This is a genomic window from Candidatus Diapherotrites archaeon, from assembly GCA_016205145.1.
GTDB lineage: Archaea > Iainarchaeota > Iainarchaeia > Iainarchaeales > JACQJH01 > JACQJH01.
Window position 1 is genome coordinate 511452 of sequence record JACQJH010000001.1, and the last position, 54577, is coordinate 566028.

Consider the following 54577-nt stretch of genomic DNA (forward strand, 5'->3'; position numbering starts at 1 on the left):
CACACTCTTATTGTCAAAACCCAGTATAAATATGTTACGTTACTGTTACTCTGGCTTTAATTTAGGGGTTCAGTCACTAATTCTATGTCTGAGTATGACCTGTTGGCGCAGATTAGGCGCGGCAAGATTAAACCCCAAATCCTTAAGCTTTTACAAGAACCAAAAACGCCAACAGACTTGAAAAAGATTATCGGAGCCCATAGAGAAACAATCAGCAGAGCAATACTCGAAATGGAAGAAAAAGGCCTAGTAACTTGTCTGAACCCAAAACAACCAAACTTTAGGTACTATCAAATTACAAACAAAGGAAAAAACCTATTGAAGAAAGTATGAGAATTTCTTATTTGCACCCTAGTTAAGTAATTTTTCGCATTCTGCACTTGATTCACGCCATATACAAAATGTTACTTCTTTTTCTAGGGGGTATGACTGTTCTGTGCAATTTTCACAATAGAGGGATACATTTAATTTGTGTAAGCCCACGGGGACGTTTTCTGGGTTACACTTTTGTTTATGTGCCCCGTCTGGCCTCTCGCTGCAGGCATTGAATGAAATTTTCATATCTCTTTTTGTGCTTTCTAATCCGCTTAGGTTTTGGATAGTACTTTCTAGTATTTGTGGCCAGAAAATGCTATTTACGCCATTGCTGTCCTTCTCATTTGCAAGCATAGTAATTATTCCGGTATCTGTAATACCAAGATTTTGCAGTTTAAGTTTTAACCAACCGCCCGAGATTTGTTTATAATTCCCATTTTCATCAGTTTCAAATTTTGCTATTTCGCTGGCACTAAAAAATAAATCTGTTTTTTCGTCACCAAAACTTGTTTGCAAGTATGGAATGATATGTGGCGTTCTATCTAAAGTTGTGGCTAAAAGCCGTGTTTGATTCGACATCTCTTCAACTGTTTTCTTGTTTTCATTTAAAAAAGAGGCATTGAAGTATGCGCCCACGAGAAGCGCGGCTAGAGTTATTACTGCAACTACTTTTGAAATATTTAAAGAAAAATTCGCAATCTTTGAATTTTCTTCTGCTTTGTCAGCTAGTTTTTTTGCCGATTCTGCAATTTGTTTTGTTTCTTCCACCATACTTTTTGTTGCAGCTATATTTCTATCTTGTCTTTCTAGTGAGTGCCAAAATTTTCTTTTATTATCTTCGGCTTTGAAAGGCTCAGCCCTGCTATCTGTGAGTTTGTAGGCAAAACGAACAACTAATTCGACTTCTTCGTCTGTGCAATCGGACATGTTTCTTTTGCCAGTCACTACACTGTTAGCAATCTCAATAGCTCTGTTTTCGTCACTGAGCATAAAAATCAATTAAACTATGTTAAATCAAGTAAGTCCGTTTTGTTAGCAAGGTTGAGTAGGCCAGTGGAAAAAACCCAAGACGCAATCGCTAATGTGCCAAGTCCTGCCACTGCCAATATAACTTTGGCGATAAAAATTACTTGTGCTACAATAACCTGATTACTAAACAGCAACATTAATTTTACTAGAGGACTTTGATTAAACTCAGTTGTCGATAAATAAATTGTAGCATTAAAAAAAATTAATCCGAAAATAAAAAGAATGGTGGAAGTAAAAAAGTTTTTTCCAGATTCTGTCGCAATTGTCTTTTGTTTTTTTTCATTCACTGCTCTGCTAAATTCAAAACTTAGGAGGCTAAATGTTGTTGAAACAACAATTGCTGCTTCCCATAGCACGAAATATTCGGCAAATTCGTTCAATCTATTTATGTCTGGAATTAATCTAAGGATAAACGCAAATATTGCCAACGTAACTAAGCCGGCAATCATAACTGCCGACAATTTAATGGCAATTTTTATAATTTTGTTTATTTTTTTCTTAATATTGGACTTGTCGAACTTTTTCAATAAAAACACCTATTAATTTGGTTGAAATTTACGATTCAAATACGAAAATCAACAATTATACTTTCAAAATGTATTGTTTATCCTTCTTTGTCCAGCGGCCTTTTAGGATTATTGGGTGCGCTCCTTTTTCGACATATTTGCCAGAATAATAGTTTAAATCTGCGCTTTCTCCAACGTCTAAAATTGCTACAATCAAGTCAGGATAAAAGTTTGTATATTCTTCTATTTGTGCCATTAGATTTCGCAAAACATTGTTGTTTTTTGCTATTTTGACTTCAATGCCAATTCTTCTGTTTATGACCATGTCTATTTTTTCGCCATGCTCTAATGGCACTTCAGGTTCAACCTGCCAATGCGGTTTGCTTGCTTTTAACAATGTTTCCAAAACAAATGACAATTCCCGTTCATTTTGAAAAATTCTATCAGACTCAAATTTTTTTAATATCCCAAGTATTTCTAACACTTCTGAATCAATTGGTGTTTTTCTTTTGTAAACCCACAAATTAGCCCATTTATCAATACGCTCCATATCGGCCATAAGTCCTTTGAAAAAAGACACTGTTGGTATTGATAATAGGAATAATCCTAAAAGCAAGCTCAATAGGCTACTAACAAAATCTGTTTTGAACCCACCCCAACCAAAAATTCCAGCTAAACCCAAAAATACCGATATGACACCAATAGCTAGTAAAACAACAAAAAGTTCTGTTTTGGTTATCTTTTTTTGTCGTTTTGAGGGTGTGTTATTCCATGTATTTTTAGGCCTGCGCGCAAATGATTTGAACCTGCCCATCTGCCAAAATTATGTCCTTCTAGTTAAAAAGTTTTTCGGCATTATTGGCTGTGGCTTTAAAGTTGTAGGTTGCATTTGAGCATTTAACAATTCAGTACAAGCAGAGTTAAAGTTCTCGCAATTCATAGTTTCCGGTCTTGTTTAAAACCCATTCTAGCTTTTGTCCGGCTTGCCAGCCTTTGGCCTTGACAAGCGGTGGCGCGATTGTGAGAACAAACGCCCCGCTTTGGTGTTGTTGGAGTTTTGGCATTTCGGTTCACCAAAAAAACTTTATATTAGTATTGACATTATATAAGATATAAAAGCAGGGGTTATAACGTAGAATTGTAATCAATCAGAACGCATTTTTTTATTTCGGCTACCCCGCATCATAATCTGATTCGTCACTTGTGCATGGTCGTATTTTCTCTGGTTAATTTTTTTGGCGGCCAAAAGTTCTACGCGTAGAACTTTTTAAGCTTATCTGTGTTCATAGTGCTTTATGGTTAACCAATCCAGGCTGGATTATGTCCGGGCGATTTTCATTTTGTCCGGCAGGCTGGGCGAGGTTCGCGGCAAGGGCCTGTCGGAATACCTTGGCGTGAGCAAGAACACTGTTTCGACAATGCTGAAGCGCTTGAGGGCGCAGAAGCTTGTTTTGTATGAAGAGTATGGCGCGGTTTCATTGACAAAGAAGGGCGAGCGGCTGGCGAAAGACCTTACCGCAAGGCACAGGCTCATAGAGCTTTTTCTTACCAGGGTTCTCAAGCGCAATCCCAAGACAGTGCATGGCGAGGCCGACCTTTTGGAGCACGCTTTTTCCGAGCAGAGTTTGAAGTCGATGCGAAAGCTTTTGGGCAATCCCAAGTTTGACCCTCACGGGAAAACAATTTTCGTTTGAGGCTGATTTTGGATGGTTTTACAACGCCTAAACAGGTTTACAGAGGCCTTGGGCAGGGTTTTGTCGAAGTTTCGCGTGTTCTCGGATCCGAAATTTTGGGCGTTTTTCGGCACCGGCCTGATTGTCAGCGTCGCGTACATGGATCCGGGCAATTGGGGAACCTCGATTGCGGCCGGCTCGGTTTACAATTACAGCCTGCTTTGGGCTATCTGGCTTGCAAGTGGAATGGCAATGCTTTTCCAGTATTTGTCCGGAAAAATGGGGATTGCAGGCTATTCTCTTGCCGAAGTCATTCATCTGCGCTGGAAAAACAGGTCGCTTGTGCTTGTTTATTGGCTGCTTGCAGAAGCCGCCATTCTTGCAACCGATCTTGCTGAGTTTTTGGGAATCGTCGTTGCACTAAACCTTCTGTTCGGCGTGCCCTTGCTTTTAGGCGCGTTCATAGCAATGCTTGACGTCCTGTTGCTTTTGTTCCTTGCCTCCAAGAGCTTTCGCGCAATCGAATATGCTTTCATTCTTTTCGTTTCCACCATAGGCGTGGGCTATGTTTATGAAATTTTCATCACAAAACCGGACTTGCCCTCCATTTTGGTGCATTCTGTTGTCCCCGTCCTCAGCCCGGCAATGGTTTTGTTTGTCGTCGGCATTGTCGGCGCGACTGTGATGCCGCACGCGCTTTTCGTGCATTCCTGGCTCATCAAGAACAAGATGAAGGAAAACAACGGCAAAATTGACGTAAAGACCGCCTTGTCCTACCACAAAGCCGACACAATTCTTTCCCTGCTTGTCGCCGGCCTAATCAATGCTGCAATCCTGATAATGGCTGCGGCGGCGTTTTACGGCCTGGCTTCAGGCATAGCAACGATTGATGCGGCATACCGCACGCTTACACCGCTTTTTGGTCCGCTCGCCTCAACTGTTTTTGCGGTCGCCTTGCTTTCGGCCGGCATCTCATCCTCGATAACCGGCACGCTGGCGGGGCAGAGCATAATGGAGGGCCTCACTGATTTCAAGCTCAGTCCCACTGTCAGGCGCCTGATAACAAGGGTAATAAACCTCGTTCCGTTGCTCATTGCCATTCTGCTGAACATCGAGCCGCTCCAGATCCTGGTTTACAGCCAGGTCGTGTTAAGCATGCTCATTCCCCTTCCCCTGATTCCGCTCATATACTACACCGCGGACAAAAAGCTTATGGGCGGCCTTGTGAACAAAAAAGCAACGACTGTTGCGGCGGCAATCTTCGCTTTGCTCATTGTCGCCTTGAACGCTTATCTGCTCTACCAGACGCTTGCGCCGGGATTGGTTTAAAGGCATTGCTTGCCTGCCAAGCCAACTTTTAATTAGTGCTTTTGCATTACATTGTTTTAATGCCTGACGCTGATTTTGTCGTTGACCTTGCCGGCCTGAGGCGGCTTTTCCGCGCGCGCGGCTTCAGGTTCAAAGATGGTTTTTGGGTCAACGATGGGACTGGCGCAAGGGCCGGTTTCGATGGAAAATCAAGGGCTTTGAAAAGCTTTGTTTTTTTTGACCCGGATGGCAGAAAATTTTTTGGCAGGAGCGCATTGGAACTTCTTGGCGTGCACCACCATGACATTATTCACACGTTAAAGTCCCATGAGAATGTACAAACCGGGCGCGGGGAGCTTTTGGTTGAAAATCATTCCGGAGGATTTCTTCTCGTTCCGGTTGATGGCTTGTGGGGCATACGGCGGAAATCGCGTTACAGCGCAGATCTGGGGTTTGATGTTGTGGCCAAAGCCACTGCGCATAACGCCAATCCTGTTTATTTTGCCGGCAACACGGGGTTGCTTGCATCTGGCGAATATGAATTTGAAAAAATATTTTTTTCGCCAGCCGGAACCGATTCCGGGCCGCGGCTTGAAATCGTTTTGTCCTATCGGCATCAAAGGTCTTTTGATCCTGAAAGGGCGCCCATGCAGAAAATCCCTTTGCGTTTTATTTTTGACGGAAGACTCTGGAAACCGGGTGGCAGGGAAACAGCGGATTTCCTGCAAACGCACAAGGCTGTCCTCAAGCGCATTAACCGGAATTTTTCTGTCGACCGGTCGCCCGGCTGGAGAATCGCTTTCAGGGCGCCGGAAAGGCACGGCATCGCAAAACTGTTCGGGCGGGTTTCAAGAAGGCGCTGAATTATTTTAGTGTTATTAGACGGTTATTTCGGTTTCAATTTTGCCTTTGCCTTTCCGTTTTTCCCATTCTTCGATTGCCTTTTGCAGCACGGTTTTCGCGAGCGTCGCGCATTTTATGCGCGTCTGTATGATGCCGCCGAGCATTTCAAAGACGTCCTTGTCTGAAATCTTTTTCACTTGGGCAAGGCTTTTTCCTTTCACGTGCTCGGTCAGCAGGGAAGCGGATGCCATGCTTATGGCGCAGCCTTTTCCAAAAAACTTTATGTCCGCGATTTTCCCGTTTTCGATTCTGAGGGTTATCTGCACTCTGTCACCGCAGCTTGGATTGCCGCCGCCGGCCCTGACGTCATAGTCTTTGAGTTCGCCGTGGTTGACGGGGTTCCTGTAAAGGTCGAGGATGATTTCGGAGTAAAGTTCGCTCATTTTTCACGCCTTTCGCTTATTTTGAAAACGCGCTTGACTTCCCTGATTCCGTCAACGAGCGCCTGCACGTCATCCAAATCATTGTAAACGTAAAAGCTCGCCCTGGCAGTGCCGACAATTCCCATTTCATCCATCAGCGGCTGGGCGCAGTGGTTGCCGCTCCTTATCGCAATGCCCTTTTCGTCCAGGACAGTTGAAACGTCGTGCGGGTGCACGCCTTTCACGTTGAAGGAAATTATTCCAAGCTTGTGCCTTGGTTCCGGGCCGTAGATTTCAACGCATGGAATGCGTTCGATTTCTGATGTCGCCTTTTCAAGCAGTTTTTTTTCGTGCCTTTCAATGCCGTCAAAGCCGATTTTTTCAAGGTAATCTATCGCGGCCGCCAAGCCTATTCCGCCGGAAATGTTCGGCGTTCCGGCTTCGAACTTCCATGGCAATGAATTCCACGTGCTTTTTTCGAATGAAACCGTTTTTATCATGTCCCCGCCCGTAAGGAACGGGGGCATGCTTTCAAGCAATTCCTCTTTTCCGGAAAGCACGCCTATGCCGGTCGGCCCGAGCATTTTGTGGCCGGAAAACGCGCAGAAGTCCGCTCCGGTTTTTTTCACGTCGAGTTTCCTGTGCGGCACAAGCTGTGCGGCATCGAGAATCGTGGTTGCACCCGCATCCTTTCCCATGCGTGAAAGCCTTTTCACGTCATTGAGGGTTCCAAGCGCGTTTGACGCGCCGGTAAAAGAAAATATTTTCGGCTTGTGCGAAAGCTTTTCCTCCAGGTCTTTTTCGTCGAGCCTGCCCTCTCGCGTGACGTCAACCCATTCCAGCTTTACGCCTTTTTCCTTCAATTGCTGCCATGGCACTATGTTGGAATGGTGCTCAAGCTTTGTGATGAGGACGCGGTCGCCTTTTTTGAGCAGCATTTTGGAAAGAGAGTGGGCCAAAACGTTCAATGATTCGGTTGTGTTGCGCGTGAAGACTATTTCCTTCCAGCTGTTGGCGCCGATGAATTTCGCGGTCTTTTCGTGCGCCTTCTCGTACAGTTCGGAGCTTTCAAGGCTCAGTTCATATGCTCCGCGATGCACGTTCGCATTCGTGTTCCTGTAATATGCGCTTATCGCGTCGATGACCTGCAAGGGTTTCTGCGTCGTCGCGGTGTTGTCAAGATAGACAAAGCGGTGGCCGTTGATTTTCCTCTGAAGAATGGGAAAATCTTTCCTGATTTTTTTGACGTCGAGTGCCATATGATTCATCCGCTTTCAAGTGGTTTTAATTTTAATTGGCAGGCCTGCTTTAAAATCCTGCCTTTTTTTCGTCCCGGGTTGTCCGCCTTATTTTGCCGAAATTTTACGTTCAAGCAGGCCGGAAATTTTCCGCCTCGCCTCTTCGTCCGGAATGCCCTGCACTATGCCGTCGAGGAAGCCTTCAACCATTATTTTCTGCGCAAGTTCCCTGGAAAGCCCCCTGCTCCTGAGGTAGAAAAGCATCTGGTCGCTCAGCCTGCTTGTAGTGGCGCCATGCGATGCCTTCACGTCGTTGTTGTCTATGACGAGGCTTGGGATGCTGTTTGATTTCACGCCTTTCGACAAATGCAATACCCTGTCCTGCAGGAACGAATCGGTTCCTTTCGCGTCCTTGTCGATTTTTATGAGGCCCCTGTAAACCGTGCTGGACGTGTCGCGCAAGGCGCCTTTCACCACGATGTCGCTTTTCGTCTGGCGGCCATGGTGCAAAGCATCGGTCGTTATGTCGAAGTGCTGGTCCTTGGTTCCGAAAAAAACCGTCTTGTGCGTTCCCGCATGGCTTCCGTCGCCGTTGAAATGCTGTTCCACTTTCACGCGCGAAAACTTTCCGCCGATTTCAGCCTGCACCATGTTTGCGACGGCGTTCTTTCCAATCCTGAATTCGCGTGCAATCACGGAAAGCGTTTCATCACCGAAATTCTGCACCGGATAATAATTCAGCGTTGCGCCTTCGTCCAGCACGAAGACCGCCTTGCAGCCGAAAAAAATCTTTTCGTTTCCGGAAACGAATTCCTCGGAATAGTCGAGTTTTGCGTCTTTTCCGATTTCAACGACGGTCACGCATGCCGCCGAAGCCTGCGGGGAAAATTTTGCATGCGCTTTCGCCTTTGCGCCCTTTTCCACTTTAATGCGCATGAACGAGTTTGCGAACGCCTTTATCGCGGCTTCAACTTTGTCCGCTGCATTCCATGCAATTTCCGTCTGTTCAAAAGAGGCCTGCGCGTTTTCCGCCTTCACTTCCGGCCTGAACGCGGCGGCGAATTCCGCAAGGCCTTCAAAATCGCCTTCGGAGATTTTTGAAAATTTCCATTTTTCGTCCTTCTGGTCAGGAAACGCCATTTTTTCAAACGCGCTGAACTCCGCCTGCGGATGGCTTGCTTTTTGTTTCGCCTTTTCAAAATTGCGTTTGCTGAACAGGGTTTGGAAAGACATTGCAACCGCCGGCCTGAAAGTTTTTGCCGTTCAGCCCACCGAGCCTTCCATTTCAAGGTCGATGAGCCTGTTCAATTCGACCGCGTACTCAAGGGGCAACTGCCTGATGAACGGGCTGATGAAGCCCTGAACAAGCATCCTTTTGGCTTCCTCTTCGGAAAAGCCGCGGCTTTCCATGTAGAAAAGTTTTTCCTCGTCGATTTTTGAAACGCTCGCCTCGTGCGAAACGCTTACGTCATCGTTCGCAATCGTCATGTACGGAACCGTGTCGGACGCGCTTTCCCCGTCGAGTATGAGCGCATCGCACTCGACGTTGCATTTCGAATTGTTTGCATTCGGGCCGATGCTGACGGTGCCCCTGTAAACCGTCCTGCCGCCGTCCTTGCTGATGGACTTGGAAATGATGTTCGAAAAAGTGTTGGGCGCGAGATGGTATATTTTCGCTCCGGCGTCCTGCTTCTGGCCTTTTCCTGCAAAAGCAATGCTCGTAACTTCCCCGCGCGCCCCTTCTTCCATGAGCATTATGCACGGGTATTTCATGGTCACTTTGCTTCCTATGTTGCCGTCCACCCATTCCACGCGCGCGTTCCGGAAAGCCTTCGCCCTTTTCGTGACAAGGTTGTAAACGTCATTCGACCAGTTCTGTATTGTCGTGTACCTGACGTTGGCGCCTTCCATTGCGATTATTTCGACGACCGCGGAATGCAATGCGTCAGTCGAATAAACCGGGGCGGAGCAGCCTTCAATGTAATGCACCGAGCTTCCGGGCTCGGCTATTATGAGCGTTCTTTCAAACTGGCCGAGGTTTTTTGCATTAATCCTGAAATACGCCTGCAGCGGAATCTCCACCTTCACGTCTTTCGGCACGAAAACGAACGAGCCGCCGCTCCAGACAGCTGTGTTGAGCGCGGCAAACTTGTTGTCGCCCGTCGGCACGACTGAGCCGAAAAACTTTTTCACAACCCCTTCGTATTCCCTGAGGCCGGAATCCATGTCAGTGAAAACGACTCCCTTCTCTTCAAGGTCTTTCCTTATTTTGTGGTAAATGACCTCCGAATCGTATTGCGCCCCGACTCCTGCAAGGAATTTCTGTTCGGCTTGCGGTATTCCAAGCTTGTCGAACGTGTTTTTCATTTCCTCCGGCACGTCCTCCCACCTGTCAAACTGCTTTTCGGCCGGTTTGCCGTAATAATGCATTGCCTTGAAGTCTATTCCGGACAAGTCTGAACCCCATTTGGGCAGGGGCGTGCCATCGAAGTGTTTAAGGCCGGCGAGCCTTCTTTCAAGCATCCAAGCAGGCTCGTTTTTCATTTCCGAAATCTGCCTCACGATTTTTTCGTTGAGGCCTTTCGGCGATTTGAATACAAGCTTTTCCTCGTCGTGGAAACCGTACTTGTATTCGCCTCCGAATTCCTGCTTGAGTTTTGTGTTTTCCATTTCGTTTACTTCCTTTACCATTCCATGCAAGCTTTCATTTTGTTCATTTAGCTTTTGCCGTAGCGGTTTCCGCTATTATCGGTTCGTATCCTTTTTTGTCAATTTCCAATGCGAGACCGAATTTTCCCGACTTGATTATGCGGCCATTGTGCATTACGTGCACGAAATCCGGTTTCACGTGGTTGAGGATCCTTTCATAGTGCGTTATTATGGCAATCGCCCTGTCCCTGCTTCTCAACGCGTTTATGCCGTCCGCAACGGATTTGAGCGCGTCCACGTCAAGGCCCGAGTCTATTTCGTCGAGAATGCAGAGCTTGGGCTCCAAAAGCATCATCTGCAGGATTTCGTTTCTTTTCTTTTCGCCGCCGCTGAAGCCCTCGTTGACGTTTCTCTCGGCAAGGCCTTCGGCGATCCTGAGCTTTTTCGCGTTTTCGTCGAGCACGCCGCGGAATTCCATGACCCCGATTGGCTCCAGGCCCCTCGATTTCCGGATCTCGTTCATTGCAGTGCGCGCAAACTTCGTCATTTTGACTCCCGTGAGTTCGCTCGGATACTGGAACGCCAAAAATATTCCGGCTTTCGCCCGCTCATCCGGGCTCATTCCGAGAACGTTTTTGCCTTCAAGCATTGCCTTTCCGGATTCGACTTCATAGCTTGGATGGCCCATGAGCACGTTTGCGAGGGTGCTTTTCCCGCTTCCGTTCGGGCCCATGATTGCATGCACAGTGCCTTTCTCAATGGAAAGGTTCACTCCATTGAGGATGTGCTTGCCTTCCACGCCCGCCTTTAACTCTTTGATTTCCAACAACGGCATTTTTCTTCGCCTCAGCACTGTTTGCAGTCGTTTCCGCAAAAATCCTTGATGTGGCTGTCAAGCAGTTCAAAAAGGTCCTTTTTGCCTTCCTTGTAGCCGGTAAGCAAATCGGACTTCAAAGAATATATGCGCTGCTTGCCATCGGGTTTGACTTCGACAAAATTGCATCTTTTGAGTATCTGGAGACTGTGGCTGAGCCTGCTTTGCTCTACATTGAGGTTCTTGCAGAGAACCTGCACGCTTTTAGGTCTTTCCCCCAGCTCCCTGATGATCTGCAGCCTGAGCTCGTTGCCCAATGTTTCAAGGCAATGGCTGTACGGCTTCACGACAAACTCTTTCATATGAAAGATTATTCATATTAGGCTTTTTAAAGTTTGCGGCAGGCGCGGCGTTGTGTATAAAGTCGTTTTTGTGTAAATAGTCACTAAACCGTGTAAAAAGTCTTGGCCTTTTATTTGGCTATCTTTTGCCTCTGCTTCCGCCTCTTGCGCCGTGCTGTGGGCGTGAGCTTTGAATGGATGCGCGCGCATCCCTTGCGGGCGCCTTGTACCTGCTGGTTGTGTCGGGCCTGTATCCTGAGTCATTGCGGATTTTAAGGTTTGCCAAAATTGTGGGAAAACTGCTTTTGGTTTCTCTGATGGTCATGCGTATGTTGGGGTTTCCTTTCATGAACGGCCTTACAGTTTCCAGTATTTCCCGGCCTGCCCCGAGATACGGCCTGGCATTTTGCCATGCCCTGTCCCGCACCTGGTTTGGCGTGCCTGAAAGCGCTATGAGTTCGGCGGCCAGAAAAAACTTTAATGGCGGCATGTTGTGTGCTCTGCAGAAACCGTGGATTTTTGCGACGTCCGGCACGCTGAACCTGCGCTTGTAAACATCCACGCTGCAGAACTCCATGTCGCCGGAATAAGTGTTTGGCCCGGTTGCGGCCATTGCGCCTCTAATCTGTTCCTCGTACGGCGGCGCTATGGGTGGTGTGCCGATTGTTCCGGGCGAAGTATGCCATTCCTCTTGCGCTCGTTCGGCCGGCTCAGCACTTTTTGCCGGCGGTTTTGGTTGGACGGGGCTTTGCGATTGTTCCGGTATATTGCGAAGGAGTAATGCGCCTGTGGTTGCTATGATTGCGGCGCGGGCGAGTCTTCTGCCGCGCGAGGCACGCACTCGTGCCCGCACTTTTGGCATTCTTTGCAAGCGCTGTGATGGTGTGGGTCTGGCCATGAGTAGAATAAACACTTACCCCCTATAAAAAGTTTTTGTGCCGGCTTTTGCCTTGGAATGTTTCATCCGTTGATTTTGCCGATTTTTGCCGCGAGAATGAAGTCGTTTTCGTGCAAGCCGTTGATTTTGTGCGTGTAGTTTGTCAGAGTCACGGTGCGGAATGAGATGAGCATTTCGGAATGATGCCCTTCCTCTTCGCAGATTTTTGCAACATTGTTCGCGAATTCCATTGCTTTGGCAAAGCTTTCGAATCTGAATTCTTTGCGGATCTTCGAGGCGTTTTCGATGAGTTCCCAGCCTTCAACCTGTTTCAGCATTTCAGCTGCCTTGTCCGCGTCCATCGGTGGTATGCCGCCCCGGCATGGAACGCATTTGGCTTGCGATAATTCGGTCACAAAATCATCTGCAACAGAATGGCTTTCCGGCTTTTTATTTTTTTTGCCATTTTTATGGTTTTGGCAAGGAATAACTTAGAGCCTTCTGTGAAGGTCTCTCTGCTTGCGCGCAACGCCCCTCGCATGCACCCGTTCCCTGAACTGTTCCTCGGCATTTGAAGTCCTGAATGGCTTCAGCGTGGAAATGGCGTGCGGAACCTCTTCTGTTCTGCCCTTGAATATCTCATTTAGGAATTGCTCCAGTCCGAAACCCTTTATTCCTGTTCTTGTCCTTGCTTTGTCTATAAGGTAGAGTCCCCTGTTGCTGAACGACCTTTGGCCTGAAATGTCGTATATGCTTTCGGGATTGCCTTCTTCGTTTTGGCATGCGATTGTCATGTGAACCCTTCCTTCGTGTGTGGCTTCTTCGGCGCTTGCAACAAGCTTGTCGAGGCTGTTTTTCGGCAGGCCCGTGAGGTCCGCGTCGAGCATGACCGTGGCACGTGCATTCAGCCGTATCGCCCTTCTTATCCCTGCAAAGACCGCTGTTGCCTTTCCTGCATGGCGCGGCAGGTCAATGACTTCGCAGCCCATTGAATTCGCTATTTCGGCCGTCCTGTCGGAGCTTCCGTCGTTTATGACGATTATGTGCGCGTCGATTCCGGTTTGCCGGATCAGGCTTATGGCATTGCCGATCTGTTTTTCTTCATTGTAAGCCGGAATCAGGATGACTGTTCCGGCTTCGGTTATTTCAGGCATGACAGAATATGCCTTTGTCAGTTAAAAAGTTTTTCTCCGGCACGCTGATATTGCCGGTAATGGAAAAGCAGTTTTACCTGTACGCGTCGATGAGCTTTTTCACGTCGATGTCGTTTCCGATTTTTTCCTTTGCCACCGGCCCTTTGATGTAGTTGGCGATGTCGAGATAGGATGGCTTGTCCTGTTTGTAAATCACGCCGAGCGGTATCTTGTCGGGGAATTCAAGCGCCTTGTCGATTGCCAATGCCATGTTTGTCGGGTCGTGGTCAGGGCCGAGCTTGTAAGCGCGCTGCTGAACCCACTGGTAAGTGTTAATCTTGTTGTAGGTCACGCATGGCTGCATGCAGTCAATCAATGAAAAGCCCTTGTGGTTTATGGCCTGTTTCAAAATGTCAGTGAAATGCCTGACGTCTCCCGCGAAGCCTCTTGCAACGAATGTTGCGCCGGACGCGATTGCCAAAAAAATCGGGTTGACGGGTGTTTCCGGGTTTCCGTGCGGCGTTGAAATCGTTTTCATGCCTTCCGCGCTTGTCGGCGAGGCCTGGCCTTTTGTCAGGCCGTAAATCTGGTTGTCCGCGACCATGTAGGTCATGTCGACGTTTCTTCTCATTGAGTGGATGAAGTGGCCCATGCCTATTCCGTAACCGTCTCCGTCGCCGGCGTACATCAAAACAGTCAGCTCGGGATTTGCGAGCTTCACGCCGGTAGCCACTGGCAGGCTTCTTCCGTGGATGCTGTGAATGCCATAGGTTTGAACGTAATTCGGCAGATGCGAAGCGCAGCCTATTCCGCTTGCGATTACCACGTTTTCAGGGGGAATGCCAAGCTCGGATATTGCCTGCCTCACGCCCATCAACAGGCCGAAGTCGCCGCAGCCCGGGCACCAATGGGGCTTTGCTTCGGTTATGAGCTGTTTCAATTCAACCATTTTTCAACACCATAAAAAAAATCATTTTTTGCGTTTTGGCTTTGCTTTCGCTTTTTTCTGCGCCGCTTTCGGCTTTGCGTTTTTTGCGTCAGGAAAGTTTTTCGCGGTTTTTGCTTTTTGCGATGCGATTTTTTTGATGTCTTCCGCCAAATCGTCGGGGTCGAACGGCCTGCCATCATACCTGTTGACATGGTTTTCGAGCGGTATGCCGGTTTTTTCCCTGATGAGCTTTGCCATCTGCGACATCTTGTTGGTTTCGACGTTGACAATGAGCCCTGCCTTGTTCAGGAATTCCCCGACTTCCCTGTCCGGGAAGGGGTTTGCGTAGATTATCTGCAAAAACGCGATTTTGTGCTCTGCTTTCAGCATTTCCATCGCGTCCAAAATTATGCCTTTTGTCGAGCCCCATGAAACAATGCTGATTTCGGCGTCCCCGGCATTTCCTTCAAAGTTGGTGAAAACGTTCACTGCTTTCGTGTTTATGCCGATCGCCTTGATTGCGTCAATGCCGCCTTCAAGCTTCCTGAATCTCCTGTCAACTTGTTTTATGCGCTCGTCCGCGGGTTCGTGGCTTGTGATGTCGCCGAACTCGTCGTGCTCATCAGTTGTAGCGCGGTGGATGCCGAACTTCTGGCCCGGAATAGCGCGCGGCGAAATCCCGTCCTTTGTCCCGAACAGGCTTCTCTTGAAGCGGCTGTTTTCAAAGTATTTCTGCGCTTCCTCGTCGCTTACCATCCAGCCGCGGTTTATTTTGAGGTGGTCGAACCTGAATGGCGGAACGGTTTCAAGCGAGTCAGCCAAAAATTTGTCCGTCACAATCAAAACCGGCAGCTGGAAGTGTTCGGCGATGTTGAAAGAGTCAAAGCCTGCGTAAAAGCATTCGGTCGGGTCGCCGGGGCAGATGACAACCTTGTCGAATTCGCCGTGCCCCGCATTGAGGATCATCTGCAAATCGCCCTGGTCCGTGCGGGTAGGCATGCCTGTGCTTGGCCCCGGCCTCATGGCTTCGACTGCGACAATCGGGGTTTCAAGCATGCCTGCCATGCTCAATCCTTCAACCATCAAATCGAAGCCTCCGCCGCTTGTGCCGGTCATGCTTCTCGCGCCTGCAAAGCTTGCCCCGACCACCATGTTCATTGCGGCAATCTCGTCTTCGGTCTGCTTGACCATGATGTTGTATTCCTTGTCGTGCGCTGCCACAAAATTTAGTATGCTGCTTGCCGGGGTCATTGGATATGCGGCGTAAAATTTGAGTCCGGCCTTGATCGCGCCGATTGAAATCGCGTCGTTGCCGTTGACCAGGATGTTGTCCTTCTTTCCCCTTTTTTCAAGCCTGTAAGCGAACGGCTCCTTGAATTCCCTGAAATTGTTTTTGATGAAATCGAATCCTGCGTGCGCGGCCTTGATGTTCAATTCGATTATCTTTTCGTCCTTGCCCGAAAATTGTTCCCTGAGCGCTTCTTCCAGGAAAGACATGTCGAAGCTGAGGATTGCGAAGCTTGCGCCGAGGCTTACCGTGTTGCGCACGATTTCGGGCGCGCCAAGCTGCCTTGTGATGTCAACCAATGGCACCGGATAAACGCGCACGTCTTTGCGTATGTGGCCGGTGTCCGGAACCTTGTTTGAATCGAATAAAATGCAGCCGTCCTTTGAAACCAGCGTCTGGTGCAATTTTATGGTTTCGTCGTTCAACGCCACCAGCACGCTGATGGGTTTCCTGTGCGCGGTTATCGGCTTTTCGTTTATGCGCACGTGCAAAAAGTTGTGCCCGCCCCTGATAAGCGAAGGGTATTCGCTGTTCGCGTAAGCGTACAATCCCGCCCTTTGCGCGCATTTTGCGAGCATGCTGCCTGCTGAGAGTATTCCGAATCCCGCTTCTCCCCCGACGCGCCAGGTGAGGTCGTTGACTTTCATTTTTTGCAACCTTTTTTTGCTTGAATGCCTGCAATGCACTGCATGAAACAGTGTGGAAGGCAATCAAAAATATTAGTCATTAGCCTATAAAAACCTTTTCAATTTTTTCGTTGTTCGGCAACCCAGTTTAAGGCAATCGCCGATTTACGCGCTTTCGATCGCGTGTGCCGAAACTAAGGCGCATTGCTGTTGCAACGCGCCGAGTATGCTGTTGAGCATAAGTGCTGTTGCATCAGAAACAGTGTGTAAGGGGTTTGCAGGGAGTCTGTTCAGGCTTCAGATTTTATCCATTCAGCCGTTTTTTTGAGCCCTTCGGAAAAGCCTTCCTTTGCTTCGAAGCCCAGCAGTTTTTTCGCTTTCGCCGGCGAGCCCCGTGTCTTTGGGACGTCGCCTTCGCGTTTCGGGCCGAAAACCGGCTTTAAGCTCGTGCCAAGAATTCCGTTCAGTGTTTTCACGATGTCAAGCAGGCTTGTGCTTTTTCCCGCGCAGACATTGAAGGTTTCACCGCAAGCCTTTTTGCCGGCAGTCATTGCTTTCAGGTTTGCCTCCACAACATTTGAAACATAGGTGAAGTCCCTCGCCTGCTTTCCATTGCCGTGCACTAGTGGCTGCTCTCCCGCAAGCATTTTTTTGGCAAAAATGGGTATGACGCCCGAATACTGCGATTTGGTGTCCTGCCTCGGCCCGAAGACATTGAAATAGCGCAGGCTAACCGTTTCGATTCCGAAAACGTCGTTGTAGAGCTTCAGGTATTTTTCGCCGCACAGCTTTGTCAGGGCGTAAGGCGAAACCGGCCAAGCCGCATCGGATTCCTTTTGCGGAAAGCTTTTTGCATTGCCGTAAACCGAGGAGGATGACGCGAAAACAATTCTTGAAACGCCTGTTTTCCTGCACGCTTCAAGCAGGTTCACTGTTCCGAAGTCGTTGACTTCCGCGAATTCCGCCGGGTTTTTCATGGACAACGGCACGGACCGCAAGGCGGCTTCGTGCAGCACAAAATCCGCGCCTTTGCATGCGTCCAGCAGTTCTGGCATGCTGCGCAAATCGCCTCTTATGAACTCGGCGCCTTCAACGCCGTCAAGGTTTTCCATTTTGCCGTAGCTGAGATTGTCAAACGCCCTCACGGAAAAGCCTTTTTTGGCGAGCGCTTCGCACAAATGCGAGCCGATGAAGCCGCATCCCCCGGTCACAAGAACGGTTTCCTTCATCCGCAAATAATAAGTGCAAAACCTTTAAATCTGCATTTGCGTTAAAATTTACCATAGATGCCAAAGACAATAAGCCTGCTTATTCCGGCCTACAACGAGGAAAACCGGATAGAGCCTTTTTTGCGCGAAGTCCTCGGGTATGCGAAATCCCATCCGGATGTCTTGGAGGTAATTGTAGTCAACGACGGGAGTTCGGACAAAACCCGGAAAATACTTGAAAAATACTCCAAAAAAATCAGAATACTGCTGCACGCGCACAACAAGGGCAAGGGCGCAGCCATTAAAACAGGCTGCCTTGCAGCCAAAGGCGGCAAAATAATTTTCCTTGACGCGGACGGCAGCATTCCGGCCAAGGAAATCCCCAAAATGGCGGGCGCGCTGGACAAATTTGAAATAGCCGTCGGTTCGCGCAAGGCCAAAGGCGCGAAAATAACCGTGAAACAGCCGTTGCGCAGGGTAATCGCAGGCAAGGCCTTCAATTTCATTGTCAACATTTTGTTTCCGATAAACAATTTTGACACGCTCTGCGGCTTCAAGGGCATGAGAAAGCGCATCGGAAAGGAGATTGCCTCGGAACTCATTTCAACGGACTGGGTTTTCGACGTCGAAATCCTTGCGAGAGCGCAGAAAAAGGGAATTAAGGTCGGAGTGATTCCGCTTGAATGGAAGCACATGGACGATTCGAAAATGCGCCTTGGAGGCACGTCGCTGAAAATGTTCCTCAACCTGCTGAAACTCAGGAAAGCCCTGCGGTGAAAAATCTTGGACAAAATTTTCGGCTTCGGCAAAAAAACCTGCGCAATTCTTGCGCTGATTTCGCTTGCCGGCCTTGCAATGCGTTTCCTTCTCATAAATTCCACGGACATCACGCATGACGAGGCGTTCTACGTCATTCTCGCTTACAAGCTGTTCGCGGTTCTGTGGTCGAACGCGGTTGTCCTCATCGCTTCGGCCGCACTGCTCGCCATTTTCCTCTATCTTTTCTTTGTCCGCAAGTCCTGGAAGCTTCTTGCGGCGGTTTTTGCGGTTGTCCTGTTTGTCAAATACTTTTTCAAAGTCCCGTACATCACGCACGCGCCGTCCGAATTTTTCTCCGTCGCGGTTTCAGTCGTGATTTTCCTGTCGCGCCTGCCGCCGAACGTTGCAGGCGAATTGCTCTCCTCGCTTGCGTCCATTGCCATCGCGTTCTCGGCTTTCCTGTTCGCAAGGCGCTGGTGGGGCGAGCAAACCGGTATTTTTGCCTTCGCCTTGCTCTCGCTTTCCCCTTACGCGGTTTTTTTCTCCACTGCGTCTTTCCTTGACGTTCTCGGCATGGCGTTCCTTTATTCCTCGGTTTTCCTTTTTTTCAAATCATTCGGAGACGCCAGGTTTTTTCCGGTTTCTGGCCTGCTCTTTTCGCTTGCAATCGCGACGCGCTTCACCGCCGTTCTGGCATTGCCGCTTTTCGCGCTGTTTTTTTTGGCGAAAAAAAATTCCCTGCAGAAGACTTTCCTGAACGGCGGCCGGAAGGAAGCCGCCTTGTTTGCAATCATCGTGGTTTTCACAGTGCTTTTTTACGCCGGGCTGATGAAGGAACAGTGGGAAATTTCGGCGGGCAAGACAACGATTGAGAGGAATCCGCGCGTCGACATCACTGAAGCGCATTATTCGCCTTTCGTTGCAGGCGCATTTCCGGAAAAAAGGGACGCGCTTGACCCCGGATTCATGCTGAAATTAATGGCCTTGTTTTATTCGCCGATAATCCTTTTTTTCGGCGCGCTCGCCTGTCCGCGTTTCCTCGCAGTCTCACTGTCAAGGCGCGATTTTGAAAAGCTTTTCCTGCTCGCCCTGCTTTTCGGCTTTTTCGCCTATTTCTCGTTTTTATTGCACGACCAGCGCATCAATTACCTCACGGAAATTGAAATGCCGCTCCTGCTGTTTGTTGCCGGAACGGTTTTCTGGCTTGGAAAAAGGTTTTTGCGCGCGGATTTCGCGTTCAAGGCGCTTGCCCTTGCCGCAATAGCGTTTTTTTTGGTGCAGTCTTTCGCAATCATATCCGCGCCGCGCTTTTCGGGCCTCTCGCAATTCATGCAATCCGTTCCGGATGATGCGGTTGTCTTTGCATCGGGACCGCAGAACCTTGTCCTGCACTATTACGCGAAAGCCTACGTTTATGACACGCAGATAACCAAGCCGTTCCTTGCGAAAATTCTCGGCCTGGACCTTGAACAGCTTGAGGAGTTCAGGAAAAAGGCGGACAGGATTTCCGGGAATGCGGGGGACCTAAGCGGAAAGAAGGCGGAGTTTGCGGTAATAAACAATTTCCTTGCAATGCCGGAAATCGACCTTTCCGCTTACAGGGAATGCAATGGAATCTGGTTTGAGGGCAAAAAAATGTTCAGGGTTTTCGCCCTCAACGAATGCCCGGCATGACCAGTTTGCTTTTGATCCATTCTGGCCTGATGGCTTTTCAGCCGAAAATTCTTTTTGAAACCAGGTCTAACGCAATCCTTATTCCGTCGGTTATGCCCGTGCCCTTTCCATGGTCGAGGTATTTTGACGAAACCGGGACTTCGACAAAGCGCAATTTGTGCCGCTGGATTTCGCCGAAAACCTCTGCAAGCAGGCCGTACCTGTCGATTGTAAGCTTCATTGAATCGATTGCCCTGCGGTTGAATGCGCGGTAGCCTGACTGCGTGTCAGAACACCTGATGCCGTAAAGCAGAAGCACCAGCAAATTCAGGCCGGCATTGCCCAGCTTTTTCACCACCGGCATGCGGAAATCCTTTTTCAGGAAACGCGAGCCGATTGCGATGTCGGCTTTTCCTTCAAGCACCGGCGCTGCGAGCCTCATAAGCTCTTCCGGAAAATGCTGTTCGTCCGCGTCAAGCGTGACAAAAACCCCGCTGCCAAGGGACTTTGCCTTTTCAATGCCCGTTATCGTGGCAGCGCCGACTCCCCTGTTGACCGGATGCCTCAAAGCGATGGTCCCGGCTTTTGACGCGGCTTCGAAGGTTCTGTCCGAGCTGCCGTCGTCGACCACTATGACATTGAACCTTGCATCCGGATTTTTTTTGGCAACCGAAAAAACCCTTTCAAGCACTTTGCCGATGCGCTTTTCCTCGTTGAAAGCCGGCACAATGACGCTTACGGAACCCATTTTGACAACTAGGATTTTTGGGAAAACGCCTTAATTAATGCTTTGTTTTCCGGCGCCACGGCATTGGCGCAAAAAAATTAAATACCTGTTCCGTCCAATCATTTGCATTGCCTTTTGCGGGGGATGGCACTGCCTGGAAACGGTTTCACAAGCCAAATGCACGAGATTGTCCTCAAAGAGCTTGAAAGCCCGTGGGCAAGGGACTCTTATGGCATAAAAGCCGTGCTCGAGGAAGCCCCTGTGCAACTGGCAAAAAACGGCTCGCATTGCATGGGCAAATTCGACTTCTTGGCTGAAACAAAAAACGGTTTCATCGGCTTCGAAGTTCTCACAAGGCCGACAAAAGGCAAAATCCTGGAAAAGATGGCGTACGCCGACACCGTCGACAGGTTCGTCTTCGTTTTTCCTGAAGGCAGCCTCGGCCTTTACAGGAAACCGGCGCAAAAAATCTTTGTCAAGCAATCAAAGCTCAACCGCCTTGAAAAAAAATTCTCACGCGAAAACGTCTTCGTCTGGATGCTTGACGTCTACTCGAAAAAATTCACGCAGAAAGGCAGGATTTCGGAAGTCTTCAACGTGAAATAACCGCTTCGGCAATCGCAGAAAAAACGCTTAGGCTTAAAACACTGCTTTCTGCCTTTCGATTCCATGGAAATCAGGTTTGTGCGGCATGCGCTTGAACGGATACGGGTCTATGGGATTTCCGCCGGATTTGCCGAAAACTGTCTGAAAAAACCCGATAGAATTTTTGATGGAAAGAACGGCCGCAAAATCGCCCAGAAAAGGTTAAATGGCTATGTAATGAGAATTATTTACGAAGAAAAAGAGCATTCGCTTACAGTAATAACCGTCTACAAAGCAAGGGCTGAAAGGTATGAAATATAAGTACGACAAGGAATCCGACATTCTGCTAGTTTCACTTGGCAATGAAAAGCCGGACTTTGCCGAACAGAAAGGCAACATCATAGCGCACTATTCCAAGGACAGAAGACTCGTTGAAATTGAAATCCTTGACGCTGGCAGAACAACAGCCAAAATGCGCAACGCCGTCCTGGAACAAGCAGCGAATGCATGAAACCCAATCAAGCCGGTTTGGCAAGACAACAACCTTTTAAACAATCCAAACCCAAATTACTATTTGAACATTTGGGCCTGTAGCCTAGCGGATAAGGCGCCTGCCTTCTAAGCAGGAGATCGGGGGTCCGAATCCTCCCAGGCCCGCTTTCGCGCGGGCGTGACGAAACTGACGTGCCTTGCGCGGCAAGGCACCGCGTATGCCGATTAAAGCTTCAGGGGGTTGCAAGGGGCGAATGCCCCTGCGCGCAAATCCTCCAAGGCCCGAGCCGTCGCGTCCGGCTGGTGCGAACCAAGGCGTTCTGCTATCGCAGAACGCCGAGTATGCAAAAATGCGCTTTCGTGCGGATGGTGCGAAACTGGGGCATCCGCGCTTCGCGTGACAGCCAGTATTCTTTTGCAATGCTTTCATGCGCATGGCTGACTAATGCATTATTGTTAAACCGCAATACGCCGAGCAAACTAATTTTGTAAATAAACGGACCGTGCTCTGTCTCGCCGGTCAGCGTTTCAGTATTATCCCAAAACGCCCAAGCCTTTCAACTATGTTTGCTTCCCTGGCCTGCATGTTTTCGTCATCGGCCGCAAATTGCCTTACTTGCCTCAACTCGTGGATTTCTTCCGTAAGTTTCATTATTTCGTCGGGACGAAGCAGTTGCAGGGCGCCAAGTGCCGCCATATTGAGTTGAAGTATTCTGGAATCGTTAATGGCCCGCCCAAGCCGGATAAGGGCGCCTCTTCTTCGTGCCAAATAGGTTTGTTCTTTTCCTGGACGCGTATTGGCTTCAGCATTCTTTGCCGCTTTTCCGCGCGTTTCGCTCTTGCGTCTTCTTACCCGCACTGCCCGTACAATACTTCTCTGTGTCCTTCTGGCCCGGTTTGGCTTTCTTGGTCTAAACATTTGATACACTTTGTTCTTTTTCATTTATTAACTTTTGCGGATTCGCCCCGCGCCCTGCCTTTTTTTGCGGACCGCAAAAAAACATTTGTTTTCCGTATTTTAAGTGTTTTCACGAATGCGTTCGCGCGTTTTTTCCCTTGGCCGGGAACTTTTTTAAACTGATTGCGGTTTGAGTTCTTTTACGTTTTTTTTGTTGCGGCCTGGCTTTTCAGGCCTTATTATCATGTTTGGATTGTTGTTTTTGCAGGGTTGGGGGTTGTTTTTGATGTCAGGGCATGATGTTGGCGAAGCATCCGATTTTGGTTCCTTGGACAGCATAAGCGGGGCCGAGGAAACGGCCGACAGGATTGCCGTGGAAGCGCAGAAAAAGCGCGAGCGGCTGCTTGAAAAGGCCAGGCTTGACGCCGCAAGCCTTGTGGAAAATGAAAAGCGGAATGCGCTCGCCGGCAGGGAAAAGAAAATAGTTGAGCTGAAAAAAAGCCTTGAAAAGGAGAAGGCTGCGATGGAATCCGAAACGGAAAAAAGGGTTTCCGAAATCTCGAAAAAAGCCAAGGCGCAGTCCGCAAAGGAAGTTTCGTTTCTGGCCGGCAAGTTTTTGGATGAGATAAAAAATGTTTAAGCCTAAGGCGATGGCAAAGGTCAGGATAACCGGCGTGAATTCAGGCATAAAGCCGGTCATTGAAACCCTTTTTGACCTGAAAATGCTGCACCTTGTCGACTTTGAAAAAGGGCATGCCGGCGTTCTGGATTTCGGAAAGCCGCTTGCGGACGCCGACGAATATTCCGATTTGATTGTCAAGGCCGGCTCGGTAGTTTCGCATTACCATCTGAAAGGCGAAGCCGTGCAGGTCGGGAATTTTTCCTCTGCAAAGCACAAATTTTTGCTCTTGTTCTCGGATTTTTCATCCGCGGCAACGGAACTTGCTTCGCTGAATGAAACGCGCAAAGCACTGCTGGACCGGCTCCTGGAACCCATGGCAAGGCTTTCAGTTCCGCAAAAATTCCTGCGCGAATTTTCGCATCTTTCGGTTTTCAAGGGAATTGCAAAAAAATCCGCAAGGCTCCCGCTCAATTCTGCGGGCATCCCTTTCGAGGGCACGGAAAGAAAAGCCGGCAATGATTTTGCCATGGTTTTGTTTGTCGCAAAAAGGGACGCGCAGGCAACGCGCGAAGTCCTGTCCGGCATAGGCTTTTCCGAGCAGGATTTGCCGGAAAACTTTTCCGAAAGTTCCCTGCGGAACGAGCTTGTTTCAACGGAAAGGAGAATCGCGGAAAAGCAGGCCATAATAGAATCCATCGGAAAAAACAATTCCGGCTTCCTGCTCGACTTCGCGTTTTCAGTGAAACGGCTCAATGAAATAGCCGAAACGCCTTTGCGCTTCGGTTCCACGAAAAACGCGTTTGTCGCAACCGGCTGGGTTTTGCAGGAAAAAGCGGATGCTTTGAAGGCAAGGCTCGGCAGGTTCGAAGGCAGGGTTTCGGTTGAATTTTCCGGTTCCAAGGCGGGCGCGCCGATTGCATTGGACAATCCGAAGGTTGTCAGGCCGTTCGAGTTTTTCCTCGACCTTTACACTTTTCCGAGATACGGCGAAATCGACCCTTCGATAATAGTTTTCATCACGTTCCCTTTGTTCTTCGGCTTCATGCTCGGAGACGTGGGCTATGGCGTTGTTTCACTCGCATTGTTTGCATTCCTTGCGAAGAAAATGAAGGGAAAGGCGAAAACTCTGCCGCTCATCCTCATGTGGGCGTCGATTGCCTCGATTATTTTCGGATTTGTTTTCGCGGAATTCTTCGGATGGGAATTCATGCATCCCCTGATTCCGAGGGCGCATGAGCCGACGCTCATGCTCGGCATTGCCGTGCTTGTCGGCGCAATCCATTTGAATCTCGGCCTGCTCATCGGCTTTTACAATGAACTGCAGTCGCATGGCTTCAGGCACGCCTTTTTCGCAAAAATTTCCTGGATTGTTCTGCAGGCGGGCGTCGCATTGCTCGCGCTTGACGGCACGGGCATAATGAAAGTCGGCTTTGTTCCCGGCATGGTTCTGGTGCTTGCGGCAGTGGCAATGCTTTACCTTGGAGAGGGCGCAAAGGGCATAGTTGAATTGCCCGCGATTTTTTCAAACATGCTTTCGTATGCGAGGCTGTTTGCGGTCGGATTGTCGTCGGTGAGCATTGCGTTGGTCGTCAACAAGATTGCAGGTTCGCTTGTGCCGATGGGCCCGGTTGGATGGGTTGGCGTGGTTGTTGTCCTGTTCATAGGGCACACCCTGAATCTCGGCCTCGGCATTCTCGGTCCCGGCCTGCATTCTTTGAGGCTGCATTACGTTGAATTTTTCAGCAAGTTCTTCCATGGCGGGGGGAAAAAGTTTTCGCCTTTCGGCGCGGAGGATTGAAAACTCATGTTTACCATAACCGGTTTTTGGAGGTTGAAAAAATGGTAGAATTGAACACAGGTCTTGTCGCGGTCGGCGCGGCAGTAGCAATCGCAGGAACCGCCTTTGCAGCGGCATGGGCTGAAAAGGAAATCGGAACGGCTGGCATTGGCGCAATAGCCGAAAAGCCCGAATTGTTCGGAAACGTCCTCATACTGACGGTCATTCCGGAAACAATCGTGATTTTCGGCTTGGTCATAGCGTTCCTGATTGTCGGATTGGGCGGCGGCGCGGCTTAAACGCATCAGGAACATTTCCGCCCTTTTCGGGCAGGAAGGTCAGACGATGTCATTGGACAAGGTAGCAAGGGAAATAATCGCGGAAGCCGAGGCAAGGGCTTCAGAGCTTGGCGGGCAGGCGGACGAAGAGGCAAGGCAGATAATGGCTGAGGCCAAAAAGAACGCAGCAGTCCAGGCCGAAGAAATTGAAACGCATTCGCAGGCAAGGCTCGAGGATCTCAGGCGCACGGAGCTGTCCGCTTTCAGGCTTGAGCAGAACAAGCGCATAATAACGGAAAAAAAGCGCGCATTGGAGGAAATTTTTTCCGGGGCCGAAAAGGAAATTTCCGGCATGGATTCCAAAAAGCGCGCCGAAATAACCGTCAAGCTGTGCAGGAAAGGCCTGCTTGAACTGCCGGACGCAAAATTCGTTTACTCGAACGCAAAGGACAGGGAAATTGCGTCAACAGTCAAGGGCCTGAAATTCAAATCAACCATTGACTGCCTCGGCGGCGTAGTGCTCGAAAACGAGGATGGAAGCGTGCGCGTCAATTGCACGTTCGAGGAAATTTTCGCAAAGGTTAAGGAGGAAAGCCTTGATGCAGTCGCCCAAAGGGTTCTCGGAAAAGCCTGAAGGCAAACTTCTTTCCGGCAGGGCCGGCGGGTTTGCCGCGCAAGCGCAGGAAACGCCCGCGCCAAGGCGCTTTGCAAGCCGCAAGGCGGGCTTCTGGGACAGGCTTCGCATTAGTGCGGCGGAAAAAAAGTTTGCGGCGAAAAAATTCCTCAAAAAACTCGGGGGAACTTCGGGCTACCCTTACACTAACACGCGCGTCAGGGTAATGAAGACAAGGCTCCTGAAGGAAAACGATTTCCGCAAAATGCTGAAAATGTCTGTGCCGGAACTCGCAGCATACCTGAACGGTTCGGATTACGGCCGCGAAATTTCAGGGCTTGCGCCGATGTTCGAGGGTTCCAATCTTCTGGAATACAGCCTTAACCGCAATCTTGAGAACACTTTCAACAAAATCCTCACGTTTTCAATCAAGTCGCCCGGAGAGCAGGCAAAGCTTTACCTTAAACGCTTCGATATTTTCAATGTCAAGACTTTCCTGAGGGGAAAGTTTTCCGGCAAATCCAACGAAGACATCCTCCTCGAACTGGTTTGTGCCGGCAGCCTGAAGCGCGAATTCTTCGAAAAGGCATGCAGGGAATCGGATGGCTTGGAAGGGGCGGTTGCGCAGTTGAAGGCAACGGAATTTTTTGAAATCGCCACGGCATTCAAGAAAGATTTGTCAAAGCTTGAGGACGAGCTTGACAAATACTATTATGAAAAGGTTTTCGTGGAATCGGAGGCCGAGCTTGAAAACTTCATTTCCGACGAGATTTTAGTGAAAAACACGCTCAACAGGCTGAGGGCAAGGAAAAGCGAGTTGAAAATGGCGCAGCTGCCGCGCGGGTCTAAAAGGAAAATCGTCCTGCCAAAGGAAGGCGATTGCGTCGAAAACAGGGTTTTCCTGAAACAGTTCCTGCTCAAGCGCGGCTATGAAATGGTGAACATGTACAAGCGTAGCATCAGGCCGGTTCTCGGCTATTTCATTGCAAAGGAAAATGAAATAGGAAACATCAGGATGATTGTGAGGGGCAAGTCTTCGGGCCTTGCCGCGGAAATGATTGAACAGCAATTGGTGTTTTGAAAATGGCTGTTTTGATTGGGGTGTTTTTATGCAGATAGCGGTTCTGGGCAGCGACGATTTTGTCACGGGCTTCAGGCTTTCAGGCGTGTCCCACGTTTTTTCATCCGAGGGAAAGCTTGACGGAAAGGTTGAGGAAGCCCTTGGCGTCAGGGAAATCGGAGTGCTTGTCATGGAAGAAGGCGCGTTCGGCGCCCTGAACAACAGGACGAAAAAAAGGCTTGAAAAGCTTGTCAAGCCCGTCATTGTCACGGTTTCAGGCAAGGGCAAGGAAACGAACCTGAGGGAAATGATTAAGCGGAGCATCGGGGTGGATTTATGGAAATGACTTCAACCAAAAGCAGGGAAAGCAAGGCGAAAATTTACAGGATTTCCGGTCCGGTCGTGGTCGCGGAAGGCCTCAACGCAAGGATTTACGACCTTGTCAAGGTCGGCGACGAAAAACTTTTGGGCGAAGTCATCCAGATCAACGGCAGCCGAACCACAATCCAGGTTTACGAGGAAACAACCGGCCTGAGGCCCGACGAGCCGGTTGAAAACACCGGCGCGCCGCTTTCAGTTGAACTCGGCCCCGGCCTGCTTTCGCAGATTTATGATGGAATTCAGAGGCCATTGCCAAGCCTTTCGAAAATAATGGGTGATTTTATCAAGCGCGGCGTCTCCGTGCCGGCCTTGGACGAGAAAAAGAAATGGGAATTCAAGCCGACTGCAAAAAAAGGCGACAATGTTTCCGGTGGCGACATTCTCGGCACGGTGCAGGAAACAAAGTTCATTTCCCACAAAATACTGGTGCCGCCGAAGGTTTCGGGAAAAATCAAAGGCATTTCTTCCGGCAATTTTACGATCCGCGAATCCGTTGCCGAGCTTGACTCCGGCGAAAAGCTTTTCCTTTCGCACAAGTGGCCTGTCAGGAAACCGAGGCCCGTTAAGGAAAAACTCCTGCCCGAAATCCCGCTCATAACCGGGCAGAGGATTCTTGATGCGCTGTTCCCGATTGCAAAGGGCGGAGCAGGCGCGATTCCCGGCCCATTCGGCTCGGGAAAAACCGTTACACAACAGCAGCTTGCGAAATGGTCTGACGCTGAAATCGTCGTTTACATCGGCTGCGGCGAGCGCGGAAACGAAATGACAGAGGTTTTGACGGAATTCCCGGAACTGCAGGACGTCAGGACCGGTGCGCCGCTGATGGAGCGCACTGTGCTGATTGCAAACACTTCCAACATGCCGGTTGCCGCGCGAGAGGCTTCTGTTTACACGGGCATGACGATCGCGGAATATTTCAGGGACCAGGGCTTTGACGTTTCATTGATGGCTGATTCCACTTCAAGGTGGGCGGAAGCAATGCGTGAAATTTCCTCGCGCCTGGAAGAGATGCCGGGCGAGGAAGGCTATCCCGCTTACCTTGCCGCAAGGCTTGCGGAATTTTATGAAAGGGCCGGTCGCGTAATTTGCCTTGAAAGCGGAAATGCCGGAACCGGCAAGGATGCAAAGCGCGTTGGCAGCGTTACGGCGATCGGCGCGGTTTCTCCGCCGGGCGGGGATTTTTCCGAGCCTGTGACGCAGAACACGCTGAAAATCACAAAGGTTTTCTGGGCACTGGACGCGAAGCTTGCGCAGAGGCGCCATTTTCCAGCAATCAACTGGCTCAACTCTTACAGCCTTTACACCAACTTTTTGGAAAAATGGTATTCCGACAACATTGCGCAGGATTTCGGCGAAGTGAGGGCAAACGCAATGCGCATTCTCCAGCAGGAATCTTCGCTGCAGGAAATCGTGCAGCTTGTCGGCAGCGATGCCCTGCCTGAAAAGGAACAGCTTACGCTGGAAGTGGCACGGCTGATACGCGAAGGCTTTTTGCAGCAGAACGCCTATCACGAGGTTGACAGTTTCTGCAGCCTCAAAAAGCAGTATGCGATTCTCAAGGCGATAATAAGGTACTTTGACCTTGCGCAGGCCGCGCTTGAATCCGGCGCGCAGGTTTCGTCCATTGCGGGATTGGAAAGCAAGTCCAGGCTCGCAAAAGTCTGCCTTGTCGAGGAATCGAAGTTTGCAGCGGAACTCAAAAAAATCGAGTCCGAAATGGAATCCGAATTCAGGAACATTGCGGTTTAAGGGAGTTGACGAAAATGAAGGAATACAGGACAATCACAAGGGTTGCAGGGCCGCTGGTTTTTGTTGAAAAAACGCACAATGTCGCGTACGGCGAACTCGTCGAAATAGACCTTGGCGGCGAAAAGAAAAACGGCCAGGTCTTGGACACGTCAAAGGACATCGTTGTGGTGCAGGTCTTCGAGGGCACATCCGGCATTGAACGCAGTTCAATCGTGAAGTTCACCGGCAAGACAATCAAGCTGAACTGCTCGAAGGAACTGCTCGGCAGGGTCTTGTCCGGCCTCGGAAAGCCCTTGGACAACGGCCCGGAAATCATTCCGGATGAAAAGCGCGACGTGAACGGCGCCGCAATCAACCCGTTTTCAAGGGCGCCTCCGCGCGATTTCGTGCAGACCGGCGTTTCAACAATCGACGGCATGAACACTCTTGTGAAAGGCCAGAAGCTTCCGATTTTTTCCGCGGCAGGCCTGCCCCACAATGACATCGCATTGCAGATTGCAAGGCAGGCTAAAGTCGAGGGCAACTTTGCAGTTGTCTTTGCCGCAATGGGCATAACGAATGAGGAAGCCCAGCAGTTCATCCGCGACTTCGAGCAGACCGGCGCATTGGAACGCACGGTGGTCTTCCTGAACCTGGCTGACGACCCGGCAATTGAAAGGATCGTAACGCCAAGAATGGCGCTCACGGCCGCAGAGTATCTGGCTTACTCGCATGAAATGAACGTTCTCGTCATTCTCACGGACCTGACAAATTACTGCGAGGCATTGCGTGAAATCGGCGCTGCGCGCGAAGAGGTTCCCGGCAGAAGGGGCTATCCAGGTTACATGTACACGGACCTTGCGTCAATATATGAAAGGGCCGGCCTCATCAAGGGCAAGGCCGGAAGCGTAACGCAGATTCCAATTCTTACAATGCCAGGCGACGACATCACGCACCCTATTCCGGACCTGACAGGTTACATCACTGAAGGCCAGATCGTGCTTGGCAGGGACCTTCACAGGAACGGCATATATCCGCCGATTGACGTCCTGCCATGCCTCAGCAGGCTGATGAACGCGGGCATCGGAAAGGGAAAGACTCGCGAGGACCACAAGGCCGTAAGCAATCAGATGTATGCCGGCTATGCGGAAGGCCGCTCATTGCGCGGCTTGGTTGCGATTGTCGGCGAGGAAGCCTTGTCTGAAAGGGACCAGCGTTTCCTTGCATTCGCAAAGGCGTTCGAGGACAAGTTTGTCAGGCAGGGCAAATATGAAAACCGCTCAATAGTTGAAACCCTGAATCTCGGCTGGAAGCTGCTGACAATGCTGCCCAAATCCGAGCTGACGAGAATTGACGACGCGCTGATTGAAAAATATTCAAGGGAACTCGGCTTGAAGTTTTATGTTCCGAAGGGCAAGGAAGCGGAAGCGTCGTCCCAGGCCGGGCCGGAAAACGAAGCCGGAAAACCGGAAACAAAAGAGAATTCCGGAAAACATGAATCAACTGTCCGCGGCAAAGCGGAAGCAAAACAGCCTTCCGCGAATTCCGCAGCCAAAAAAAAGCCTTCGCCAGCCCAAGCGCCCAAAGCCGCGGCAAAAAAAGTTGCCGGCCATGCAAAAAAGAAAAATAAGCGAAAGTGAAACAAATGTCCGACATCAAGCCGACACGCTCCGAGCTGATCCAGCTCAAAAAAAAGGTGAAGCTTGCCCAGTCCGGGCACTCGCTTTTGAAAAAAAAGCGCGACGGCCTCATAAAGGAATTCTTCGGCGTGCTGAACGAGGCGAAAAAATCGAAATCCGCATTGCAGGAAAACTATTCCATTGCAATGCAGGCGATCGCCCTTGCAAGGGCGGTCGACGGCACGTCGACAGTCAAGTCCGCGTCCTTTGCCCTCAAACAGCCCGCGGAAATCGAGCTTGAAACGCGCAATGTCATGGGCATAATCGTGCCGAAAATCCGGTCAGAGCACCATGTGAAAGAATTCCACGAGCGCGGCTACGGCGTTCTGGGAACTTCGGGTTACATTGACGATGCCGCGGAATCGTACGAAAAGGTTTTGGGAAACATAATTACGGCGGCTGAAATCGAAACGACCCTGAAAAAGCTTTTGCGTGAAATCGACAAGACCAAGCGCAGGGTCAACGCACTGGAATTCAAGGTCATACCTGAAATGAAGGCTGACGCGAAATTCATTGCATTGCGCCTCGAAGAAATGGAGCGCGAGGACGTCTTCAGGCTCAAAAAAATCAAGAAAAAGGAAAAAAGCTAGGTCAGGCGCCTTTTTTTGTCGTCCTAATTTTGGGCAGATGTTCCTGCTTGAATAGTTCATCCAATGCGTGCCCTTGCGGGTGCGGAGAAAAGCGCCCGGTTTCATGTTCCCGCCATCGTTCAGGCCTGATGTGCGCAACATGTGCCAAAAGCAAATCCGCTATTTCCCTGCCATGTTCCGTCAAATGTTCCAAGTTGACGGTGCGGCTGCTTGGAACAATCGTGCCGTTGGGCCGCCTTAGGCCGAGGCCGACAACAAGCCGGCGTGCTTCTCCCCCGCCGAGCTGTGCGCCATGCCTCACTAAAAGGTGGTATTCTCCGGTGTGTTTTATTGGCTTTCCGGGCATCAGTAATTTCTATTGGCGTTTTACGTATTTAAAACTAATCATGCCGATTTCGGAATGCTTTGCGCTTTCAAAACAGTCCGCCTGCCTTTCCGCCGTCGGCCTGGATTGAAACTCCGGTCAAAAAGCATTTGTCCGAAGCCAAAAAGCTCACAAGCTCGGCAAGTTCCTGCGGCGACTGCAGCCTGCCCATCGGAATGCCTGCGGCGATTTCCTTTTCCACTTCTGCAATGCTCTGCCCATCCTTCCTTCTGCGTTCCATGAGCTGCACGTACCTGTCAGTCTTGAACGCGCCCGGCAGAACGCTGTTTATGAAAACGTTTTTGTGCGCGAACTCCCTTGACAGCGACTTTGAAAGGCTCACAACGCCGGCGCGGTAAACGTTTGACAAAACAAGCAAGTCGTTCGGTTCCTTGACCGTGAGAGACGCCAGATTGATCACTCGGCCGAAACCCTGCTCTGCCATCAATGGCACAATCCGCCTGTTCAGCCTCGCGACGGACAGCAAAAGCTGTTCGTGCGCATGCAAAAAATCCTCGTCCGACAACTCGAAAAAAGTTCCCGGCTTCGGCCCGCCCGTGTTGTTGACAAGAATGTCGACTCTGCCGAACCTTTTCACGGCGCGTTCAACAAGATTTTCAATTTCCTCCGCCCGGTTCAAATCGCATTTTTGCGCGAAAACGTTTTCCGGACCGGATTTTTCGGCAAGCGCCTTTTCGGCCTTTTCCAAATTCTCCTCGTTGTGCGAGCAGATGCAAACCCTTGCATTGTCCCTGAGCAGGGTTTCCGCGCACGCAAAGCCGAGGCCCTTGCTTGCGCCGCAAACCAGCGCAACCCGTTTCCCGTGGTCCATGAACAGTTTATTTCCGGAAAAGGGTTTTATTGGTTTTCATTCAAGCTGCCCCCGCTCTCATTTCAATTCTTCCAGTTTTTTCAGCACTTCTTCAGCATGCCCTTCAACGCTTACTTTCGGCCAGGCGTGCGCAACCTTTCCTTCCGGAGAAATCAGGAACGTGCTCCTTGTGACGCCGTCGAATTCCTTGCCATACATCATTTTTTTGCCCCATGCGCCGTACTTTTTCAGGACTTCCTTGTTTTCGTCGCTCAAAAGCTTGATGCCGAGGGAATGCTTTTCGATGAAAGCGCAATGGCTTTTTCCGGAATCCGGGGAAACGCCGAGCACAACCGCGCCCAGGTTTTCAAATTCCCTGTTTTTTGCCGTGAAATCAATTGCCTCGACCGTGCAGCCGGAAGTGTCGTCCTTTGGGTAAAAATAAAGCACAACCCATTTGTCACTGAAATCTTTGAGGCATATTTTTTTGCCGTTCCCATCCGGCAGACAGAACGCGGGCGCCCAGGCCCCAACAGACAAATCCATCAAATCACCATGAAAAGAATGACTTGGGATTTTAAGAATGTTTTTCCAGATTGGCGTCCCGGCTTTTTTCAGATAAGCATGTTCGCAGCCAATTTTTTATGCTTTGCGCTGCACTTTTTGGTTAATGGCGAATTTCAAGCGAATCGTTTCCCTGGCGCCAAGCAACACAGAAATAATCTTCGCGATTGGCGCGGAAAAAAACCTTGTCGGCGTGACAGCTTACTGCGATTTTCCGCCTGAAGCGAAAAGCCTTCACAAAACAGGCCTGTGGACAAGCAGCCAGAATCTTGACGCCATTGAACGCCTGAAGCCGGATCTCCTGCTGGCCTCGATGTTCGTGCCGCAAAACGTCAGGGAATGGTCTGAGGGGAATGGCATCCGGCTCGTCAAACTTTTCCCGCAGACAATTGGGCAGGTGAATGAAAGCATCCTTGAAATCGGCGGGCTCTGCGGCAAGGAAAAGAATGCCGTCAAAGCCGTGCACGGAATGACGGAACGGCTTGAAGCCATAAAAGCCGAATCCGAAAAGCTTTCGCATAAGCCGAAGATTTATTCGGAGGAATTCAACGATCCGCCGACCGTTGCGCAGAACTGGGTGCCTGAACTGATTGAAATCGCCGGTGGCGTTCCGATGGGAAAAAGCGGCGAGCTAAGCAGGGAAGTTTCAGCAAAAGCTGTTGGTGCGTTCAATCCTGATGCAATAGTCCTGCACTGGTGCGGTTTCGGCAACAGGCAGGAGCCGGCCTCGCTGGAAAGCCGGCTCGGCTGGAAAAACATTCCCGCGGTGCGGGCCGGCAGGATTTTTGCCCTGCACGATTCGCTTCTCAACAGGCCATCGCCAAGGATGGTTGAAGGCTGTGAACTGCTTCAAAAGATTTTCGGATTGCTGGTTGAAGCCTAGCCCCACCAGAAGCTCTTGTCCTTCCGCCTTTCCTCAAGCGCCTTTTTCTTGTCGAAATCCGACATTTTTTCCGTTCCGGTCTTTCCGAGCCTTTTTGCCTGCTCGTCAATTTCAAGCGTGTGCTTGCAGTCGTCGCAAAGCTTCCTTCCGCCAAGTATGAGGCTTCCGCAGTTCTCGCATTTGGGCATTATTCAACCACCGCAAGACTTTTGGCTGAACTGGCATTTAATTTTTTGCCCGGAAAGCCGGCCGGGAGGGGAAAAGCAAAAACCGGCGTTACCTTTAAATACTACCTTGCACTATTAGGATACCGAACTAAAAAGTTCATAAAACAAACTTTGGATATGAATTTGGTTTGGGTTGTGAATTGCTTAGTTTTATATTTGTCCTTAATTTATTTATATTGCCTTCGAAAACCGAATAAAAATGGGGGACAAGAACGGGGTGATTTGGAATGAGTTTGGTTACTTTGACTTTTGGTGAAAATAATTCCGCGGGAAGCGGGCACGTCGAGATTGTGACTGCCAATGACAGGTTTCTCTCCGAGGCCAAGCAGACCGGCGTGATGAAAGTGTCCAAGATTGACAAGTTTGTCGGCACCGACGAGCTGTGCGTTCTGGGCGAGCTTGTTTCCGGCATGATCTGCGAGCACATGCTTGCGAACGGCATGGAAGTTCCGGCCGAAATAATGGAGGTTTCCTCCAAATACGGAAAGGCAGTGGCAAGGCCGGGCACAAAGCTCCTGGTCATGGTCAAGGGCCTTTCAAGGGAAAATGTGCGGGTCGACTCCCAGATAGAATTCGTGAAAAAGCCCGAGGCCGCAAAGCCCAAGGGCAGGCTCATAATCTGCTGAACCTGATTTTTGTTCCATTTTTTGGGCGCACCCCGCCCATTTTTTTCTTTCTTTTGTAAACCCTTAAATGCCTTTTGCGCTTACTGTTTTGCATGGCTTTTGAAACCCTGCGGTTTGCCCTGACGAACCTGAAAAGCCAGCCCCTGCGCAGCAATCTCACTGTTTTGAGCGTCATTATCGGCATCGCGTCCATCGTTGCGCTGGTTTCCCTCGGCCAGGGGGTCACGAACTCTTTTCTGGGCTATTTCCAGTCGCTTGGCGCAACCACAATTCTTGTCGAACCCGGCAGCAGTTTCGCGGAAGCAGCTTTCAGCCGCGTTCCCGAATCTGATTTGAGGCTCATTGAAGGCGTCACGGGTGTCGAGGCGGCAATGGGCTTTTATGAAACGTCCGCAACCGCCAAGTACGGGAGCCAGACCGCAAGCCTGTTTGTCATTGGCATTGACCCGGACAAGATAGTCTACCTGGAGGAAACCGGCTACATGCAATTGCTTCGCGGCAGGTTTCTCAGCGGGGGCGACAAGTACGGCATTTTGGTGCATGAGGAATTCCTTGAAAACGCGTTTGACGGAAAGGTCGGCCTCAGGCAAAGCATTGAAATAAAGGGAAAGAAGTTCCAGCTTGTCGGAATACTCAAAAAATCCGACGTCGCGTTTTCCAGCCTGTCAAACACGAACATTGTCTGGGCAAGCAAGGACACCGTGAAGGAGCTTTTCAGCGAGCCGGATCCGACCGAACTGGCGGTCAAGGTTGTCGACAAGAACAAAATCAATGAAATCGCCGGCCGGATCGAGGCAAAGCTTGAGCGCAAGCACGGCGAAAAAAAATTCCAGGTCCTCACTCCGGACAACATTCTTGAGCAGACAAACGCCATTCTCGGCGTATTGCAGGTGGTCGTGCTCGCCATTGCGGCAATTTCGCTTGTTGTCGGGGGCATAGGCATAATGAACACAATGGCGATGGCGGTCATTGACCGGACATCCGAAATCGGCCTGATGAAGGCTGTCGGCGCGACAAACACGAAAATCCTCTCGGTTTTCCTGGCTGAAGCCGGAATGATCGGCCTTTTCGGCGGCCTTCTGGGCACGGTTTCCGGTTACCTTATTGCTTTCGGCATCAGCGCTGTAGTGTCCGGCCAGTTTGCCATTCCCATCACAGTTGACCTGGCTTTTGTAGCGCAGGTCCTCGGCTTTTCCCTGCTGGTTGGAATGATTTCGGGCTTTTTGCCCGCGCAGAGGGCCGCAAAAATGGATCCCACGGAAGCGCTGAGATATGAATGAAATTGCCATATATTTGTAGCTGGTGTGAGCGATGTTTGACAGGGAACTTTTGCAGAAGGCTTTGCAGGACATAAACAGCCAGGGCATCCGCGGCAAGCTCACGGTGCTGGGCCTTGTCATAGGCATAGCGTCGATTTTCATGCTCATTTCGCTTGGCCAGAGCCTTGAAAGCTCGGTCCAGCAGCAGTTTGAAACCCTTGGCACGCAAACCCTGATAGTTTTGCCCGGAAAAGGCTTTATCGACACTGCTTTTGTGAAACTCGGCAGGAACGATGCAAAGCACATCGAAGGCCTTGTCGGAGTCGAGTTTGCCGCAGAAATCTACTTCAAAACCCTGCAGGTCAGGCACGGCACGGAAAAGAAAACAGCGCTTGTCGTCGGCGTCGAAGCCGACAAAATGGATAATTTCGGGGCGCTCAACATCCTCAATGTCGACAATGGCAGGGTTTTCGGGGCAAAGGAAAAGTTTGCCGCGATCGCGGGAAAGTCTTTTGCCGAAAACGCGTTCAAGGAAGCCATTGTGCCCAAGAAAAAGATCGAAATCGAGGACAAGAAATTCGAGATAACCGGCATAAACGCAAAACCCAACAACACGTTCGCAGGCTTTTTTGACAATGCCGTGCTCATAAACAAGGATACGCTCAACGAGATAACGCCGGAACCAATCTATCCGCTCAGGATTTTCGCGAAAGTGGCTGACGGCGTGGATGCCGAAGAAGTGAAGGCGCGCATCGGGCGCAGGCTCGAAAAAGATCACGGGGAAGAGGATTTCCGCGTCCTCGATGCAAAACAATTGGCTGAAACCGCGACAAGCGTTCTGGCAGTGGCCCAAATCTTTTTGGTCGGAATAGCCTTCATCTCGCTTTTGGTTGGCGCAATCGGCATAATGAACACGATGCTCATGGCGGTAACTGAGCGGACAAAGGAGATTGGCATAATGAAGGCGGTCGGTGCAACCGACAGGCAGGTTTTGGCAATGTTTTTGACTGAATCCGCGCTGATCGGCCTGCTTGGAGGCATAATCGGCGTCATTCTGGGCTCGCTGCTTTTCTTCGGCCTGGCGTTTGCCGCAAGCTATGCCGGTTTCAGCCTACCCGCTGACCTGAACTTCGGCCTCGCGATCGGCGCAATGCTGTTCTCTGCAATAATCGGCATGCTGTCCGGCACAATCCCTTCACTGCAGGCCGCAAAGCTGGACCCGGTTGAGGCAATCAGGAGAAAATAACCGGTTTCCGCAATCAACGAAATCTGGCGCAGATTAAAAAGGCTTTTTTTGGCTTCTTTGTCCATGCTTGCCTGCGGTTTTTTTAACAAAACCCTTTTAAGCAACGCTTAACATTAAATGTATAATGTTTTATTGTGGTTTGATTGGCGAGGCAGAAAAAGTATTCAATTCCCTTGGCGGAAGCGGATGTGCTGGACGTCTCATTGGAGATTCTTGGAGGCGAAGTTGAGGGGTTTGCCTTGAATTACCGGACAAAAATCGGGGAAAACTTTTTTGCCGTGTACCGTGTTGATACGGCGCATGGGTATTTGCACGAACAGCGTTTCTGGCTGTCACCAAGACCGATTCCGCTTCCGGAAACCGGTGGAACTTTGAAAGCGGCGTTTGAATTTTATTTGGATAAAATAAGGGGAAACTTTGAAAAATACAAAAAACATTATCTTGCCAGCACGGAATCGGGGTGAAATAGCATGGCTTACCGGCTTTCGGAAGAAAAATGGTCCGCGATAAAATCTTATCTGGGCAAAGTCTGGGATAACCCGGGCAGCTATCCGGACAATGCCCTGATTTTGAGCCTTTCTGATGAAGAAACAACCAGAATTTTTACAAAAAAACGCCTGGAACTAATCAGGCTTATTCAGGGCAAAAACCCGCAGAGCGCCTCAGCCTTAGGCAAACTGGCCAACCGCAAACTAAGCGCGGTTATGCGGGACCTTGAACTGCTGAAAAAATTTCACCTGGTTGAATTGAACAAAAAAGGGAAAACTGTTGTTCCCGCAATGACAAAAGAAATAATTGTCATTCCGTTGGCAAAGTTGCCTGCAAAAAAACCGGAAGAAATAAAGGCGCTCTGAACGCTTACTTTTTTTTGGCCTTTTTTTTCGCCGGCTTTGTTTTTTTTGGCGTTCCGGTTTCAGGTTTTCCCTGCGCCGGCGAAGGCTTTCTGAGAATAAGCACGACTATCACGAACAGCATCAGGAAAATGCCTATGCCGACTGCCAACAGCATGACTTCAATCGGTGGCAGGGGCAACGCGCTTTTTGCCTGCGCTGCAATGCTCGCTTCCTCTTTTTTAAGGCAGGCGCCGGCAGCGCAGACCTTTCCTTCGCCGCAAGCCGTGCCTTCCGGAACAGGCGTCGAGAGGCACAGGCCGTCCGAACAGGAATTTTTTGTGCAAACATTCCTGTCATCGCAGTCGGCGTCGACAACGCATGCCGTGCTTTTCATTGCCGGAATGGCCGAATAAGTGGCAATGGGTGCAAGCAGCAATTCAAACTCTTCGGCGCCGATCCTGCTTTTTATGCAGTAGGATATTTTTCCGGCGCCGTCAAGCCGGATTTCTGGAACGTTGAATTGCACGGCAAGCGGGAACTCCCTTATGACCGAAAACGAGGATTTTGTCGAAAATTCCGAGGCCTTTTTTATTATCGAGGGGGAAAAGAACTCCGAAACCTTTATTTCGGGCAGCGCTTTCCTGTCCCTGTTCACTATGTCAATGCCGATGTTTGTGACAAAATAGTCGGCGCCGTTTATCCTGTCGATTACCCTGAAGACCTTGACTCCGCGGCCCATTCTTATCCTGCCGGCGAGTTCTCCGGCCTCAGCCTTGAGGGCGGCGCTTTCTATGCCGAGCGCCCCGACCCGGCTTTCCGCGCTTTCAGCGGTTTCCGCGTATTCCCTGGACACGTTGAATGTTTCGCTCATTTTTGGCAGGAGCTTCTGCGCGCTTTCAAGCGACTCGTTTGCCCTCACGACCAGAGACTGCGCCACGAAAAGGTCGCCTTTCTGCAATGCGCTTTTTGCGTCGGAAATGCCCGAATCGCCTTCTGACACGAGCCTGTTGAATTCCGACGACTTCGAGTATTCGATGCACGCGAATTTCAGGTATTCTATCTGCGAGTCAAGCTTGAGCTTTGCCTGCTCATACAGGCTTATGAGGCTGTTCACCACTGCCGGCGTCATTTTTGCGTCGCCGCACGTGGCATCCTTGCGCCCGCTTTTTGTCGTGACCACGTCAGCGGACATGCACACCCTTATGGCTGTGCCAATCTGTGTTTCGCCGCCGCCGCCGCTTGAAACGCAGATTGTGCCCTGCCTGCACACGTTTTCATAGAAAATTATTTTTACCGTCGTGCTGCCATCCGCCGGAACGGTTATGTTCTGCTGTGAAACCACGGCGGCGCCCTCAAAATTGCCCAATCCGATTGAAACCGGCATGTCCGTGTTTTCCGTGTTTATCACTGCAAGTTCAAACGTGCCCTGGCTCCTTGTGATTTTTGCGCTTGCCGGGGAAATCGTCAGGGCATGGGCGACGGAAAAAAGCATGATTGCAGCAAGGAAAAAAATTGCAGGTAAACGATTCCGCATTATATGGCACCTGACTCTCGCTTTAGCTTTTTTTTTGCGCGGCCCGGCGTTTTTGCACAGCCACTTCGTGCTAAATAGGTAAAATCTTTTATTTAATGGTTTTGGATGGGCGAACCAGCAGACGGATGCGCGCCGGCCGTTCCATGTTCCCGGCCCGGCTTTTTTTTGGATTTCCGGCTTCCGCCTTTTTTTTTGGTTTTTCTGCGAATGAAAAAATTTAAATGCCCCGACATGCTGTTTAATTGCATGCAGGAATTATTCGGGCGCAGGCTTCTGTTTGCATTGCTGTGCCTTGCCGCGCTTTTTGCCTTGGCGCTTGTCCTCTATCCCATTGCGGGCAAAAGCAATGCGCAACAGGCAACCGGTGCACCCGCAGCCAAGGCGATTGCCTCGGCGCCCGGCTGGTCAAATGTCGGCCTGTGCGCCAGCGAGACCTGCGCATTGGACGATGAATGCGTCAGGAAGTGTGCAACCATAGCGGAAACCGTTTTCCCCGTGGCCTTCGCGGCCGGCTCGGGCTTCGGCCGCGCCGCAGGCAGCAACGTGGGCGAAGACGAACGCGGCTTGTTCCAGGTGCCCGGCAATTCCGGAAAATGCGGTGCGCCCGCGGTTTTCTATTCCAGGGTTCTGGATGCGGGAAAGGAAACGGATTTCGGGAACATCGGATGGTCTTTTTCAGGTTCGCCGGATTTTTCGGTTTCGGTCCGGACAGGCGATTTTGACGGCAATGCGATTGCGTGGTCGGCCTGGTCGGAAAACCTTTTCGACGGCGTTTCGGCTGCGTCCGCGGTTCCCGGAGAAGGCAGGCTATTCCAGTTCAGGCTTTTTTTCAGGGAAGGCAGATGCGCCAGAATTGAGTCCATTGCAATCGGGGAACGCGAAAAAATAACCGTCAAACCGGAAAGCATCGGGGGAAAAAGCCTGCCGAAGAACCTCGACGAGTCCAATCTTGAAAGCCGGTACGGCGTGAACAACCACATTTCTTCGGCCACGCTTGGCGCCTTGAGCAAGGCCGGCTTCGGCTGGGTAAGGGATGACATGCCCTGGCAGGAAATCGAGCAGGCAAAGGGAAAAAAGCTGGTGCCGGAAAAAATTGACCGGTATATTTCCAATGCAAGGGATTTCGGCATGCACGTTCTCCCCGTACTTTCATATGGCACCGCATGGTGGGCCGCGGAATCGTTCAACCCGCAATCGTTTGCAGATTTTGCCGGCTTTGTCGCCGCAAAATACCGTTTCGGATACTATGAAATCTGGAACGAGGAAAACCTCGGCAGGTTCTGGGAGCCATGGTTCAACGAGCCGCCGAACCCGAAAAGGTATGCCGCCATATTCAAGGCGGCGTCGGCGCGCATAAAATCAGTGGAACCTGATGCCAAAATAATCGTCGGCGGAACCGTGGGCGCGGACGCCAATTTCATTGGCGCGCTTTTCGGCGAGGGCATAGCGGACTACGCAGACGTTGTGGCATTCCACCCGTACAGGTCGGCTTGCCCCATCGAGGAATACCTTGGCGATTTCACAAAACTGAGGGAAACCGTCGAGGCCCGCACGGACAAGCGCATTGGCTATTGGATAACCGAGGTCGGCTATCAGACAAAGGAAAACGGCCGGGTTTTCGCCCTGGATGAGGAAAGCCAGGCAAAAATGCTGGCAAGGGTAATGCTTTTTACGCTCTCGCTTCCGATTGAAAAGGTTTTCTGGTATGATTCCGCGGACTCCGATTCAAAGGACGGCGAGGACAACTTTTACGGCCTGCTTGGCCGGGATGGCCGGCCGAAGGAATCCTATCGTGCCGCCGCGACAATCATAAGCCTGCTCAAGAACGCCGCGCCCGTGAATGCCTCAGTGGCCGCGGGAAAACCCGAAAATCTTGAAGTGCACCTGTTTTCCGTGGAAGACAGGCTTTACCTTGCGGCATGGTATTTTTACGGCTGTGAAAAGGCGCGCGGAATAATGCCGGTGCGGCCCATAAAGGCGACTGTTGAACTCGGTTCTCCTGACTATCTTGCGCCGACGCAGATCAACATTGAAACCGGCGAAAGAACGCCCTTATATTACACACGGCTGAGCAATGGAATCGCGGTTGACATTGCCATCAGCGACATGCCAATATTGATAGAGCTTTCAAAAGCGGGGGCGGCTTGAAGCCCATTGCCTTTAAGCAGGTTAGCTGCACGCCGTCGCCTGTGCATAAGCTGTCATGGTTATCACGCCGCCGGAATAGGTTCCTGATTCGATTTTGGGGATTGCCATGTACCAGTACGTGTCCTGTGCCGCGGCCGTGCTTGTCGACACTGTTCCCCGGCCCCAATTATTCAAAATCCGGGAAACGCAGTTCGTGTTCGTTATCGACGTCGAGTTCGCATTGATGTCGGTCGTCGAAGGCGTTCCAATCTGGCTTGCTTTCCAGTAAATGCTGTCCCCTTCAAGAAAATCAGGGCTTGAGAAAGTCGTGCTCATGTACGCGTACACTTTCTCCTCAATGTTTCCGGTATGCGTTACGATTATGCGTTCCGCAGGCGAACCACCGCAGCTAAGGGCAATGTTCGTGTCGGCATCGGCTTCGAAAGTGCACGAACTCCGGTCCAATGAAATGCCTATTGTAGTGTTCATTGCAACTGCATTTGCAGACTGGGTGTTTGCGCTGTTGCCGGTGTAGTCCTGGGCAATCATGCCGATGCCGTAGTTTCCGTTCACGTCCTTTACGCTTATGCCGGAATCGCTTGTAAGATCCGGGTCCGGCGGAATCTGGCCGCAGATGTTTTCATCCGCCAGGGCCATCGAGGTTTTTGAATTGCCTGTCGAGCAGTCGAAAAACGACGTTGTCCTGTGCCGGTCCCAGGCATTGCCGGAATCCGCGTCATTCAAAGTGAACGCATTGCTCCACAACAGCATCCTGGAATTTGCGAGGTCGATGCTCGGATTTCCACCCCAGTCGAAAACCGTTGCCTTCAGGCACAGGTAATCGGTTCCCGGAGTGAAGCCGCTGACGCTTGTTGCGGACGTGGCAAACTCGGTTGACGTGCACGCCGACGAGGATTTTGTAAGATAGAGTGCGGAAACCGACGGGCTCTTGTTGTCCACGTACGCGAAATTCCGGTCATCCTGACCGATGATGGCAAGTTCTGCGCCGGCGCTGTTAAGCTGGTAGGCACGGACGACAATGTTGTAGTCGGATGTCCGGTCAAGCAGGACGTTTTCGTCGTACTCGCAGTAAATCGGCGCCCCCCAGCCGGCAAGAGGCCTTTCAGTGTTTTCGCCGGATGGCTGCAGCCTGCATGGATAAGGCGTCTTCCTTGAATTGAATTCCGGGGCGGCCTCGAGTGACTGGCCGCTGCGCTGGATGAAAACATTCAGGTCATAACCAGGGTTTGTGGAGCAGGCGGCGTCGTCTGACGAATTGATGACATTTCCGTCAGTGGAACAATAAAACGGCGTTCCCTCGAAGGTAATGTTCTTGTCGAAAATCACCTGGTTCTGCTCCGGCCTCACTATGTTGATATCCGCGTACATCTGGTCGTCTTCGCCGTCGCCGTCGTTGTCCTTGCCCGTCGTGCACGGCAAAACTATCGGATAGCCGCCGCAAAGCCCGACGGTGGGGTCGCTGCATGTATCATAGGGCGTGCACGGCGTGAGGATTGGCAGGCACGTTGCAAGGTTCTGGTAGCCGCCGCAGTCAAATGCATTGCAGCAGGTCGCGTCCCCCGGGCACGGGTCATCAGTGCACGTCGGATAAAAACAGCATTCGTCGGCATTCGTTGCCGGAAACAAAAAAACCAGGGCAAGAAAAGCCGTGAACGCGAACAGAAGCGCGGTTTTCAGTGCCGGTGCAAGCCTGTCATTTGACATAGATTTCTATCCTGTTGGCAATTCCTTTAAGCGAATATGCCTTGTCCATTCCGTGGCATGACAGCTTCCACCGGAATTCCTTTCCCTGGTGCCCGTCCCTGAAAATTTGCGAGACAGCATACTTTTCCATTGACGAAAAAATTTTTTTACAATCCCCGGAATCGATGGCATCCGTTGTTTCAGTGAGCATTTCCTTGTCAGGGGTTCCCATTCTCGCGGCAGGCACGGGTGACACTTTAAGGCCCGTCAGGACGTTGATAGCGCGCCCGCTTTCGGGAAATGCGAGAACCGCGCCGCCCGAACCATTGGCTTTGAGCCATTCAATGGCATGCTTTTGCGCGCCGGAATCAAATGCCCTGGCGCCCGAATCCCGTGCTTCGCCTTGCTCCGACACAAGCCCTGATGCGGGCACCGCCAAAAGCAACAGCGCGGCAACCGCGAAAAACGTTCCCGAATGCTTTCCTGAAAAAAACCTTTCCATGATGAAATAAAACCCGAAGCCCGCGAACAGCGATGCAAAAAGGGAGAACAGGCTGAAAAGCCTTGCCGCCGGCGCAAGAAAAGAATAGCCGTTGGTGGTGAAAAGCACGAACAGCGCGCTCAAAAAAAACGCCTCAACCACAAGCGGCACTATTTCATCGGCGGGCTTGCGCATGAACGCCAGGCCGGCCAGTCCAACCACCGAAAAAATCATGATAAGCGGGCTCACCCCCGAAAAAATGTTGAGGTTTTTTTCCGACACGGAATACGGCTCGAAAAAGAACGATTTCACCATTTCATCGGCCTGTCCCGTGCCATTGCTCAGGAAATCCGTGTACGCGTAGAAAAGCGCCGGCACCACCGCAAGCGCGAGGACGAAAAAAATCTTGTGCCTCAGGAATGCCCTTATGTCAATGAGAAAATAAAACGCGAAAAGCGGCGCCAGAAGCAGGCTGTAAACGGGATAAATCGCGGTTCCGCCGGCAAGAACCGTGAAAAACGCCAGCAGGAATTTTTTGGATTCCGCGGACCTGAAAAACAGGTAAATCAGAAGCGGCACCATTGCAAGGCCCAATCCCATCGGCGCAAAATACCGGAAGCCGAGCAGGAAAGCCGTGGGCTTCATGGCAAGCACCGCCAGCGCCGAGAAAATTCCCGCGGCAGGGCTCCTGAGGAAATGCCTTACCAAAATGAACGTCGAAAGCATGGCGATGAAAGTAACTATTGTGGGAAAAATCAGCGACAGGGCGAATGCGTCCAGGCCCGTGAAAATGACAAGCAATGCCATGAGGGCATGGAACCCGAATTCGGGGTTCTCAAACAATGCCTGTTCCTCCGAATGCACGTAATATGGTTCCTGCGCGGCAAGGGATTTTCCGGCAACCATGCCGTTGATTATCGCCACATGGTCCCATGAATCAGCGACAAGCGGAAAAGGATGTGAAACATAAATCGCCCCGCCGGCGAGGAACGCGCTTGACAAAAACAGCAATGCTATCGCAAATTTTTCCACTGTTTCCACCGGAAAACCGTTCACAAGATTAATGTTTTTTCATATAAAAATCTGTTGCGGCAAAGCAATTCTTCCGCGTTGCCGGTCCACCAATTTTTATTTTTTGCCCCCGGCTTTCCAAAGCCTTGGCGCCACTCCGAAAACCTCAAGCAATGAAACAAGGACGCCGGCGGGCTGGGCCAGCAGGAGCCCGGCCATGACTGCAATGAACGCGAAAAAAAACGCGAACGCCGTTTTTTGCGGTATTGACAGCGCCTTATTCAGCAGGGGCCTGCGTTTAAGCGCGAAAACCCCCCTGCTCCTGTAGAAAATTATCATGAACACTGCGAGGCCTGAAACCCAGAGCAGGGAAAAGTCTTCCGTGTCCAGTTTTTTCCCGATTTCCCTTGTAACCGGAACCGACACCGCGATGCCCGTTCCAGGCACACGCACGCTCCGTTTCACGATTGCCGGGGCGGGCGTCACAGTGAAAGAGGCCTTTGTAGTTATTTCCACATACTTTATCAGAACAGTGTAAGCGCCCGGTCCGGAGGGCTTGAATTCAAATTCCCATTCCGAAACCGGCAATTTTTCCACGTGCCCGTCCGGAAAAATCATGAAAACCGAAACCCCTGAAACGGAAACGTTTTCGTCTGACACTGAAATCGTTATTTTCTGCGTCTGATCGGATTCGATGGCCGGAAACTCCAGGGAAACCGCTGCCTGCGGCTTGCGTTCCACGGGCTTGGCCGGCGGCAATCCCCCGGAACCAGGCGGCGACACGGTTCCGCCGCCGGCCTGCGACACCGTTGCCGCGGGCGTGGAAGCCGAAGCGCAGTTTGCAATCGACGTGGAGAATGCAACCGCGTTTGAAACGGTTTGCGTGGCCGGCGCATTCCCTGCATTGGTGTCCTGGACAACGGCCTTAACGCTCCACGCGCACTTGCTTATCGATGAAAGGCTGATTGAAACCGAGCCGGGGGAAATCTGAGCGCAAAACGATTCGTCGGAATTCGCCATAGTGGTTTTTGATGCGCCGGTTGAACAGTCGGCAAAGCCGACGGAATCCGTGGAAATCCGGATGTAATCCCACGAATTGGAATTGTTGTCCTCGGAAATCCTGTCCGCGACGGCAACCACGAAATTGCTGTCTGAAAGCGAAATAGTCCTGTTTCCGCTTGAATCCCTTGCCTCGACCCTAAGGCACAGGTAATCCGTTCCCGGAACAAAACCCGTTGTTGAAATTGCTTCGGAGGCAAAATCGGATGCGGTGCAGTTGGAATCCGCTTTGGCCACGTACAGGCCGGAAATGCCCGGGGCATCGTTGAGGACAACCCCCGAAACGGTTATCGTGGACGCCGCGGCGTAGCTTATGAAAATCAGCATCAAGGCCGCGGCCGCAAAAAAATTTTTTTCCAACATCGCCTTCAGGATATACTAATCACTTTTAGAATATAAACGTGGGTAAACGCGGGCGGCTTATCTCTTGTGATGCGGCCCTTCAAGCCTGCGCATCTGTGCGTGCACCTTGCCGACTTCACGGTAGGTTGCCCCCAATGCAATCAGAAGAATGACCACGAGCACCGCGACAAGATACGGCCAATAGCTGGCGCGCGCGCTTTTTTCGGCTTCAAGCCTTGCCGCCTGCGCCTCCAGTTCAAGGTCCTTCTTTTCGACAAGATTCCTGAATTCCCTGACTATTTCCTCGGACTGGCTGAGCTGCAACTGCCTTACGCCGTAATTGAGAACGACGGGAACCATGAAAAGGCCCGCTTTTTCAACCGAAACCCTGTTGCTTATCTTGTAGCTTATCTCCTTGACTACGTCCGGTTCAAGGTCCCCCGCATAAAGCTCGAAAACCGCCGGGCTTTCGCTTATGAGGTTGAAACCGTAATCCGAGGTCGTGTTCGAAAGGCTCGGCACAAGCTGTTCCGGAATGTATTCCAGCAGGACAATGTTTTTCAGCTGGCTTCCGGCGTTGTTCTGCAGGAAAATCTTAACGTTCGTCTGGTAGTAGGATTTGCCGCCCGCAATGTCCCTTACGTATATGGACTCGAAGTTGCGCGTAACGGAAACCCTGTTGCGCAATTCCAGGACCGTTGCGATTTTTTTGCGGTCGGTCAGGCCGGCCATTCCAAGCACAGATTCAATCTGGCCGGCATGCGCATCATCCATTATCCTCTGGCCTTCGACAATGGAAAAATATTCAGTCGTCTTCTGCCCGAGCACTGACACTGCAGGAAGGCCGTTTCCGGTTTCCCTGGCTTTTGCAAAGAATTCTTCCAGAAGCGCTTCCGCCAGCTGGTAGTTTTCGGAACCAATGTTGTCATTGATCGACAGCAGCCTTGTCCTCAGGCCGCTTATCTCTGGCTTCGCTTTCGAGTATTCCGCCAAAAGCTGCATTTCCTTGAGCGACGAAACCCTGTGCGAAAGGCCTTCGAACACGGCTGAAGCCATCCTGAGCTGTGAATTGAAAAAAACGCTTCCCTTCGTTCCATTCACCGATTCCTTGGCAGGCAAACCGCTTTCGGTCGTGTTCACCTTGACGCTGGCGCACACCCTGATTGCGGCACCCATCTTTTCCGTGCCCTTTCCGGATTCGGCAATGCAGACATTGGCGGTCTTGTAAATGCCGTCATAAAACGCCACCATGAATTCAGCAGTCGAATTCGCGGGAATAACCTCGGAATCAGAGGACGCGATTGCGCCGCCCGCGAACCCCGAGGCATCAAACGAAACCTGCACGTCCTTTGCAGTGTTGTTTATCGCTGAAACCGTCAGGACATTGTTGATATTGTCAACCGATGCGCTGGACGGGGAAATTGTCAGGGCCTGCGCGCAGGAAAAAACAAGAACAATGGAAAAAACCAGAAAAGCCAGCCTTGGCGTCCAAATCATTCATTCGCCTCAAAAATTGTTTCAAGAGCACGCAGTGCCCTGGGCATAAGCTGTCAGGGTTATGACGCCCCCGCTGTAATCGCCGGGGCTGACAGCCGGAACCGCCATGTACCAGTACGTGCTCTGTGCCGCGGTCGCGCTTGTCGATTGGGTGCCCCTGCCCCAGTTGCTCAAAATCTGGGAAACGCAGTTCGTGTTCGTTATCGACGTCGAGTTCGCATTGATGTCAGTCGTCGAAGGCGTTCCGATCTGGGCAGCCTTCCAGTAAACGTGCCTGCCGTCAATGACATCCGGGGTTGAAAACGTTGTGCTCATGTACGCATACACTTTTTCCTCGACATTGCCGGTATGGGTTATGGTTATTTTTTCCTGCGGCGAACCGGAACAGTCCATTGCGACGTTCGCGTCCGGGCTTGCAGTGAAAGTGCAGGAACTCTGGTCCAGGGAAATGCCCGTGGTGGTTTCAACCGTTACCGAGTTGGCAAGACTTGAATTTGCCCTGCCGTAGTTGACGTCCGAGATATTTGCCTTGACATCCCATCCTGCGCCGTTGATGTCCTTCACGCTGATGCCGCTGTCGGAAGTGGAATCGGAATCCGGCGGAAGCTCGCCGCAAAACTTGGTGTCGCCGGCCGACATAGTGGACTTGGCCGCGGCTGTCGTGCAGTCCTCAAACGTGGTTATCTTGTGCCTGTCCCAGCCGTGTGCGGAATTTGCCTGCGCTTCAGTCGCGCTGTTGGAATCCGACCAGATGAGAATGTTCGTGTCGCTCAGGGACAATGAAATCGTGTCGTTGCCGTTCGGATCGGAAACAGTGACCGTAACGCACAGCGCGTCCGTGCCGGGAGTGAATGCGGCAATGCTCGTGCCGCTTGCAGGATAATCGCCGCCGTCGCACGTGCCATCGGTTTCGTTGACAATGAAAACGCTTGAAATCGTGGGCGCGCTGTTTGAAATCGTCCCGCTCACGTTCACTGTTCCCGCAAACGCATATGCCGCAATAAAAGCGATGAGGAAAACCGCAATGGCCGCCGCCAGAAACCTTTTTTGCGACGTCATTTTCTTTTCTGCCTCTTGCCGAACAAAGTCTCTATTTCAAAAATCTCGTATGCCGCGAGGATTATTATAAGGAAAGAAACTATGCTGAAAACGTACTTGAAACTCCCGATGATCTGCGGAAGGCCGAAAAAATCAACGGCAATGCCGACAACCTGTGAAACGACCATGAGCGAAACAAAAACCGCGAAAAGCAGGCCGACCTCGCGCTCGATGCCTTCCCTGAAAAACCTGTCAAGCTTGAAGACCGCGATTACCGCGAGAATTCCGACAAATACCGTGATTCCGGACAATACAAGCGAAAGAGAGTCAATAGGCATGTGCTCACTGTTGTTCGTGAAGAATTTTTGTGACAGTGAGATATTGCACTATTTCATATAAATATTTTATGCAAGGAATAACCTATGATACCCATTTCATATGTCTGATTTTTTGCCCAAAATGCATTTTTTGGCACGTTTTTTGGCATTCTGTTGCGGGCTTTTTAAACCGGATTTTTTCATATTTTTTTTCCGGGTTCGCGAACAAATAAAATCCCTTTTATCCAGGTTTTTGTCATGCGAAAGTTTTTCGGCGAAAAAATCCGTGCCAGCGCGCCTGCAGTGGTTTTGGCTTTCGCGCTTTTTCTCGTCCCGGTTTTTTTCGTGATTTTTGCCCCCGCGCAAAGCGGCCCGCCCGGCGGCCCGGAAAAAAATCCTGCCGCATCGGAGTGGAAACCATTCGTTCCGCGCATTGATGCGAACGATTCCAACAATGGCGCATTCATTGAAAACATCGACCCGAAACAGATAACCGTCAACATCAGCCCGGCTTACATTGACTCGCGGCCCGGAGAAGACTTCAATGTGGTGGTTTCAAACATCGGAAAATATTCGGGATACTATTCGCTGCAGGCAAGCCTGCCGGAAGAAGCAGGCCTTTTCCTCATGGACTCCAATTCTTTTCTGCTCAAAGGCGGCTCGTCGAAAAGGCTTTCAGTGCGCATTGCCGAAAACGCCCTTGCCGGGGGCGGGCAGGTTAAAGCGAATTTGTGCGCGGCAAGATACGTTGGAATGGAAACCGGGTCGCAATCGCACGTCGTCATCCGGACCTGCGCGCTCGTGACAATCACGGGATGATGCCAACCCAAAAAAACCTTTCTTCACCAGATTTATCCGGCAAATGCCCCTGTGGTGTAATGGACAGCATCTGGCCCTCCGGACGCCGTTTCGGCGGCGTGATGCGAGGCACTATGCTCCTTTCAGTCGCATAGCGCTGGCTCGCTAACGCTCGCAATTGTCAAGGTGGAAGCGAGGCCAGGATCCGGGTTCGAATCCCGGCAGTGGGCGAAGCCGCCACAGCCGGCTGGTCTGGGCGCCATGCAGGGCATGGCCTGCGCCTGATGGCGAAGCCGCTTCCGTCCGGCTCGCCGCCACGTCCGGGCGCGTTTTCGACCGCGCGTGCCGAAACCAAGGCATATTGCTGTGCAATATGCCGAGTATTCCGTTAAAGCTTTCGGGGGTTTGCAAGGGGTGCAACCCCTGCAGCGCAGGCTCGCTTCGCTCGGACGGCTGGTTCGGAACCAATTCGCATCACCATTGTGATACGCCGGGCAAACAACCGGTAAAATGCCTGAAATGGCAATCGACGAAGTTTTGTGAAAGCATAAAAGCGCTTGTCTTTCGCTTTTGTTTTATGGTTAAGCGGGGCCATGAAGTTGATTGGGTGGAATGCCTGAGTGAAACTGACACGCTTTTTGTGAGGCTTGTCTACGAACAGGATTCCGTTGAGCTGGTCGGGTTTGCACTCGTTTACGTTGCCGAACTTGGCGGGAAATTCATTGAAGTGGCAAAATTTGACGCCGGCCCGCACGAACCTGTGAATGCCCATTATTATTTCAAAAACCCGCCTGAGAAACGGCATCTGAACGGGGAAAAAAGCATTGAAACCGTTGACGCGCTTGCCGGAATGTTAAGGGAAAAATGGGTGTTTTACCGGGCAAAATTCGTTGAGAATCACCCGTTTATTTAGATAAATTTATATAACCTAATAGGTTATATTTTATTGTGGTTTCCTTGGAAAATATGAAAAAACTCGTAATCGTCGTGGGCGGGGACATGGGTCAGGACCTGCGCAAATTCATGAAAAATCCGGACAAAAAAGAGTTTGGCACACAAAGAGTTTACGTCAAAACCTTTGATGAGGTTCGAAGAGTGCTTTCCCCGCAGAAGCTTGACATGCTTTGCCGTTTCAGCAAAGGCGAATTTGGCAACCTGACCGTCGGCGAAACAGCAAAGCGACTGAACCGCAAACAGGAAGCCATAAGCAGGGACGTTTCCGGCCTCGCCAGGCACGGCCTGATCAAAAAAACCAAAAAGGGCAGGCAGGTCCTGCTGAGCGCGCCGTTCAAGTCGATCGAGATTAGATTCTCATAAGTCAGTCAATTGACGAATTCTTCAGGCAGGATAAAAAGGCTTTCTTCACGCCATTTGTCATGCCGGTTGAAACACTCTTCAAACGCAGGGCGCTTTCTGAGAAAGATGCCATTTTCTACAGTTTCGATTTTGACACCGAAGCAAAAGAACTTGTCCGTTTTTGTGCAATTCAACTGCTGGAAATGCGCGGTAAAACGCACGAAGTGATAAAATTCGACGCCGCGCACGGAAAATGCCATGTTCACCGATACTGCAAGTTTGCGGAACACAAGGAAACAATCGGCATGAAAATTTCGCCCGAAACACTCAAGATTTGCAGAAAAGACATTGCGGAAAACTGGCAAAAGTATAAGGGCTGGTATCTAAAAAAGCGCCCTGAAACAAGCCTTTAATAACATTCGGGTTATACTATATGTCTGTCATGCAAAAATCCCAAGCCATAGAAAAGCCGAAAGAGGAGGAGCCCTTCACCATAATCATCGGCGGCAATGAGGAAAAGGATTTGGACGATTTTTTCTCCGGAAAATCAACCGACCAGCCCAAGGACGTGCTTTATCTGGACACTTTCGAGCAACTGCACGAGCTTTTGTCGCCTAAAAAGCTTGATTTGCTGAAATGGCTCATGGACCTGCCGAAAAACCACAAGCCTTGCTCAGTTTCCGACACCGCAAAAAAAATCAAACGCAAGCAGGAAGCCGTGAGCCGCGATTTGAAACAACTGAAAAAGCTCGGCCTGGTCGAACTCAAAAAGGACGGGCAGAAAACCATTCCGACGCCGAAATTCAGGCGCATCGAAATAATCGTGAAATAATCTTTCAAAAACCGCAAAAAGCCTTTTCCGGGGCAAATGGCGTTGAGAAATATATCAACAAATAAGTTCAAAATGAAATACGACGACGAATACGATTACCTCTACTTTTACGACAGAGTAAACAGGTCATCTTCCGGCATAGAATGGGGCAACCTTGACATTTCATACGACAAAAACGGAAACATCGTCGGGTTGTCAATTGAGGGCGCGTCCTCATTTCTGACAAACCTGACAAACAGGAAAATAACGAAAAACGCGCTGGCAAAAGCGGTTTCCGGCAGGCTCAAAATAAGGGAAAAAGCGGGAATCATTTACCTGACATTCATAATCAACCTCGAAAACGAGGCTCCGATAGAGGACACGATAACGGTCAAGTCCATAAACTACAAGTCGCCGCTGACCGAAACCGCCTGAATATTTCCGGTGCAACCCTTAAAAGCACTATTTGCACTAAATTTAGTGTAAGTGGTGTCATGGTTAATGCTACGCTGACGCTTTCGGTTCCGGAAAAGCTGAAAAAAGAAATCAGGGCCATGCCGGAAGTCAACTGGTCCGAGGAAACAAGGCGTTTTCTCGAAGACCGCGTTGAAAGGCTGAAAGCCCTTCGGAAACTGGACGAACTTACAAAGAACAGCAGGCTAACGGAAGAGGATGCCATCAGAATCGGCCGCCAAATCAGAAAAGGCGTGGCCGAAAAAACCCTCAAATAGCCTTTCGGATTGAACTAAAACGCGAAAAACAAAAAACCCGTTAACGCGAAATTCAAAAGGATTGAGATAAAGATAATGTGACTGTCATTTGAATGACTTGTACCATCGCTCGTATTCTTTGTGCGTTTTGAAGCAATGCAGTATATAGCAAACCTCGTTTTCGATATTGTAAACGATTCTCGCCTGCCTTGTCACGTTTTCAGCAAAGAATGGCAAACCGTAATGCAAATGCCTTTTCATGGGCGCCGAAGCGATTTTTTCCGCATGCTTTATGAAAAATTCCCGCAGGCCGCCGTCCGCCTCATCCAATTCCCTTTCGGCCTGCCCGGAAAAAACGATTTCCATTAAAGTCACAGCCCGAATTTTTTCTTTATCTGGGCCAGGCTTTTCGTCTTCGCCTCGCCATCCCTTATTTCCTGCATTTCCAATTCAATGCCCTTGCTGACGAGTCTGACTTCTTCCTCTTCCAACTGCCGTTCATAGGCAAGCAAAGCCTGCCTGATGACCTCCGTCTGGTTGCCGGCATAACCCCTCTCAATTGCCTTGTTGACAATCGCCTCATACGGAACGCCAAGATTCACATTCATGCAAACCACCCGCAAAAACCACGTGCAAACCGCACACGTTTAATATGCACTCAATACACATTCAACCTTATAAATATTGCGCATCAGGCATATGCCTGGTTGGGCATATAAACCGCCAAAACCCGCAAACAAGCCCGGCAACCAAAAACAAGCGGAGTCCCAAGCCCAAATGCGCCCAAGCCAAAAATGCCCGGAAAAACAAAAACCCGTGGTATACTGCATAGGCGGAGTATTTTCGGGGTGAGCTACTGCCAAAGCGCGGGAAACACTGCAAGGTCAGGAACCCAAAGCAAGCGAAGAATGCGGGTATTGTGGATGGAAAGGGTAACATAGATACTTTTATTAAAAATAAGGCAACTTAAACTATAAAATGGTTGAACAGAAAATTAACCTTTTTTGCCCCAAATGCGGCGAAAAAGTTGAAGTTCTTTGGGTTTATAACCCACCTCATGCCTATTTTGTTCCTGGCAGTAGAGCGGGGTCAGAAAAAAGAATAAAATTAAGTTCTAATATTGTTCAAGGAAATTGTTCTTGCGGGTATGTGTTCAAAGTGAAAGATTTGGATGATTATTAATATTTGATTGGTATTTATGGCTACTTGGCTTGATTCGCTAAAAGAAAGTTATGTCCTACTATTGACTACTCACCCTAGGAGTAATGTTAAGCTCGTACCGCCACATAGTTGGATTAGGAATAGATTGCAAGAGTTGTTGCCAAAGGATTTTGTGTGCTATTCTTTGGATAATGATGCGTCTAAAAGCAAAGAGAAGAAAATTAATGGCAAATTTTATGAAAAAACTGTTGATGTGGCCATTTTTAGAAAAGCAGTTCCTGTGGGCGCAGTTTCTTTTAAATTTGTGGCCTCTAATTATTCACAAAATTCTAATAATTACTTTGAAAACTTGATTGGCGAATGTTTCAATGTTCAATCAGAAGGAATCCCTTTTTGCCATGTTTTTGTAGTGCGCGATAAAATTCCATATTACAATAAAGATAGAGTAGTAACCAAATATGAAATTCTTACTGAACACAATTTAGATAAGTATCTTAGGTTGGCAAGTGCCGAATCTAATGATGCAGTTCCTTCTAAGTTGGCAATTACTATAATTAAAATTTCGGGGGATGAAGTTAGCGGGGATATTATTCACCCGATAGACTTCCAAACACTATCTAATTCAAAAAAAGAGGCGATTAAAGGAAATATCTCAGTTGATTTTTCTGATTTTAAAATTTATCAAAAGGATATTAAAGAAAAACTTGAATTGCTAAATATTAATAAAATTTTGAAAGAGTTTGTCGAAATAGTGGTCTCTAAAAACAAGCAATAGTCAATTGCATATTTTGTTTTTTTGTACTATTTTTAGAATTAAAATATAAATTTTCCAAATAGT

General features: G+C 50.2%; 65 protein-coding genes and 2 tRNA genes (1 of these 67 running past the window's edge). 36 read left to right on the forward strand and 31 right to left on the reverse strand.

Annotation, left to right across the window (positions count from 1 at the left end):
* Positions 1 to 84: 84 nt before the first annotated feature.
* A complete protein-coding gene (locus HY394_02555) occupies positions 85 to 333 on the forward strand; it encodes a hypothetical protein (GenBank protein MBI4052894.1) in 249 nt (82 codons plus the stop codon).
* Between the two features lie 18 nt (positions 334 to 351).
* Here HY394_02555 and HY394_02560 read toward each other — a convergent pair whose 3' ends face one another.
* The 3 genes from HY394_02560 to HY394_02570 are packed head-to-tail and all read right to left on the reverse strand — an operon-like array spanning position 352 to position 2664.
* The gene (locus tag HY394_02560; GenBank protein MBI4052895.1) at positions 352 to 1305 is read right to left on the reverse strand and encodes a hypothetical protein; all 954 of its coding nucleotides are present in this window, start codon (positions 1303 to 1305) and stop codon (positions 352 to 354) included.
* Positions 1306 to 1319: 14 nt separating this feature from the next.
* A complete protein-coding gene (locus tag HY394_02565; GenBank protein ID MBI4052896.1) occupies positions 1320 to 1871 on the reverse strand; it encodes a hypothetical protein in 552 nt (183 codons plus the stop codon).
* 55 nt (positions 1872 to 1926) lie between these two features.
* Positions 1927 to 2664, reverse strand: coding sequence for a hypothetical protein (locus HY394_02570; protein ID MBI4052897.1), 738 nt, complete (start codon positions 2662 to 2664; stop codon positions 1927 to 1929).
* Between the two features lie 481 nt (positions 2665 to 3145).
* On the opposite strand from HY394_02570, the gene HY394_02575 reads away from it, so the two are divergent.
* Genes HY394_02575 through HY394_02585 form a run of 3 tightly spaced genes read left to right on the forward strand, consistent with a single transcriptional unit; the run spans position 3146 to position 5694 of the window.
* On the forward strand, positions 3146 to 3544 hold the full coding sequence (locus tag HY394_02575; protein MBI4052898.1) for a metal-dependent transcriptional regulator: 399 nt from the start codon (positions 3146 to 3148) through the stop codon (positions 3542 to 3544).
* Positions 3545 to 3556: 12 nt separating this feature from the next.
* A complete protein-coding gene (locus HY394_02580) occupies positions 3557 to 4852 on the forward strand; it encodes an Nramp family divalent metal transporter (protein ID MBI4052899.1) in 1296 nt (431 codons plus the stop codon).
* A 59-nt stretch (positions 4853 to 4911) separates the two neighbouring features.
* On the forward strand, positions 4912 to 5694 hold the full coding sequence (locus tag HY394_02585) for a hypothetical protein (protein ID MBI4052900.1): 783 nt from the start codon (positions 4912 to 4914) through the stop codon (positions 5692 to 5694).
* A gap of 15 nt (positions 5695 to 5709) precedes the next feature.
* Here the strand turns inward: HY394_02585 and HY394_02590 are convergent, their stop codons facing one another.
* The 12 genes from HY394_02590 to HY394_02645 all read right to left on the reverse strand — a co-directional run bounded on the left by HY394_02590 (position 5710) and on the right by HY394_02645 (position 17219).
* Positions 5710 to 6117 carry an SUF system NifU family Fe-S cluster assembly protein gene (locus HY394_02590; GenBank protein ID MBI4052901.1) on the reverse strand — a complete coding sequence of 136 codons (408 nt, stop codon included), beginning with the start codon at positions 6115 to 6117 and terminating at the stop codon, positions 5710 to 5712.
* Positions 6114 to 7364, reverse strand: coding sequence for a cysteine desulfurase (locus HY394_02595; protein ID MBI4052902.1), 1251 nt, complete (start codon positions 7362 to 7364; stop codon positions 6114 to 6116). The genes HY394_02590 and HY394_02595 overlap by 4 nt, the downstream gene beginning before the upstream one ends.
* Before the next feature lie 78 nt (positions 7365 to 7442).
* On the reverse strand, positions 7443 to 8567 hold the full coding sequence (locus tag HY394_02600; GenBank protein ID MBI4052903.1) for a SufD family Fe-S cluster assembly protein: 1125 nt from the start codon (positions 8565 to 8567) through the stop codon (positions 7443 to 7445).
* Positions 8568 to 8597: 30 nt separating this feature from the next.
* A complete protein-coding gene (gene sufB / locus HY394_02605; protein MBI4052904.1) occupies positions 8598 to 10004 on the reverse strand; it encodes a Fe-S cluster assembly protein SufB in 1407 nt (468 codons plus the stop codon).
* A 43-nt stretch (positions 10005 to 10047) separates the two neighbouring features.
* Positions 10048 to 10818, reverse strand: a complete 771-nt coding sequence (gene sufC / locus HY394_02610) for a Fe-S cluster assembly ATPase SufC (protein ID MBI4052905.1) — start codon at positions 10816 to 10818, stop codon at positions 10048 to 10050.
* Positions 10819 to 10829: 11 nt separating this feature from the next.
* On the reverse strand, positions 10830 to 11159 hold the full coding sequence (locus HY394_02615; protein MBI4052906.1) for a winged helix-turn-helix transcriptional regulator: 330 nt from the start codon (positions 11157 to 11159) through the stop codon (positions 10830 to 10832).
* A gap of 118 nt (positions 11160 to 11277) precedes the next feature.
* The gene (locus HY394_02620) at positions 11278 to 11751 is read right to left on the reverse strand and encodes a hypothetical protein (protein ID MBI4052907.1); all 474 of its coding nucleotides are present in this window, start codon (positions 11749 to 11751) and stop codon (positions 11278 to 11280) included.
* 347 nt (positions 11752 to 12098) lie between these two features.
* Complete coding sequence (locus HY394_02625) at positions 12099 to 12377, reverse strand: 4a-hydroxytetrahydrobiopterin dehydratase (protein MBI4052908.1); 279 nt, start codon at positions 12375 to 12377, stop codon at positions 12099 to 12101.
* Between the two features lie 129 nt (positions 12378 to 12506).
* Positions 12507 to 13169, reverse strand: coding sequence for a glycosyltransferase family 2 protein (locus HY394_02630; GenBank protein ID MBI4052909.1), 663 nt, complete (start codon positions 13167 to 13169; stop codon positions 12507 to 12509).
* A gap of 73 nt (positions 13170 to 13242) precedes the next feature.
* The gene (locus HY394_02635; protein MBI4052910.1) at positions 13243 to 14097 is read right to left on the reverse strand and encodes a 2-oxoacid:ferredoxin oxidoreductase subunit beta; all 855 of its coding nucleotides are present in this window, start codon (positions 14095 to 14097) and stop codon (positions 13243 to 13245) included.
* 21 nt (positions 14098 to 14118) lie between these two features.
* A complete protein-coding gene (locus HY394_02640) occupies positions 14119 to 16011 on the reverse strand; it encodes a 2-oxoacid:acceptor oxidoreductase subunit alpha (GenBank protein ID MBI4052911.1) in 1893 nt (630 codons plus the stop codon).
* 269 nt (positions 16012 to 16280) lie between these two features.
* Entirely contained in the window at positions 16281 to 17219 is a 939-nt protein-coding gene (locus HY394_02645) for an SDR family oxidoreductase (GenBank protein ID MBI4052912.1), read from the reverse strand.
* Between the two features lie 57 nt (positions 17220 to 17276).
* Here HY394_02645 and HY394_02650 point away from each other — a divergent pair, with 57 nt between their 5' ends.
* Positions 17277 to 17975, forward strand: a complete 699-nt coding sequence (locus tag HY394_02650; GenBank protein ID MBI4052913.1) for a glycosyltransferase — start codon at positions 17277 to 17279, stop codon at positions 17973 to 17975.
* A gap of 6 nt (positions 17976 to 17981) precedes the next feature.
* On the forward strand, positions 17982 to 19631 hold the full coding sequence (locus HY394_02655; protein MBI4052914.1) for a glycosyltransferase family 39 protein: 1650 nt from the start codon (positions 17982 to 17984) through the stop codon (positions 19629 to 19631).
* 37 nt (positions 19632 to 19668) lie between these two features.
* Here the strand turns inward: HY394_02655 and HY394_02660 are convergent, their stop codons facing one another.
* Positions 19669 to 20358, reverse strand: coding sequence for a glycosyltransferase family 2 protein (locus HY394_02660; GenBank protein MBI4052915.1), 690 nt, complete (start codon positions 20356 to 20358; stop codon positions 19669 to 19671).
* Positions 20359 to 20481: 123 nt separating this feature from the next.
* Between HY394_02660 and HY394_02665 the strand changes: the two genes are divergently transcribed.
* From HY394_02665 to HY394_02680, 4 genes are all read left to right on the forward strand, one after another.
* Positions 20482 to 20943 (forward strand): hypothetical protein, encoded by a 462-nt coding sequence (locus HY394_02665; GenBank protein MBI4052916.1) that lies wholly within the window; start codon positions 20482 to 20484, stop codon positions 20941 to 20943.
* A gap of 63 nt (positions 20944 to 21006) precedes the next feature.
* Complete coding sequence (locus HY394_02670; protein ID MBI4052917.1) at positions 21007 to 21243, forward strand: DUF4258 domain-containing protein; 237 nt, start codon at positions 21007 to 21009, stop codon at positions 21241 to 21243.
* Positions 21233 to 21433, forward strand: coding sequence for a DUF2283 domain-containing protein (locus tag HY394_02675; protein ID MBI4052918.1), 201 nt, complete (start codon positions 21233 to 21235; stop codon positions 21431 to 21433). The genes HY394_02670 and HY394_02675 overlap by 11 nt, the downstream gene beginning before the upstream one ends.
* A 73-nt stretch (positions 21434 to 21506) precedes the next feature.
* Positions 21507 to 21579, forward strand: a tRNA-Arg gene (locus HY394_02680).
* 355 nt (positions 21580 to 21934) lie between these two features.
* Here HY394_02680 and HY394_02685 read toward each other — a convergent pair.
* Positions 21935 to 22111 carry a hypothetical protein gene (locus HY394_02685; protein ID MBI4052919.1) on the reverse strand — a complete coding sequence of 59 codons (177 nt, stop codon included), beginning with the start codon at positions 22109 to 22111 and terminating at the stop codon, positions 21935 to 21937.
* A gap of 487 nt (positions 22112 to 22598) precedes the next feature.
* Between HY394_02685 and HY394_02690 the strand changes: the two genes are divergently transcribed.
* Genes HY394_02690 through HY394_02730 form a run of 9 tightly spaced genes read left to right on the forward strand, consistent with a single transcriptional unit; the run spans position 22599 to position 31040 of the window.
* Positions 22599 to 22952 (forward strand): hypothetical protein, encoded by a 354-nt coding sequence (locus HY394_02690; GenBank protein ID MBI4052920.1) that lies wholly within the window; start codon positions 22599 to 22601, stop codon positions 22950 to 22952.
* Positions 22953 to 22962: 10 nt separating this feature from the next.
* The gene (locus HY394_02695) at positions 22963 to 24732 is read left to right on the forward strand and encodes a V-type ATP synthase subunit I (protein ID MBI4052921.1); all 1770 of its coding nucleotides are present in this window, start codon (positions 22963 to 22965) and stop codon (positions 24730 to 24732) included.
* 41 nt (positions 24733 to 24773) lie between these two features.
* Positions 24774 to 25010 carry a V-type ATP synthase subunit K gene (locus HY394_02700; GenBank protein MBI4052922.1) on the forward strand — a complete coding sequence of 79 codons (237 nt, stop codon included), beginning with the start codon at positions 24774 to 24776 and terminating at the stop codon, positions 25008 to 25010.
* Complete coding sequence (locus HY394_02705) at positions 24982 to 25623, forward strand: hypothetical protein (protein ID MBI4052923.1); 642 nt, start codon at positions 24982 to 24984, stop codon at positions 25621 to 25623. The genes HY394_02700 and HY394_02705 overlap by 29 nt, the downstream gene beginning before the upstream one ends.
* Complete coding sequence (locus HY394_02710) at positions 25586 to 26683, forward strand: V-type ATPase subunit (protein MBI4052924.1); 1098 nt, start codon at positions 25586 to 25588, stop codon at positions 26681 to 26683. Before HY394_02705 ends, HY394_02710 begins: the two co-directional genes overlap by 38 nt.
* A gap of 28 nt (positions 26684 to 26711) precedes the next feature.
* Entirely contained in the window at positions 26712 to 27008 is a 297-nt protein-coding gene (locus HY394_02715) for a V-type ATP synthase subunit F (GenBank protein ID MBI4052925.1), read from the forward strand.
* A complete protein-coding gene (locus tag HY394_02720; protein ID MBI4052926.1) occupies positions 26999 to 28792 on the forward strand; it encodes a V-type ATP synthase subunit A in 1794 nt (597 codons plus the stop codon). Before HY394_02715 ends, HY394_02720 begins: the two co-directional genes overlap by 10 nt.
* Before the next feature lie 14 nt (positions 28793 to 28806).
* Positions 28807 to 30411, forward strand: coding sequence for a V-type ATP synthase subunit B (locus tag HY394_02725; GenBank protein MBI4052927.1), 1605 nt, complete (start codon positions 28807 to 28809; stop codon positions 30409 to 30411).
* A gap of 5 nt (positions 30412 to 30416) precedes the next feature.
* Complete coding sequence (locus HY394_02730) at positions 30417 to 31040, forward strand: V-type ATP synthase subunit D (GenBank protein MBI4052928.1); 624 nt, start codon at positions 30417 to 30419, stop codon at positions 31038 to 31040.
* A gap of 1 nt (position 31041) precedes the next feature.
* Here the strand turns inward: HY394_02730 and HY394_02735 are convergent, their stop codons facing one another.
* The 3 genes from HY394_02735 to bcp form a co-directional block, all read right to left on the reverse strand.
* Positions 31042 to 31386, reverse strand: a complete 345-nt coding sequence (locus tag HY394_02735) for a hypothetical protein (GenBank protein MBI4052929.1) — start codon at positions 31384 to 31386, stop codon at positions 31042 to 31044.
* Positions 31387 to 31453: 67 nt separating this feature from the next.
* Positions 31454 to 32236 (reverse strand): SDR family oxidoreductase, encoded by a 783-nt coding sequence (locus HY394_02740; GenBank protein MBI4052930.1) that lies wholly within the window; start codon positions 32234 to 32236, stop codon positions 31454 to 31456.
* A gap of 57 nt (positions 32237 to 32293) precedes the next feature.
* A complete protein-coding gene (gene bcp, locus HY394_02745; protein ID MBI4052931.1) occupies positions 32294 to 32761 on the reverse strand; it encodes a thioredoxin-dependent thiol peroxidase in 468 nt (155 codons plus the stop codon).
* Positions 32762 to 32885: 124 nt separating this feature from the next.
* On the opposite strand from bcp, the gene HY394_02750 reads away from it, so the two are divergent.
* Positions 32886 to 33662: a cobalamin-binding protein gene (locus HY394_02750; protein MBI4052932.1), complete on the forward strand. Its 777-nt coding sequence runs from the start codon at positions 32886 to 32888 to the stop codon at positions 33660 to 33662.
* Here the strand turns inward: HY394_02750 and HY394_02755 are convergent.
* The gene (locus HY394_02755) at positions 33659 to 33850 is read right to left on the reverse strand and encodes a hypothetical protein (protein ID MBI4052933.1); all 192 of its coding nucleotides are present in this window, start codon (positions 33848 to 33850) and stop codon (positions 33659 to 33661) included. The genes HY394_02750 and HY394_02755 overlap by 4 nt on opposite strands.
* 266 nt (positions 33851 to 34116) lie before the next feature.
* Between HY394_02755 and HY394_02760 the strand changes: the two genes are divergently transcribed.
* The 5 genes from HY394_02760 to HY394_02780 all read left to right on the forward strand — a co-directional run bounded on the left by HY394_02760 (position 34117) and on the right by HY394_02780 (position 37874).
* Complete coding sequence (locus HY394_02760) at positions 34117 to 34515, forward strand: hypothetical protein (protein MBI4052934.1); 399 nt, start codon at positions 34117 to 34119, stop codon at positions 34513 to 34515.
* Positions 34516 to 34607: 92 nt separating this feature from the next.
* Positions 34608 to 35795, forward strand: a complete 1188-nt coding sequence (locus HY394_02765; GenBank protein ID MBI4052935.1) for an ABC transporter permease — start codon at positions 34608 to 34610, stop codon at positions 35793 to 35795.
* 31 nt (positions 35796 to 35826) lie between these two features.
* A complete protein-coding gene (locus HY394_02770; protein ID MBI4052936.1) occupies positions 35827 to 37020 on the forward strand; it encodes an ABC transporter permease in 1194 nt (397 codons plus the stop codon).
* A 143-nt stretch (positions 37021 to 37163) separates the two neighbouring features.
* Complete coding sequence (locus HY394_02775) at positions 37164 to 37484, forward strand: hypothetical protein (protein MBI4052937.1); 321 nt, start codon at positions 37164 to 37166, stop codon at positions 37482 to 37484.
* Between the two features lie 6 nt (positions 37485 to 37490).
* On the forward strand, positions 37491 to 37874 hold the full coding sequence (locus HY394_02780) for a hypothetical protein (GenBank protein ID MBI4052938.1): 384 nt from the start codon (positions 37491 to 37493) through the stop codon (positions 37872 to 37874).
* A 4-nt stretch (positions 37875 to 37878) separates the two neighbouring features.
* Here HY394_02780 and HY394_02785 read toward each other — a convergent pair whose 3' ends face one another.
* Positions 37879 to 39345 carry a hypothetical protein gene (locus HY394_02785; GenBank protein ID MBI4052939.1) on the reverse strand — a complete coding sequence of 489 codons (1467 nt, stop codon included), beginning with the start codon at positions 39343 to 39345 and terminating at the stop codon, positions 37879 to 37881.
* A 288-nt stretch (positions 39346 to 39633) separates the two neighbouring features.
* Between HY394_02785 and HY394_02790 the strand changes: the two genes are divergently transcribed.
* The gene (locus tag HY394_02790) at positions 39634 to 41535 is read left to right on the forward strand and encodes a hypothetical protein (protein ID MBI4052940.1); all 1902 of its coding nucleotides are present in this window, start codon (positions 39634 to 39636) and stop codon (positions 41533 to 41535) included.
* 21 nt (positions 41536 to 41556) lie between these two features.
* Here HY394_02790 and HY394_02795 read toward each other — a convergent pair whose 3' ends face one another.
* The 6 genes from HY394_02795 to HY394_02820 all read right to left on the reverse strand — a co-directional run bounded on the left by HY394_02795 (position 41557) and on the right by HY394_02820 (position 48984).
* Positions 41557 to 43239 carry a hypothetical protein gene (locus tag HY394_02795; GenBank protein ID MBI4052941.1) on the reverse strand — a complete coding sequence of 561 codons (1683 nt, stop codon included), beginning with the start codon at positions 43237 to 43239 and terminating at the stop codon, positions 41557 to 41559.
* Positions 43229 to 44731, reverse strand: a complete 1503-nt coding sequence (locus tag HY394_02800; protein MBI4052942.1) for a hypothetical protein — start codon at positions 44729 to 44731, stop codon at positions 43229 to 43231. The genes HY394_02795 and HY394_02800 overlap by 11 nt, the downstream gene beginning before the upstream one ends.
* Positions 44732 to 44827: 96 nt before the next feature.
* Positions 44828 to 46096 carry a hypothetical protein gene (locus tag HY394_02805; protein ID MBI4052943.1) on the reverse strand — a complete coding sequence of 423 codons (1269 nt, stop codon included), beginning with the start codon at positions 46094 to 46096 and terminating at the stop codon, positions 44828 to 44830.
* A 93-nt stretch (positions 46097 to 46189) separates the two neighbouring features.
* On the reverse strand, positions 46190 to 47608 hold the full coding sequence (locus HY394_02810) for a hypothetical protein (GenBank protein MBI4052944.1): 1419 nt from the start codon (positions 47606 to 47608) through the stop codon (positions 46190 to 46192).
* Positions 47609 to 47629: 21 nt separating this feature from the next.
* Positions 47630 to 48667, reverse strand: coding sequence for a hypothetical protein (locus HY394_02815; protein MBI4052945.1), 1038 nt, complete (start codon positions 48665 to 48667; stop codon positions 47630 to 47632).
* Positions 48664 to 48984, reverse strand: coding sequence for a hypothetical protein (locus HY394_02820; protein MBI4052946.1), 321 nt, complete (start codon positions 48982 to 48984; stop codon positions 48664 to 48666). The genes HY394_02815 and HY394_02820 overlap by 4 nt, the downstream gene beginning before the upstream one ends.
* A gap of 237 nt (positions 48985 to 49221) precedes the next feature.
* Between HY394_02820 and HY394_02825 the strand changes: the two genes are divergently transcribed.
* The 8 genes from HY394_02825 (at position 49222) to HY394_02860 (ending at position 52599) form a co-directional block, all read left to right on the forward strand.
* Positions 49222 to 49782 carry a hypothetical protein gene (locus HY394_02825; GenBank protein ID MBI4052947.1) on the forward strand — a complete coding sequence of 187 codons (561 nt, stop codon included), beginning with the start codon at positions 49222 to 49224 and terminating at the stop codon, positions 49780 to 49782.
* 45 nt (positions 49783 to 49827) lie between these two features.
* Positions 49828 to 49992, forward strand: a tRNA-Arg gene (locus HY394_02830).
* A 346-nt stretch (positions 49993 to 50338) separates the two neighbouring features.
* Positions 50339 to 50674 (forward strand): hypothetical protein, encoded by a 336-nt coding sequence (locus HY394_02835; protein ID MBI4052948.1) that lies wholly within the window; start codon positions 50339 to 50341, stop codon positions 50672 to 50674.
* Positions 50675 to 50727: 53 nt separating this feature from the next.
* Entirely contained in the window at positions 50728 to 51078 is a 351-nt protein-coding gene (locus tag HY394_02840) for a hypothetical protein (protein ID MBI4052949.1), read from the forward strand.
* 59 nt (positions 51079 to 51137) lie between these two features.
* Positions 51138 to 51470 carry a hypothetical protein gene (locus tag HY394_02845; protein MBI4052950.1) on the forward strand — a complete coding sequence of 111 codons (333 nt, stop codon included), beginning with the start codon at positions 51138 to 51140 and terminating at the stop codon, positions 51468 to 51470.
* Between the two features lie 29 nt (positions 51471 to 51499).
* Positions 51500 to 51889: an ArsR family transcriptional regulator gene (locus HY394_02850; GenBank protein MBI4052951.1), complete on the forward strand. Its 390-nt coding sequence runs from the start codon at positions 51500 to 51502 to the stop codon at positions 51887 to 51889.
* A 72-nt stretch (positions 51890 to 51961) separates the two neighbouring features.
* Positions 51962 to 52303, forward strand: a complete 342-nt coding sequence (locus HY394_02855) for a DUF2283 domain-containing protein (protein MBI4052952.1) — start codon at positions 51962 to 51964, stop codon at positions 52301 to 52303.
* 59 nt (positions 52304 to 52362) lie between these two features.
* Positions 52363 to 52599, forward strand: a complete 237-nt coding sequence (locus HY394_02860) for a hypothetical protein (GenBank protein MBI4052953.1) — start codon at positions 52363 to 52365, stop codon at positions 52597 to 52599.
* Positions 52600 to 52683: 84 nt separating this feature from the next.
* Here HY394_02860 and HY394_02865 read toward each other — a convergent pair whose 3' ends face one another.
* Both HY394_02865 and HY394_02870 read right to left on the reverse strand, forming a co-directional pair.
* Positions 52684 to 52944 (reverse strand): hypothetical protein, encoded by a 261-nt coding sequence (locus HY394_02865; GenBank protein MBI4052954.1) that lies wholly within the window; start codon positions 52942 to 52944, stop codon positions 52684 to 52686.
* 5 nt (positions 52945 to 52949) lie between these two features.
* Positions 52950 to 53186 carry a hypothetical protein gene (locus HY394_02870; protein ID MBI4052955.1) on the reverse strand — a complete coding sequence of 79 codons (237 nt, stop codon included), beginning with the start codon at positions 53184 to 53186 and terminating at the stop codon, positions 52950 to 52952.
* Positions 53187 to 53556: 370 nt separating this feature from the next.
* Here HY394_02870 and HY394_02875 point away from each other — a divergent pair, with 370 nt between their 5' ends.
* Together HY394_02875 and HY394_02880 are read left to right on the forward strand one after the other, a co-directional pair.
* Complete coding sequence (locus HY394_02875; protein MBI4052956.1) at positions 53557 to 53760, forward strand: hypothetical protein; 204 nt, start codon at positions 53557 to 53559, stop codon at positions 53758 to 53760.
* 16 nt (positions 53761 to 53776) lie between these two features.
* Entirely contained in the window at positions 53777 to 54514 is a 738-nt protein-coding gene (locus HY394_02880) for a hypothetical protein (GenBank protein MBI4052957.1), read from the forward strand.
* Here HY394_02880 and HY394_02885 read toward each other — a convergent pair.
* Positions 54498 to 54577: the end of an N-6 DNA methylase gene (locus HY394_02885; protein MBI4052958.1), read on the reverse strand. The gene runs 1867 nt beyond the window's last position; the window shows 80 of its 1947 coding nt (coding positions 1868-1947); its start codon lies beyond the right edge, outside the window; its stop codon occupies positions 54498 to 54500. The genes HY394_02880 and HY394_02885 overlap by 17 nt on opposite strands.

Coding starts and splice junctions, on each gene's coding strand:
- HY394_02555 (MBI4052894.1), top strand. CDS start 85: ATGTCTGAGTATGACCTGTTGGCGCAGATTAGGCGCGGCAAGATTAAA.
- HY394_02560 (MBI4052895.1), bottom strand. CDS start 1,305: ATGCTCAGTGACGAAAACAGAGCTATTGAGATTGCTAACAGTGTAGTG.
- HY394_02570 (MBI4052897.1), bottom strand. CDS start 2,664: ATGGGCAGGTTCAAATCATTTGCGCGCAGGCCTAAAAATACATGGAAT.
- HY394_02575 (MBI4052898.1), top strand. CDS start 3,146: ATGGTTAACCAATCCAGGCTGGATTATGTCCGGGCGATTTTCATTTTG.
- HY394_02580 (MBI4052899.1), top strand. CDS start 3,557: ATGGTTTTACAACGCCTAAACAGGTTTACAGAGGCCTTGGGCAGGGTT.
- HY394_02585 (MBI4052900.1), top strand. CDS start 4,912: ATGCCTGACGCTGATTTTGTCGTTGACCTTGCCGGCCTGAGGCGGCTT.
- HY394_02590 (MBI4052901.1), bottom strand. CDS start 6,117: ATGAGCGAACTTTACTCCGAAATCATCCTCGACCTTTACAGGAACCCC.
- HY394_02595 (MBI4052902.1), bottom strand. CDS start 7,364: ATGAATCATATGGCACTCGACGTCAAAAAAATCAGGAAAGATTTTCCC.
- HY394_02600 (MBI4052903.1), bottom strand. CDS start 8,567: ATGTCTTTCCAAACCCTGTTCAGCAAACGCAATTTTGAAAAGGCGAAA.
- sufB (MBI4052904.1), bottom strand. CDS start 10,004: ATGGAAAACACAAAACTCAAGCAGGAATTCGGAGGCGAATACAAGTAC.
- sufC (MBI4052905.1), bottom strand. CDS start 10,818: ATGCCGTTGTTGGAAATCAAAGAGTTAAAGGCGGGCGTGGAAGGCAAG.
- HY394_02615 (MBI4052906.1), bottom strand. CDS start 11,159: ATGAAAGAGTTTGTCGTGAAGCCGTACAGCCATTGCCTTGAAACATTG.
- HY394_02620 (MBI4052907.1), bottom strand. CDS start 11,751: ATGGCCGCAACCGGGCCAAACACTTATTCCGGCGACATGGAGTTCTGC.
- HY394_02625 (MBI4052908.1), bottom strand. CDS start 12,377: ATGGACGCGGACAAGGCAGCTGAAATGCTGAAACAGGTTGAAGGCTGG.
- HY394_02630 (MBI4052909.1), bottom strand. CDS start 13,169: ATGCCTGAAATAACCGAAGCCGGAACAGTCATCCTGATTCCGGCTTAC.
- HY394_02635 (MBI4052910.1), bottom strand. CDS start 14,097: ATGGTTGAATTGAAACAGCTCATAACCGAAGCAAAGCCCCATTGGTGC.
- HY394_02640 (MBI4052911.1), bottom strand. CDS start 16,011: ATGAAAGTCAACGACCTCACCTGGCGCGTCGGGGGAGAAGCGGGATTC.
- HY394_02645 (MBI4052912.1), bottom strand. CDS start 17,219: ATGAAGGAAACCGTTCTTGTGACCGGGGGATGCGGCTTCATCGGCTCG.
- HY394_02650 (MBI4052913.1), top strand. CDS start 17,277: ATGCCAAAGACAATAAGCCTGCTTATTCCGGCCTACAACGAGGAAAAC.
- HY394_02660 (MBI4052915.1), bottom strand. CDS start 20,358: ATGGGTTCCGTAAGCGTCATTGTGCCGGCTTTCAACGAGGAAAAGCGC.
- HY394_02665 (MBI4052916.1), top strand. CDS start 20,482: ATGGCACTGCCTGGAAACGGTTTCACAAGCCAAATGCACGAGATTGTC.
- HY394_02670 (MBI4052917.1), top strand. CDS start 21,007: ATGGAAATCAGGTTTGTGCGGCATGCGCTTGAACGGATACGGGTCTAT.
- HY394_02675 (MBI4052918.1), top strand. CDS start 21,233: ATGAAATATAAGTACGACAAGGAATCCGACATTCTGCTAGTTTCACTT.
- HY394_02685 (MBI4052919.1), bottom strand. CDS start 22,111: ATGGCGGCACTTGGCGCCCTGCAACTGCTTCGTCCCGACGAAATAATG.
- HY394_02690 (MBI4052920.1), top strand. CDS start 22,599: ATGTCAGGGCATGATGTTGGCGAAGCATCCGATTTTGGTTCCTTGGAC.
- HY394_02695 (MBI4052921.1), top strand. CDS start 22,963: ATGGCAAAGGTCAGGATAACCGGCGTGAATTCAGGCATAAAGCCGGTC.
- HY394_02700 (MBI4052922.1), top strand. CDS start 24,774: ATGGTAGAATTGAACACAGGTCTTGTCGCGGTCGGCGCGGCAGTAGCA.
- HY394_02715 (MBI4052925.1), top strand. CDS start 26,712: ATGCAGATAGCGGTTCTGGGCAGCGACGATTTTGTCACGGGCTTCAGG.
- HY394_02720 (MBI4052926.1), top strand. CDS start 26,999: ATGGAAATGACTTCAACCAAAAGCAGGGAAAGCAAGGCGAAAATTTAC.
- HY394_02725 (MBI4052927.1), top strand. CDS start 28,807: ATGAAGGAATACAGGACAATCACAAGGGTTGCAGGGCCGCTGGTTTTT.
- HY394_02730 (MBI4052928.1), top strand. CDS start 30,417: ATGTCCGACATCAAGCCGACACGCTCCGAGCTGATCCAGCTCAAAAAA.
- HY394_02735 (MBI4052929.1), bottom strand. CDS start 31,386: ATGCCCGGAAAGCCAATAAAACACACCGGAGAATACCACCTTTTAGTG.
- HY394_02740 (MBI4052930.1), bottom strand. CDS start 32,236: ATGGACCACGGGAAACGGGTTGCGCTGGTTTGCGGCGCAAGCAAGGGC.
- bcp (MBI4052931.1), bottom strand. CDS start 32,761: ATGGATTTGTCTGTTGGGGCCTGGGCGCCCGCGTTCTGTCTGCCGGAT.
- HY394_02750 (MBI4052932.1), top strand. CDS start 32,886: ATGGCGAATTTCAAGCGAATCGTTTCCCTGGCGCCAAGCAACACAGAA.
- HY394_02755 (MBI4052933.1), bottom strand. CDS start 33,850: ATGCCCAAATGCGAGAACTGCGGAAGCCTCATACTTGGCGGAAGGAAG.
- HY394_02760 (MBI4052934.1), top strand. CDS start 34,117: ATGAGTTTGGTTACTTTGACTTTTGGTGAAAATAATTCCGCGGGAAGC.
- HY394_02765 (MBI4052935.1), top strand. CDS start 34,608: ATGGCTTTTGAAACCCTGCGGTTTGCCCTGACGAACCTGAAAAGCCAG.
- HY394_02770 (MBI4052936.1), top strand. CDS start 35,827: ATGTTTGACAGGGAACTTTTGCAGAAGGCTTTGCAGGACATAAACAGC.
- HY394_02780 (MBI4052938.1), top strand. CDS start 37,491: ATGGCTTACCGGCTTTCGGAAGAAAAATGGTCCGCGATAAAATCTTAT.
- HY394_02785 (MBI4052939.1), bottom strand. CDS start 39,345: ATGCTTTTTTCCGTCGCCCATGCCCTGACGATTTCCCCGGCAAGCGCA.
- HY394_02790 (MBI4052940.1), top strand. CDS start 39,634: ATGCAGGAATTATTCGGGCGCAGGCTTCTGTTTGCATTGCTGTGCCTT.
- HY394_02795 (MBI4052941.1), bottom strand. CDS start 43,239: ATGTCAAATGACAGGCTTGCACCGGCACTGAAAACCGCGCTTCTGTTC.
- HY394_02805 (MBI4052943.1), bottom strand. CDS start 46,096: ATGCTGATTTTCATAAGCTACGCCGCGGCGTCCACGATAACCGTTTCG.
- HY394_02810 (MBI4052944.1), bottom strand. CDS start 47,608: ATGATTTGGACGCCAAGGCTGGCTTTTCTGGTTTTTTCCATTGTTCTT.
- HY394_02815 (MBI4052945.1), bottom strand. CDS start 48,667: ATGACGTCGCAAAAAAGGTTTCTGGCGGCGGCCATTGCGGTTTTCCTC.
- HY394_02820 (MBI4052946.1), bottom strand. CDS start 48,984: ATGCCTATTGACTCTCTTTCGCTTGTATTGTCCGGAATCACGGTATTT.
- HY394_02825 (MBI4052947.1), top strand. CDS start 49,222: ATGCGAAAGTTTTTCGGCGAAAAAATCCGTGCCAGCGCGCCTGCAGTG.
- HY394_02835 (MBI4052948.1), top strand. CDS start 50,339: ATGGTTAAGCGGGGCCATGAAGTTGATTGGGTGGAATGCCTGAGTGAA.
- HY394_02840 (MBI4052949.1), top strand. CDS start 50,728: ATGAAAAAACTCGTAATCGTCGTGGGCGGGGACATGGGTCAGGACCTG.
- HY394_02845 (MBI4052950.1), top strand. CDS start 51,138: ATGCCGGTTGAAACACTCTTCAAACGCAGGGCGCTTTCTGAGAAAGAT.
- HY394_02850 (MBI4052951.1), top strand. CDS start 51,500: ATGCAAAAATCCCAAGCCATAGAAAAGCCGAAAGAGGAGGAGCCCTTC.
- HY394_02855 (MBI4052952.1), top strand. CDS start 51,962: ATGAAATACGACGACGAATACGATTACCTCTACTTTTACGACAGAGTA.
- HY394_02860 (MBI4052953.1), top strand. CDS start 52,363: ATGGTTAATGCTACGCTGACGCTTTCGGTTCCGGAAAAGCTGAAAAAA.
- HY394_02865 (MBI4052954.1), bottom strand. CDS start 52,944: ATGGAAATCGTTTTTTCCGGGCAGGCCGAAAGGGAATTGGATGAGGCG.
- HY394_02870 (MBI4052955.1), bottom strand. CDS start 53,186: ATGAATGTGAATCTTGGCGTTCCGTATGAGGCGATTGTCAACAAGGCA.
- HY394_02875 (MBI4052956.1), top strand. CDS start 53,557: ATGGTTGAACAGAAAATTAACCTTTTTTGCCCCAAATGCGGCGAAAAA.
- HY394_02880 (MBI4052957.1), top strand. CDS start 53,777: ATGGCTACTTGGCTTGATTCGCTAAAAGAAAGTTATGTCCTACTATTG.